Origin of the sequence: Microbacterium aurantiacum (assembly GCF_021654035.1) — a bacterium.
GTDB classification, from domain to species: Bacteria; Actinomycetota; Actinomycetes; order Actinomycetales; family Microbacteriaceae; genus Microbacterium; species Microbacterium aurantiacum.
Genome location: NZ_JAJPDW010000005.1, coordinates 169,837 through 220,876, shown reverse-complemented (window position 1 = coordinate 220,876; position 51,040 = coordinate 169,837). Strand labels below are relative to the sequence as shown.

At 69.2% G+C, this 51,040-nt stretch carries 51 protein-coding genes and 5 tRNA genes (1 of these 56 cut by a window edge); 18 read left to right on the top strand and 38 right to left on the bottom strand.

Translation table 11 applies throughout. From position 1 onward, the window contains the following. From LTL01_RS12180 to rplU, 12 genes are all read right to left on the bottom strand, one after another. The coding region (locus tag LTL01_RS12180) for a phage integrase central domain-containing protein (protein WP_236968746.1) at positions 1-850 on the bottom strand (850 nt) is incomplete at its 3' end. Between the two features lie 71 nt (positions 851-921). Continuing rightward, on the bottom strand, positions 922-1,179 hold the full coding sequence (locus LTL01_RS12175) for a helix-turn-helix transcriptional regulator (protein WP_236968745.1): 258 nt from the start codon (positions 1,177-1,179) through the stop codon (positions 922-924). A gap of 133 nt (positions 1,180-1,312) precedes the next feature. Further along, positions 1,313-1,388 (bottom strand) — tRNA-Ala (locus LTL01_RS12170). 71 nt (positions 1,389-1,459) lie between these two features. Continuing rightward, positions 1,460-1,837: a ribosome silencing factor gene (gene rsfS / locus LTL01_RS12165; protein WP_236968744.1), complete on the bottom strand. Its 378-nt coding sequence runs from the start codon at positions 1,835-1,837 to the stop codon at positions 1,460-1,462. Beyond that, positions 1,834-2,928, bottom strand: a complete 1,095-nt coding sequence (locus LTL01_RS12160; protein WP_053548262.1) for a hypothetical protein — start codon at positions 2,926-2,928, stop codon at positions 1,834-1,836. Before LTL01_RS12160 ends, rsfS begins: the two co-directional genes overlap by 4 nt. After that, complete coding sequence (gene nadD, locus LTL01_RS12155; RefSeq protein WP_053548263.1) at positions 2,925-3,521, bottom strand: nicotinate-nucleotide adenylyltransferase; 597 nt, start codon at positions 3,519-3,521, stop codon at positions 2,925-2,927. The genes LTL01_RS12160 and nadD overlap by 4 nt, the downstream gene beginning before the upstream one ends. A gap of 9 nt (positions 3,522-3,530) precedes the next feature. After that, complete coding sequence (locus LTL01_RS12150) at positions 3,531-3,752, bottom strand: hypothetical protein (protein ID WP_053548264.1); 222 nt, start codon at positions 3,750-3,752, stop codon at positions 3,531-3,533. 56 nt (positions 3,753-3,808) lie between these two features. Then, the gene (locus tag LTL01_RS12145) at positions 3,809-5,068 is read right to left on the bottom strand and encodes a glutamate-5-semialdehyde dehydrogenase (RefSeq protein WP_236968743.1); all 1,260 of its coding nucleotides are present in this window, start codon (positions 5,066-5,068) and stop codon (positions 3,809-3,811) included. Further along, positions 5,065-5,904, bottom strand: coding sequence for a glutamate 5-kinase (gene proB / locus LTL01_RS12140; RefSeq protein WP_236968742.1), 840 nt, complete (start codon positions 5,902-5,904; stop codon positions 5,065-5,067). Before proB ends, LTL01_RS12145 begins: the two co-directional genes overlap by 4 nt. Beyond that, entirely contained in the window at positions 5,901-7,412 is a 1,512-nt protein-coding gene (gene obgE, locus LTL01_RS12135) for a GTPase ObgE (protein WP_236968741.1), read from the bottom strand. The genes proB and obgE overlap by 4 nt, the downstream gene beginning before the upstream one ends. A gap of 106 nt (positions 7,413-7,518) precedes the next feature. Then, positions 7,519-7,776, bottom strand: a complete 258-nt coding sequence (gene rpmA / locus LTL01_RS12130) for a 50S ribosomal protein L27 (protein ID WP_053548268.1) — start codon at positions 7,774-7,776, stop codon at positions 7,519-7,521. A gap of 18 nt (positions 7,777-7,794) precedes the next feature. After that, complete coding sequence (gene rplU, locus LTL01_RS12125) at positions 7,795-8,103, bottom strand: 50S ribosomal protein L21 (protein WP_053548269.1); 309 nt, start codon at positions 8,101-8,103, stop codon at positions 7,795-7,797. A gap of 217 nt (positions 8,104-8,320) precedes the next feature. On the opposite strand from rplU, the gene LTL01_RS12120 reads away from it, so the two are divergent. Further along, positions 8,321-8,593, top strand: a complete 273-nt coding sequence (locus tag LTL01_RS12120) for a DUF4031 domain-containing protein (protein WP_236968740.1) — start codon at positions 8,321-8,323, stop codon at positions 8,591-8,593. On the opposite strand, the gene LTL01_RS12115 is transcribed toward LTL01_RS12120, so the two are convergent. Beyond that, positions 8,590-10,953, bottom strand: coding sequence for an Rne/Rng family ribonuclease (locus LTL01_RS12115; protein WP_236968739.1), 2,364 nt, complete (start codon positions 10,951-10,953; stop codon positions 8,590-8,592). The genes LTL01_RS12120 and LTL01_RS12115 overlap by 4 nt on opposite strands. Positions 10,954-11,283: 330 nt before the next feature. Between LTL01_RS12115 and LTL01_RS12110 the strand changes: the two genes are divergently transcribed. Next, positions 11,284-11,898 (top strand): vitamin K epoxide reductase family protein, encoded by a 615-nt coding sequence (locus tag LTL01_RS12110; protein WP_236968738.1) that lies wholly within the window; start codon positions 11,284-11,286, stop codon positions 11,896-11,898. A 6-nt stretch (positions 11,899-11,904) separates the two neighbouring features. On the opposite strand, the gene ndk is transcribed toward LTL01_RS12110, so the two are convergent. From ndk to LTL01_RS12085, 5 genes are all read right to left on the bottom strand, one after another. Further along, entirely contained in the window at positions 11,905-12,321 is a 417-nt protein-coding gene (gene ndk / locus LTL01_RS12105; RefSeq protein WP_053548273.1) for a nucleoside-diphosphate kinase, read from the bottom strand. Beyond that, complete coding sequence (locus LTL01_RS12100; RefSeq protein ID WP_236968737.1) at positions 12,318-12,740, bottom strand: DUF4233 domain-containing protein; 423 nt, start codon at positions 12,738-12,740, stop codon at positions 12,318-12,320. Before LTL01_RS12100 ends, ndk begins: the two co-directional genes overlap by 4 nt. Next, positions 12,730-14,085, bottom strand: a complete 1,356-nt coding sequence (locus LTL01_RS12095) for a bifunctional folylpolyglutamate synthase/dihydrofolate synthase (protein WP_236968736.1) — start codon at positions 14,083-14,085, stop codon at positions 12,730-12,732. The genes LTL01_RS12100 and LTL01_RS12095 overlap by 11 nt, the downstream gene beginning before the upstream one ends. Beyond that, the gene (ileS, locus tag LTL01_RS12090; protein ID WP_236968735.1) at positions 14,082-17,465 is read right to left on the bottom strand and encodes an isoleucine--tRNA ligase; all 3,384 of its coding nucleotides are present in this window, start codon (positions 17,463-17,465) and stop codon (positions 14,082-14,084) included. The genes LTL01_RS12095 and ileS overlap by 4 nt, the downstream gene beginning before the upstream one ends. Positions 17,466-17,591: 126 nt before the next feature. Beyond that, positions 17,592-18,242, bottom strand: coding sequence for a GNAT family N-acetyltransferase (locus LTL01_RS12085; RefSeq protein WP_236968734.1), 651 nt, complete (start codon positions 18,240-18,242; stop codon positions 17,592-17,594). Positions 18,243-18,328: 86 nt separating this feature from the next. Between LTL01_RS12085 and valS the strand changes: the two genes are divergently transcribed. After that, positions 18,329-20,908 carry a valine--tRNA ligase gene (gene valS, locus LTL01_RS12080; RefSeq protein WP_236968733.1) on the top strand — a complete coding sequence of 860 codons (2,580 nt, stop codon included), beginning with the start codon at positions 18,329-18,331 and terminating at the stop codon, positions 20,906-20,908. Between the two features lies 1 nt (position 20,909). Beyond that, on the top strand, positions 20,910-21,158 hold the full coding sequence (locus LTL01_RS12075) for a hypothetical protein (RefSeq protein WP_053548278.1): 249 nt from the start codon (positions 20,910-20,912) through the stop codon (positions 21,156-21,158). 8 nt (positions 21,159-21,166) lie between these two features. Here LTL01_RS12075 and LTL01_RS12070 read toward each other — a convergent pair whose 3' ends face one another. After that, entirely contained in the window at positions 21,167-21,373 is a 207-nt protein-coding gene (locus LTL01_RS12070; RefSeq protein ID WP_236968732.1) for a hypothetical protein, read from the bottom strand. Next, positions 21,370-21,996, bottom strand: a complete 627-nt coding sequence (locus tag LTL01_RS12065; protein ID WP_236968731.1) for a winged helix-turn-helix domain-containing protein — start codon at positions 21,994-21,996, stop codon at positions 21,370-21,372. The genes LTL01_RS12070 and LTL01_RS12065 overlap by 4 nt, the downstream gene beginning before the upstream one ends. A 92-nt stretch (positions 21,997-22,088) precedes the next feature. Here LTL01_RS12065 and LTL01_RS12060 point away from each other — a divergent pair, with 92 nt between their 5' ends. Further along, positions 22,089-24,143, top strand: coding sequence for a M3 family metallopeptidase (locus LTL01_RS12060; protein ID WP_236968730.1), 2,055 nt, complete (start codon positions 22,089-22,091; stop codon positions 24,141-24,143). A 330-nt stretch (positions 24,144-24,473) separates the two neighbouring features. Here the strand turns inward: LTL01_RS12060 and clpX are convergent, their stop codons facing one another. The 5 genes from clpX to LTL01_RS12035 all read right to left on the bottom strand — a co-directional run bounded on the left by clpX (position 24,474) and on the right by LTL01_RS12035 (position 29,110). Then, complete coding sequence (gene clpX, locus LTL01_RS12055; protein WP_053548281.1) at positions 24,474-25,742, bottom strand: ATP-dependent Clp protease ATP-binding subunit ClpX; 1,269 nt, start codon at positions 25,740-25,742, stop codon at positions 24,474-24,476. Between the two features lie 150 nt (positions 25,743-25,892). After that, a complete protein-coding gene (locus tag LTL01_RS12050) occupies positions 25,893-26,558 on the bottom strand; it encodes an ATP-dependent Clp protease proteolytic subunit (RefSeq protein ID WP_053548443.1) in 666 nt (221 codons plus the stop codon). 32 nt (positions 26,559-26,590) lie between these two features. Then, the gene (locus LTL01_RS12045; protein ID WP_082334736.1) at positions 26,591-27,178 is read right to left on the bottom strand and encodes an ATP-dependent Clp protease proteolytic subunit; all 588 of its coding nucleotides are present in this window, start codon (positions 27,176-27,178) and stop codon (positions 26,591-26,593) included. Positions 27,179-27,348: 170 nt separating this feature from the next. Continuing rightward, complete coding sequence (gene tig / locus LTL01_RS12040; protein ID WP_236968729.1) at positions 27,349-28,815, bottom strand: trigger factor; 1,467 nt, start codon at positions 28,813-28,815, stop codon at positions 27,349-27,351. A gap of 218 nt (positions 28,816-29,033) precedes the next feature. Further along, positions 29,034-29,110: transfer RNA gene (locus LTL01_RS12035), tRNA-Pro, on the bottom strand. Positions 29,111-29,264: 154 nt separating this feature from the next. Here LTL01_RS12035 and LTL01_RS12030 point away from each other — a divergent pair. Further along, positions 29,265-29,338: transfer RNA gene (locus tag LTL01_RS12030), tRNA-Gly, on the top strand. Between the two features lie 5 nt (positions 29,339-29,343). Here LTL01_RS12030 and LTL01_RS12025 read toward each other — a convergent pair. Both LTL01_RS12025 and LTL01_RS14880 read right to left on the bottom strand, forming a co-directional pair. After that, positions 29,344-29,892, bottom strand: coding sequence for a gamma carbonic anhydrase family protein (locus LTL01_RS12025; RefSeq protein WP_053548284.1), 549 nt, complete (start codon positions 29,890-29,892; stop codon positions 29,344-29,346). A gap of 9 nt (positions 29,893-29,901) precedes the next feature. Continuing rightward, the gene (locus LTL01_RS14880; protein ID WP_236968728.1) at positions 29,902-32,046 is read right to left on the bottom strand and encodes an acyltransferase family protein; all 2,145 of its coding nucleotides are present in this window, start codon (positions 32,044-32,046) and stop codon (positions 29,902-29,904) included. A 178-nt stretch (positions 32,047-32,224) separates the two neighbouring features. On the opposite strand from LTL01_RS14880, the gene LTL01_RS12015 reads away from it, so the two are divergent. Then, complete coding sequence (locus tag LTL01_RS12015) at positions 32,225-32,710, top strand: Dps family protein (RefSeq protein WP_053548286.1); 486 nt, start codon at positions 32,225-32,227, stop codon at positions 32,708-32,710. Here LTL01_RS12015 and LTL01_RS12010 read toward each other — a convergent pair whose 3' ends face one another. From LTL01_RS12010 to LTL01_RS11995, 4 genes are read right to left on the bottom strand one after another with little or no spacing between them, the layout of a single operon-like run. Further along, complete coding sequence (locus LTL01_RS12010; RefSeq protein ID WP_236968727.1) at positions 32,711-34,216, bottom strand: amidohydrolase; 1,506 nt, start codon at positions 34,214-34,216, stop codon at positions 32,711-32,713. Between the two features lie 55 nt (positions 34,217-34,271). Next, positions 34,272-35,270 carry an Fpg/Nei family DNA glycosylase gene (locus tag LTL01_RS12005; protein WP_053548288.1) on the bottom strand — a complete coding sequence of 333 codons (999 nt, stop codon included), beginning with the start codon at positions 35,268-35,270 and terminating at the stop codon, positions 34,272-34,274. A 5-nt stretch (positions 35,271-35,275) separates the two neighbouring features. Then, on the bottom strand, positions 35,276-35,821 hold the full coding sequence (locus LTL01_RS12000) for a ribose-5-phosphate isomerase (RefSeq protein ID WP_053548289.1): 546 nt from the start codon (positions 35,819-35,821) through the stop codon (positions 35,276-35,278). A 36-nt stretch (positions 35,822-35,857) separates the two neighbouring features. Further along, positions 35,858-37,054 (bottom strand): ferrochelatase, encoded by a 1,197-nt coding sequence (locus LTL01_RS11995; RefSeq protein WP_236968726.1) that lies wholly within the window; start codon positions 37,052-37,054, stop codon positions 35,858-35,860. Between the two features lie 125 nt (positions 37,055-37,179). Here LTL01_RS11995 and pepN point away from each other — a divergent pair, with 125 nt between their 5' ends. The 3 genes from pepN (at position 37,180) to LTL01_RS11980 (ending at position 41,309) form a co-directional block, all read left to right on the top strand. Then, complete coding sequence (pepN, locus tag LTL01_RS11990) at positions 37,180-39,726, top strand: aminopeptidase N (protein WP_053548291.1); 2,547 nt, start codon at positions 37,180-37,182, stop codon at positions 39,724-39,726. 66 nt (positions 39,727-39,792) lie between these two features. Beyond that, positions 39,793-40,887: a mechanosensitive ion channel family protein gene (locus tag LTL01_RS11985; RefSeq protein ID WP_236968725.1), complete on the top strand. Its 1,095-nt coding sequence runs from the start codon at positions 39,793-39,795 to the stop codon at positions 40,885-40,887. Further along, a complete protein-coding gene (locus tag LTL01_RS11980) occupies positions 40,884-41,309 on the top strand; it encodes a globin (RefSeq protein WP_053548292.1) in 426 nt (141 codons plus the stop codon). The genes LTL01_RS11985 and LTL01_RS11980 overlap by 4 nt, the downstream gene beginning before the upstream one ends. Here LTL01_RS11980 and LTL01_RS11975 read toward each other — a convergent pair whose 3' ends face one another. Continuing rightward, on the bottom strand, positions 41,310-41,990 hold the full coding sequence (locus tag LTL01_RS11975; RefSeq protein WP_236968724.1) for a DUF8185 domain-containing protein: 681 nt from the start codon (positions 41,988-41,990) through the stop codon (positions 41,310-41,312). 75 nt (positions 41,991-42,065) lie between these two features. Between LTL01_RS11975 and LTL01_RS11970 the strand changes: the two genes are divergently transcribed. Beyond that, on the top strand, positions 42,066-42,920 hold the full coding sequence (locus LTL01_RS11970; protein WP_053548445.1) for an acyl-CoA thioesterase: 855 nt from the start codon (positions 42,066-42,068) through the stop codon (positions 42,918-42,920). A 4-nt stretch (positions 42,921-42,924) separates the two neighbouring features. Here LTL01_RS11970 and LTL01_RS11965 read toward each other — a convergent pair whose 3' ends face one another. The 5 genes from LTL01_RS11965 to yczR form a co-directional block, all read right to left on the bottom strand. Then, on the bottom strand, positions 42,925-43,422 hold the full coding sequence (locus LTL01_RS11965) for an acyl-CoA thioesterase (protein WP_053548294.1): 498 nt from the start codon (positions 43,420-43,422) through the stop codon (positions 42,925-42,927). After that, positions 43,415-45,094, bottom strand: a complete 1,680-nt coding sequence (ettA, locus tag LTL01_RS11960) for an energy-dependent translational throttle protein EttA (protein WP_236968723.1) — start codon at positions 45,092-45,094, stop codon at positions 43,415-43,417. Before ettA ends, LTL01_RS11965 begins: the two co-directional genes overlap by 8 nt. 61 nt (positions 45,095-45,155) lie before the next feature. Then, positions 45,156-45,668 (bottom strand): DUF6993 domain-containing protein, encoded by a 513-nt coding sequence (locus LTL01_RS11955; RefSeq protein WP_236968722.1) that lies wholly within the window; start codon positions 45,666-45,668, stop codon positions 45,156-45,158. Positions 45,669-45,705: 37 nt separating this feature from the next. Next, positions 45,706-46,242, bottom strand: coding sequence for a single-stranded DNA-binding protein (ssb, locus tag LTL01_RS11950; RefSeq protein ID WP_236968721.1), 537 nt, complete (start codon positions 46,240-46,242; stop codon positions 45,706-45,708). 179 nt (positions 46,243-46,421) lie between these two features. Beyond that, positions 46,422-47,846 (bottom strand): MocR-like transcription factor YczR, encoded by a 1,425-nt coding sequence (gene yczR, locus LTL01_RS11945; protein WP_236968720.1) that lies wholly within the window; start codon positions 47,844-47,846, stop codon positions 46,422-46,424. Between the two features lie 61 nt (positions 47,847-47,907). On the opposite strand from yczR, the gene yczE reads away from it, so the two are divergent. The 7 genes from yczE to LTL01_RS11910 all read left to right on the top strand — a co-directional run bounded on the left by yczE (position 47,908) and on the right by LTL01_RS11910 (position 50,907). Then, positions 47,908-48,615 (top strand): membrane protein YczE, encoded by a 708-nt coding sequence (yczE, locus tag LTL01_RS11940; protein ID WP_236968719.1) that lies wholly within the window; start codon positions 47,908-47,910, stop codon positions 48,613-48,615. A 222-nt stretch (positions 48,616-48,837) separates the two neighbouring features. After that, positions 48,838-48,910 (top strand) — tRNA-Arg (locus LTL01_RS11935). Between the two features lie 74 nt (positions 48,911-48,984). Continuing rightward, a complete protein-coding gene (gene orn / locus LTL01_RS11930) occupies positions 48,985-49,608 on the top strand; it encodes an oligoribonuclease (RefSeq protein ID WP_082334739.1) in 624 nt (207 codons plus the stop codon). 37 nt (positions 49,609-49,645) lie between these two features. Then, positions 49,646-49,721, top strand: a tRNA-His gene (locus tag LTL01_RS11925). A 34-nt stretch (positions 49,722-49,755) separates the two neighbouring features. Next, positions 49,756-50,109: a metallopeptidase family protein gene (locus LTL01_RS11920; RefSeq protein WP_053548298.1), complete on the top strand. Its 354-nt coding sequence runs from the start codon at positions 49,756-49,758 to the stop codon at positions 50,107-50,109. After that, complete coding sequence (clpS, locus tag LTL01_RS11915) at positions 50,100-50,411, top strand: ATP-dependent Clp protease adapter ClpS (protein WP_053548299.1); 312 nt, start codon at positions 50,100-50,102, stop codon at positions 50,409-50,411. Before LTL01_RS11920 ends, clpS begins: the two co-directional genes overlap by 10 nt. Then, positions 50,404-50,907 (top strand): DUF2017 family protein, encoded by a 504-nt coding sequence (locus tag LTL01_RS11910; protein ID WP_236968718.1) that lies wholly within the window; start codon positions 50,404-50,406, stop codon positions 50,905-50,907. Before clpS ends, LTL01_RS11910 begins: the two co-directional genes overlap by 8 nt. Before the next feature lie 4 nt (positions 50,908-50,911). Here LTL01_RS11910 and LTL01_RS11905 read toward each other — a convergent pair whose 3' ends face one another. Continuing rightward, a protein-coding gene (locus tag LTL01_RS11905) for a nucleoside/nucleotide kinase family protein (RefSeq protein ID WP_236968717.1) crosses the window boundary here: on the bottom strand, positions 50,912-51,040 show its 3' portion. The gene runs 465 nt beyond the window's last position; only the last 129 of its 594 coding nucleotides appear in the window; its start codon lies beyond the right edge, outside the window; its stop codon occupies positions 50,912-50,914.

The window sequence follows — 51,040 nt, the reverse complement described above, 5'->3', positions numbered from 1 at the left end:
CACCGATTCGTTCCTCACGCCCGATCGTCCGTTGCGGGTCGCTTGTCGGGATGCCGGCGAGCCGTGCGCGCAGCACGGCGGCTGCGAAGTCGGGGGCGGCGATGCGGCGGATGGAGTGCTCGGTCTTGGGGTGGTCCTGCCGGACCGCGCCGCTGCCGGTGCGCAACACGACCGTTCCTGTCACGGAGATCGTCATCCCGTTGGGACCGTCGTCGACATCGCACACGCGTAGAGCGAGACACTCGCCAATGCGTAGCGCGGTACCGAGGAGCACTTCGATGATGTCGCGCACCTGACCGTCGGGCTTAGGCCCTTTGACGCCAGGACCGGTCCGCCAGCGACTGGCGGCGTCGCGGATAGCACCGATCTGCTCGATGTTCAGCGTGTGCCGCTCGCCCTTCGGTCTCCGCAACGGGCTCGTCCCCTGCACGGGATTCCGCGGCATCGCGTCATGTCGGAGAGCAAACGCGAAGAGCTGGTTGAGGACGGTTCGCGAGTGGTGCGCGCGAGAGAAGGACGCTGCGCTCTCTGATCTGAGGAACCACTCCACGCGGCCCGTGGTGATCTCGACGAGCGAGAAGTGTTCGAACTGTGGCCTTACGCGGAGCCGGAGATCGTCGCGATAGTTCTTCTTCGTCCCATCCGACAACTCGCGCACTTCCAGATCCTCGAGCCACAGATCAGCAAGGTCACGGAAAGAGCTGCTGAGGTCGAGGAGGCCGCCGGCACCAAACCCGGGCCTGTCGAGGAGACGCTCCTTCAAACGGGCTCGAGCCGCGGACGCGGTGCGCGCAGCACCGGTGACTCTGCGCAGGCGGCCGTCGGCATCGCGGATGCGTGCGAGCGCCACTTAAGAGGTGCCGCGCCTGGTAACGCTGATGGTCCCGTAGGAACCGATCAGGGTCCGTGGCCGTCCACCGTTCATGCTGCACCGCCGGTGTCGCGCTGCTCGTCCGCCTGTTCCATGCGCTCGACCCAGGCATCGATCTCGCTCTCGCGAAACCTCAGCTGCGTGCCGACACGGAAGCCACGGGGGCCGAGGCCCTTGCTCCGCAGGTCGTAGATCGTCTGCACCGAGACTTTGAGCTGCGCGGCAAGCTCCGCCAGCGACACATAGTTCCCGTGCCCTGCATCTGAGGTGCCACCGCTGTCCATACAGCGAAGGTGCGCGGGGGTCACCGCGAACCTTCCAGATAGCTCGAGAAGGCTCGAAAGCGCCCTGCGGCGACTCGGCGAAGTGTCCAGTAAACGACTACCGACCATTCAAACTCCCTGATCGGGGAGTGAAGTTTCGGTGCTCTACCGGGAGTCTTGGTGGACCTGAGGGGACTCGAACCCCTGACCCCCTGCATGCCATGCAGGTGCGCTACCAGCTGCGCCACAGGCCCTGACGTCTTCCCGGATGTCCCGGGGCAACTCCCCCAGCTTACAACATCCGGAGCGCTTCGCCGAACCGGCGTCAGTCCGCCGTGGACGTGGCGGGGAGGTCGATCGGCACGACCGGGCAGTCCTTCCACAGACGCTCGAGACCGTAGTACATGCGCTCCTCCTCGTGGAAGACGTGCACCACGAGGTCGCCGAAATCGAGCAAGATCCAGCGCGACTCCTGGCGTCCTTCGCGGCGCAGGCGCTTGAAGCCGTGCTCCAGCAGACGGTCCTCGATCTCGTCGGCGATGGCGGCGACGTTCCGCTCGTTGCGTCCGGTGACGACGAGGAAGATGTCGACGAGCGGCAGGGGGCCCGAGACGTCCAGCCCGACGAGGTCCTCGCCGCCCTTGGAATCGGCGGCAGCGGCGGCCACGGCGAGCATCTCGCGAAGGACGGTTCGGTCGGTCATGCGAAGACTCCTGTGACGAAAGCGAGGATGAGGACGCCGACGAGCGCCAGTGCGAGAGCTCCCGCGGTGATGGCGAGAGTCATCATGAGGCGGCTGCCCTTCTCGGGCGCCGGTGGGGTGATGATCTCTCCGGGAGTCTTGACCGTGCTGACGGCGGCGCTGGCGGCGATCGGTGTCGGTGAGGAGTGCGCCGGCAGCTCTCCGTCCACGAGCACGGCATCGACATCCTTGCCGTCGGCCGTGCCGAGCGCGTGTCCGGTGGAGCCGAGCCCCTCGGGGAGGTTGAAGGTTCCCGTGATGAGGACTTCGCCGGTGGCGGTCACCGGTGCCACGAGCGCAGAGACCTCGGGAGTCTGCGTCATGATGAGCGCATTGGACGCCGTCGCCGATCCGCTGGACGAGCGCGCGAGCAGCTGGTCGAACGACGGCGGGAGCTCGACGGCGGGTGTCTCCCCGGCGAGGAGGTCCGCGCCGAAGGCCGCGCCGACGACCGGTCGGTCTTCGGCATCGTCGGTCGCCTCGCCCGCATCGCCGAGCTTCTGGCCGAAGGCGTTGCGCGCGTCCGTGGCCGGTTCCGACGTGGCGTCGCCGGCGGACTCCGGCGCGCGCTCCGTCTCGGCGCGCGCGCCGGCACCGGCGAGCGAGGCGGCGGCGATCTCGGGGGTGATGACGGGAACGGATGCCGTGCGGATGCGCTCCTGCTGACGCGCCTGACGCCGGGTCAGCGGTGCCGCGCCGAGGTCGACAGAGGAATCGGGTGCGGGCGTCTCGGCGATCTTCGCCTCTTCGGCCGCGCGCGGAAGAGGCGCCGGGATGGCCTCGATCACCGGTACCGCGACCGGGGCCGGAGCGCTGTCGGAATCGAGGTCGTCCTCGTTCTCGATCGAGCCGGCGTCGGCGGTCTCCGGGGCATCGCCGTCGACAGGCAGCCCACGGTCTTCGGACGACGTGGGGGCTGCCTCCTCCCGGGTGGCGGCAGCGTGCGCGTCCGCCTCCGCGGGGAGGATCACAGGTGTCGCGCCGGTGTTCCGGATCTCGCGCAGCTGCTTGCGGGTGAGGGGCGGGGTGGCCGGTTGCTCGGGTGTGTTCATTCCTTGCTCCGGTAGAGGTGGTGCTTGGCAATGTATTGGACGACGCCGTCGGGGACCAGGTACCACACGGGGTGTCCGCGTTCGACGCGATCGCGGCAGTCGGTGGAAGAGATCGCAAGGGCGGGGATCTCGAGCTGGCTCACGTCCTCGCTCGGGAGACCTGCGGTGTTCAGCACGTGGCCTGGACGCGAGACCGCGACGAAATGGGCGAGAGCCCACAGTTCGTCGTGATTGCGCCAGCTGAAGATCTGCGCCACCGCGTCCGCGCCGGTGATGAAGAAGAGTTCCGCCCCGGGACGCTGCTCGGCGAGGTCACGCAGCGTGTCGATCGTGTACGTCGGTCCTGCGCGATCGATGTCCACGCGGCTCACGGTGAACCGCGGATTGGAGGCAGTGGCGATGACCGTCATGAGATACCGGTGCTCGCTGGGCGAGACTTCGGTCTTCTGCCAGGGCTCGCCGGTCGGGACGAAGACGACCTCATCGAGATCGAAGGACTGGGCGACCTCGGACGCCGCGACGAGGTGACCATGGTGGATGGGGTCGAATGTGCCGCCCATCACCCCGATCCGCGGGGCCCGTGTCGCTGTCATGCGGTGGGCTTAGTGCCCGTGTCCTGCACGCTGGATGTCGTTCGCGTGGGCCTTCGCGTAGGCCTCGGCCTTGTGCGAGTGGCGGTTGGCGACGTTGCGATACGACACGGTCACCAGCGCCAGGGCACCGAAGACGACGAGTGCGACGATCCCGTACCCCACGGTTTCGAGCGCGACGTTCCCGTGTTCGGCTTCCTCCGCTGCGAGGGTGAGGATCGTGGCAAGTGTCATGCGTGCTCCGTTCGAGTGTCGGCCGCGCGGGGCGCAGTCGTATCCAGTTTAGGCGGTCAGGCCCGGACGTGCCCGGCGCCTCGCGCAAGCCACTTCACGCTCGTGAGCTCGGGAAGCCCCATCGGTCCGCGCGCATGGAGCTTCTGCGTGGAGATCCCCACCTCCGCGCCGAAACCGAACTCACCGCCGTCGGTGAAACGGGTCGAGGCGTTGACGACCACGACGGCCGCGTCGACCTCCGCGAGGAAGCGCTCGGCATTGCGTTCGTCCTCGGTGATGATCGCCTCGGTGTGCTGCGTCGAGAACGTCCGGATATGCGCGATCGCATCGTCGATGTCGTCCACGATCCGCATCGCCACATCGAGGCTGAGGTACTCCTGCGCCCAGTCGGCGTCCGTGGCGGGCACGACATCCGTCGCACGTGCCGCCACACCGGCGTCGCCGTGCACGGTCACACCCTGCTCTTGGAGGTCGGCGACGATGACCGGGACCAGCCGGTCAGCGGCATCCCGGTGGACGAGGATGGTCTCCACGGCGTTGCAGACGCTCGGCCGCTGGACCTTCGCGTTGACGATGATCTCGCGCGCCCAGTCTTCGCGCGCGGAGGCGTCGATGACGATGTGCACCACGCCGGCGCCCGTCTCGATCACCGGCACCTGGGATTGGGTGACGACGGTTTCGATCAGCTGCGCGCTCCCCCGCGGCACGAGGACGTCGACCAGCCCGCGCGCCTGCATCAGGTCCCGTGCACCGTCGCGGCCGAGATCGTCGAGCGTCTGGATGGCCTCCGGGTCCACGACCTGCGCGCGCAGCGCGTCGCGCATCGCGTCGACGAGTGCCGCGTTGGTCCGCTCCGCAGCCGTCCCTCCTCGCAGGATGACGGCGTTGCCTGACCGGAGGGCGAGCGCTGCGATGTCGACGGTGACGTTCGGCCGGGCTTCGTAGATGGACCCCACGACGCCGAACGGCACGCTCACCTTCGTCAATCGGACGCCACCGGCGATGACCCGCTCGTCCAACACGCGGCCGACCGGGTCGGGGAGCTCGGCGACGTCGCGGACGGCAGCGGCCAGAGCCGCCACGCGCGGCGCGTCCAATCGGAGCCGATCCTGCAGACCGTCACTCAGACCATTCGCGCGCCCGCGGGACAGATCCTCGGCATTCTCGGCGACGATTCGGTCGGTGCGGGCGACGATCGAATCGGCGAGCGACCGGAGGATGTCGCGTTTGCGCTCGTCCGACAGGAGGCCGATCTCGCGCGAAGCAGCCTTGGCCAGTTCCATCCGTTCACGGGCGGTGGTCACGGTGACGCTCATCCCTTGAGCCTATCGACGGCGCGGACGGAGCCGGTCATGGACGTCGGGCGCGGGGTGGGATCGGGGTGGAACCAGGTGCCGACCGAGGCCCCGTCGAGAGCGGGACCGACCAGATCCGCGCTCGTGACCAGCACCCCCACCCCGGCCGTCGCGGCCAGGCGCGCGGCCGACGCCTTGGTCGCAGCCCCGCCGGTGCCGACGCTGTTGACGACGACGGAGCCGAACTCGTAGCCCCGCAGATCGTCGCCGACGTCGACGTCCGTGATCGGACGTGCGCCCGGTTCGCCCGGCGGGCGGGTGTAAAGGCACTCGATGTCGCTCAAGAGGACCAGGGCGTCGGCGCCGATCAGCTGCGCGACGAGGGCGGCGAGTCGATCGTTGTCGCCGAAGCGGATCTCGTGTGTGGCGACGGTGTCGTTCTCGTTCACGATGGGGAGGATCCGCAGCCCAAGGAGACGCTCCATCGCACGACGGGCGTTCGACCGGTGCGTGGAGTTCTCGAGGTCTCCGGCGGTCAAGAGCACCTGGCCCGCGACGATCCCGAACGGGCGGAGGGCTTCCTGGTAGCGGTAGATGAGCATGTTCTGACCCACCGCCGCCGCGGCCTGCTGCGTCGCGAGATCGCTCGGTCGCTCGTCGAGGGCGAGGAACGGCATCCCCGTGGCGATCGCTCCGGAGGAGACCAGGACGACCTCTGTCCCCCGCGCGTGGGCCACGGAGAGCGCATCGACGATCGGTCCGATCTTGTGCGCGTTCTCACCGCTGATCGACGAGGAGCCGACCTTCACCACGACGCGACGCGCGCCCGGGATGTCGGTGCGCAGCAAGGCGCTCACGTGTCCTCCTCCACATCCCACCCGTGCTGCTCGGCGCGACGCTCGGCCTCCAGCTCTGCGCGCGCCTGTGCTTTGGCATCCATCTGCTCGTGATACTTCTCGCGCCGCTCGCTCGTCGTACGCCGCCCGCCCTGGTACAGACGGGGGTCGGTGCCGCGCGGGGCGGTCATCAGCTCGGCGGCCGAGCTCAAGGCCGGCTGCCAGTCGAAGATGACGCCGTCGCCGGCTCCGATCACGACGGTCGCTCCGGGGGTCGCACCGGCGCGGTAGAGAGCATCGTCGACGCCGATGCGATCCAGCCGATCGGCGAGGTAGCCGACAGCTTCGTCGTTGGTGAAGTCGGTCTGCTGCACCCAACGCTCGGGCTTCTCGCCGAGGATGCGGTAGATGTTGCCCCAGGTTCCGCCTTCCACGCGGACGTCGAAAGCCCTGTCGGCGCCGGTCGGTCGGATGACGACGCGTTCGGGTGCCGGAGCCGCGGCCTGCTCTGCGCGGTGCGCGGCGACGAGCTCACCCAGGGCGAACGAGAGCGGGCGAAGGCCTTCGCGGCTGACGGTCGAGATCTCGAAGACGCGGTAGCCGCGCGCCTCGAGATCCGGCCGGACAAGGTCCGCCAGATCGCGTGCCTCGGGGACGTCGACCTTGTTCAGGACGACGACCTGAGGACGCTCGAGGAGCGGGGTCTGCCCATCGGGGACGGGATAGGCCGCGAGCTCGGCGACGATGACGTCGAGATCCGTGAGCGGGTCGCGGCCGGGATCGAGGGTCGCGCAATCAAGGACGTGCACGAGGACACTGCAGCGTTCGACGTGTCGCAGGAACTCGAGGCCGAGACCGCGCCCTTCGCTCGCACCCTCGATCAGACCGGGCACGTCGGCCACGGTGAAGCGCACGTCGCCGGCCTCGACGACGCCGAGGTTCGGATGCAGCGTCGTGAACGGGTAGTCGGCGATCTTGGGGCGCGCAGCGGACACGGCCGCGATCAGGCTGGACTTCCCGGCGGACGGGAACCCCACGAGGGCGACATCGGCGACCGTCTTCAGCTCGAGGAGGACGTCCCCCTCCCACCCGGGCGTGCCCAGGAGGGCGAAGCCGGGCGCTTTGCGCTTGGGGCTCGCGAGAGCGGCATTGCCGAGACCCCCGCGGCCGCCGGGGGCGACGATGAACCGCGTGCCCGGCTCGACGAGGTCGACCAGGGGCGTACCGTCGGCGTCCTTGACCACGGTCCCGACCGGGACCAGAAGTTCGAGATGCTCTCCGGCGGCACCCGAGCGGTTGTCGCCCATGCCGAACCCGCCGTTGCCCGCGGAGCGGTGCGGCGAGTGATGGTACGAGAGCAGCGTCGTGACCTGGGGGTCCGCCACGAGGACCACATCCCCGCCGTTGCCGCCGTTGCCCCCGTCGGGGCCCGCGAGCGGCTTGAACTTCTCTCGACGCACCGACACGCAGCCGTTGCCGCCCTTGCCCGCGCGCAGATGCAGGGTCACACGGTCGACGAAGGTGACCATGGCATCTCCTTCCTGTTGCGCTCGAGGCCGAGCCGCTGTCTGTACGGAAAAAGCGAGGGGCGAGCCGAAGCCCGCCCCTCGCCGATGTGGTTCGTGGAACCTCGGATCACTCCGCGGCTGCGACGATGTTGACGACCTTGCGGCCGCCCTTGTTGCCGAACTCGACCGCACCGGCCGAGAGGGCGAACAGCGTGTCATCGCCACCGCGTCCGACGTTCGCGCCGGGGTGGAAGTGGGTTCCGCGCTGGCGGACGAGGATCTCGCCGGCGCTGACGACCTGACCGCCGAAGCGCTTCACGCCCAGGCGCTGTGCGTTGGAGTCGCGACCGTTACGGGTAGAGCTTGCGCCCTTTTTGTGTGCCATCTCTGCGTCTCCTCGCGGTTACTTGATGCCGGTGATCTTGACGCGCGTGAGGTCCTGACGGTGCCCCTGGCGCTTCTTGTAACCGGTCTTGTTCTTGAATTTCTGGATCACGATCTTCGGGCCGCGCTCTTCGCGGAGAACCTCGGCCGTGACGGACACCTTCGCGAGCTTGTCGGCGTCGGTCGTGACGGTGTCGCCGTCGACGAGCAGCACAGCGGGCAACTGGATCTTGTCGCCGATCGAGGCGGCCTGACGGTCGAGCACGACGATGGTGCCCACTTCGACCTTTTCCTGCCGGCCGCCGGCGCGCACAACTGCGTAAACCACTTCACACCTGTTTCGTCTTGGGAGCGCTCGGCTCCGGTTGTCTTTATGAGACTGGGAAGTCACTGGTGCGGAAGCAAAGCTCTTTTCGACCGCCGGTGAGGACGGGCCGGGACGCACCAAGGGTCTAGGTTACCGGATGCCGCGCTCAGCCGCAAAAGCCGCCGCTCGCGTGTCGCCGGCGGGGGTCTGTCCGCATCCTGCTGGATACGATCTGGCCATGGCGATCCTGATCGACGACCCGATGTGGCCCGCGCACGGTCGGCTGTGGGCACACCTGGTCAGTGACACCGACCTGGAGGAGCTGCATGCGTTCGCGGCCCGCAACGGCATCCCCCGGCGAGGCTTCGACCGGGACCACTACGACGTCCCGGCCGACGCCCATCGTCGCCTGGTCGCCGCCGGTGCGGAACACATCGGCGGACGCGAGCTGGTGCGCCGCCTGATCGCCTCGGGTCTGAGGGTGACGGCGCGCCAGCGGCGCGGGCTCTAGCTCGACGCCCCCGTGCCGGCCGAGGGGTCGTGGACGACGGGTGTGCCCGTGAGCGCCGCGGTGGTGACACGACGACGTCCGCGTCCCTGGCCGGGCGCCTTGGGCTCCGGGAGGGCGCTCAGGACGGAGTCCAGGAGCAGGTCCTTCTCGGTCTTGGGGCCGCCGGAGTCGGACCGCTTCTTCCGGGCCTTCTTCGGGCGCTCCGCCGGGGCGTCGACGCGGGCCGCCTCGGGCTCGACGGTGTCGGACCCGGCGGGCTCGCGGACCGCGACCTCCTCCTCCGAGTGGTGGATCGTGGACGCGGCGATCTGGGCCAGCGCCGATTTGACGCCCTCCGTGATCACGTGCGTTCCCTGCGACGACGAGGGGGCGGCGCCGTTGGAGGCGGAGCCGTTTCCTCCGCGGGAGCGGCGGTTCGAAGACGTGCCGTTCGAGGGGCCCGTGCGGTGCTTGACGACGGGATCGTGATGGACGATAACGCCACGCCCGGCGCAGACGTCGCAGGCCTCGCTGAAGGTCTCCAGAAGACCCAGGCCGAGCTTCTTGCGGGTCATCTGCACGAGACCGAGTGAGGTCACCTCGGCCACCTGGTGCTTGGTGCGATCGCGGCTGAGGCATTCCACCAGCCGCCGGAGGACCAGATCGCGATTCGATTCCAGGACCATGTCGATGAAGTCGACGACGATGATCCCTCCGATGTCGCGCAGGCGGAGCTGACGCACGATCTCCTCGGCGGCCTCGAGGTTGTTCTTGGTCACCGTCTCTTCGAGGTTGCCCCCGGAGCCGACGAACTTCCCGGTGTTCACGTCGACGACGGTCATGGCTTCGGTGCGGTCGATGACCAGCGAGCCTCCCGAGGGCAGCCAGACCTTCCGGTCGAGCGCCTTCTCGATCTGCTCGGTGACCCGGTACTCATCGAAGGGATCGCGGTCGCCCTCGTACGCGACGACGCGCTCCAGGAGGTCGGGGGCCACCGATTCCAGGTAGCGGCTGATGGTCTGAAGAGCCTCGTCCCCCTGGATGAGCATGCGAGTGAAGTCCTCGTTGAAGACGTCCCGCACGATCTTGACCAGGAGATCGGGCTCGGAATGGAGCAGTGCCGGGGCCGAGATCGACTGGACCTGGCTGCTGATGTGCTCCCACTGGGTGGTGAGTCGCTGCACGTCGCGCGTGAGCTGGTCCTCGGTCGCTCCCTCGGCCGCGGTGCGCACGATCACGCCCGAGGACTCCGGGAGCACCTCCTTGAGGATCTTCTTCAGGCGCGCGCGTTCGGTGTCGGGGAGCTTGCGCGAGATGCCGTTCATCGCTCCGCCGGGGACGTAGACGAGGTAGCGGCCCGGCAGCGAGATCTGGCTGGTGAGGCGCGCACCCTTGTGTCCGACGGGATCCTTGGTCACCTGGACGAGCACGCGGTCGCCGGATTTCAGAGCGAGTTCGATGCGCCGGGGCTGATTTCCCGTTTCGACCGCGTCCCAGTCCACCTCGCCGGAGTACAGCACGGCGTTGCGCCCGCGACCGATGTCGACGAAGGCCGCCTCCATGCTGGGGAGCACGTTCTGCACGCGTCCCAGATACACGTTGCCGATGAGGGAGGCATCCTGGTTGCGCGCGACGTAGTGCTCGACGAGGACGTTGTCCTCGAGGACGGCGATCTGGATCCGGCCGCTCTTGGAGCGGACGATCATCTCGCGGTCGACCGCCTCGCGGCGCGCGAGGAACTCCGCCTCGGTGACGACGGCGCGACGACGGCCGGCTTCGCGGCCGTCGCGGCGACGCTGCTTCTTGGCCTCGAGGCGCGTGGAGCCCTTGATCCGCTGCGGCTCGGTGATCACCTCGACCGGACGCTGGCGTGCGGGCGGGGTGGACACCCGGTCTTCCGACCCGTCGGCACCGCCGCGTCGACGGCTGCGACGGCGGTTGGATGACCGCGGTTCCGCGGCGTCGGCCTCATCCTCCGGCAGGGCGGGCAACGGCGCGACGGTCGGGGCGTAGAAGTGGAGCTGCGTGCTGACGGCGGAGACGAATGTCTCCGGGAGGAGTCCGAGGCTGACCGCGGTCGGCGGACCGCTCGGCTCGGCCTCGGGCTGCTCGGTCTCAGCCTGCTCGGTCTCAGCCTGCTCGGCCTCAGCCTGCTCGGCCTCGGCCGGGTCGGCCTCCGCGCCGGGAGCGTCCGCGGCTGCGTCGATGGTTGCCGACGCGTCATCGTCGGACGCCGCGGTCTCGGTGCGGACATCCGACGTGGTCGGTTCGACCTCGTCGGTCACCGCGGGCGTCGAGGACGTCGCATCTGCGTATGCCGCGGGTGCCTCGCTCCCCGTCTCGGAACTGTTCTCGGTCTCGTCGTATGTGCCATCGGCCATCGCTGCCGTACTCCCAGCGGGGCGACACCGCGCGTCGCCCGGCGAAATCTCGTGCGGTGCCGCACCTGCGGTGCCGCGAACTCACTCGGTCTACAACGGGATCCCGGCTGTCGCGGCGGGACCTGCCGTTGCGAAGGGCGTTCGTCGCCCTTGAAGTCTTCGGTGATGTACGTCACGGCGCGGCCGTGGTGCATCGGGAGCCATTATCGCACTATCCCGTCTCGATTGCCCACACGCGGCGCGGGGGCGTCGGCAGCGCCGCGAGGAGCGCGGGGCATTCTCACGGCCCGCCGGGAGGGGACATCCGGCACGCGGTGAAATAATCCCCGAATGTCCGACACTGCGCGCTCCCGTCCCACGGTCCTCGCGATCTGGCTGATCCTCGCGGGTGCGATCGGCTGGTGGGCGGCGTTCCAGCTCACCCTGGAGAAGCTGCGCGCCCTCACCAATCCGGGAGAAGCCGCGTCCTGCGACTTCAGCGTCCTGGTCCAGTGCACGGCGAACCTCGACTCCTGGCAGGGCAGCGTCTTCGGTTTCCCCAACCCGCTGCTCGGCCTCAGCGGATGGATCGCACCGATCGTCGTCGGCGCCGCGCTGCTCGCCGGCGCGCGGTTGGCGCGCTGGTTCTGGATCGCGTTCGCCGGCGGAATGGCGTTCGCGTTCGGATTCGTGATCTGGCTCATCGGTCAGAGCATCTACGAGCTGAACACCCTCTGCCCCTGGTGCATGGTCACGTGGGCCGTCACCATCCCCACGTTCTACGCCGTGATCCTGCATCTGTTCGCCGGTGGCGTGATCCCGATGTCTGCGCGCACGCGGCGCAGGGCCCGAGGATTCGGCGCGTGGATCCCGCTCGCCGCGATCGTCAGCTACGCCGTGGTCCTCCTGCTGGCGCAGGTGGAGATGGACGCCATCCCCAACATCGTGCAGACCCTCTTCGGCTGATCCCGCTCAGGCGAACCAGATGCCGAGTTCCCGTGCGGCCGATTCGGGGCTGTCCGATCCGTGGACGAGGTTCTGCTGCACTTTGAGGCCCCAGTCCCGTCCGAAGTCGCCGCGGATCGTCCCGGGAGCGGCCGTGGTGGGGTCGGTGGTGCCCGCGAGCGATCGGAAGCCCTCGATGACGCGGTTTCCGGCGAGACGGATCGCGACCGACGGGCCGGACATCATGAACTCGAGCAGCGGCTCGTAGAAGGGCTTGCCCTCGTGCTCGGCGTAGTGGCGCTCGAGTCGGCCGCGATCGGGTTCGACGAGACGGATGTCGACGAGGGCGTAGCCCTTCGCCTCGATGCGGGCGAGGATCGCGCCGGTGAGGCCGCGGGCGACACCGTCCGGCTTGATGAGGACGAGGGTTTCTTCGGTGGTCATCGCTCAGTGTTCTCCTGTGTTCCGTCTTCGTCGTGAGTGGCGGCGAGCCGTGCGTTGCGTCGGTCCAGCGCGCCTCCCTTGATCGTCGCATACGCGTACATGCCGCCGAAAATGAGTGCGACGAGCGCCAGCGCCGGCACCAGGAACGCACCCAGGGCCACGAGCACCTGCAGCGCCCACCCGAGTCCGATCCCCCACCGGTGGCGCACCAGTCGAGCGGTGACGATCATCAGCGCGGCGACGACGACACCGGCGACGATGCCCCACCATGCCGGGATCGGCTCGGGAAGCGCCCTGAGTCCGTAGATCGTCAGGCCGCCGAGGAAGGCGATCACCGCCTCGAAGGACAGCACGATCGAGGCGAGCGATTCCTGCGCTCCCCGAGCCCGCCGCATCCGCAGCTCCCGCTCACGCGCCATCGGCGGCACCCTTCCACGACTGCGCGTCGGCCAACGCCAGCGCTTCCCCGGCCAGGACGACCGAACCCGCGACGACCACGGCGCGCCCGGCGGCGGATGCCGCCCACTCCCGTGCGGCGGTGGCGGCGTCGTCGAGATCACGATGCACGGTGACCGCGAGCCCCCGCCGCTCCGCCGCGTCCGCCACGGCGTCCTCGTCGGAAGCGCGATCCGACGACGGCGCGGTCGCGAAGACGTGTGCGGCGACGGGCGCGAGGGCGTCGACGATGCCGTCCACGTCCTTGTCGTCGAGGACGCCCAGCACGACACCCCACTCCGGGAAGTCGAACGACTGGCGCAGGGCCGCAGCCAGCGCCGCCGCTCCGTGCGGGTTGTGGGCGGCGTCGACGAGGACCGTCGGGTCGATGCCGGCAAGGTGCAGTCGACCCGGGGAGGACACCTCCGCCCAGGCCTCGAGGATCGCGTCTGCGGACAGTTCTCGGCTGCCGCCGCCGACCAGGGCCTCGACGGCAGCGACGGCGAGCGCCGCATTCTGTCCCTGGTGGGCGCCGTGCAACGGCAGATAGAGCTCGGGGTACTGGCCCGCCAACCCGCGCACCGTCAGCAGCTGGCCGCCGACGGCGAGCTTCTGCTCGGCGAGACCGAAGTCGCTGCCCTCGAAGGCGATGCGTGCGGAGGCCTGCGCGGCGGCGTTGCGCAGAACCGCCGCGACCCCGGGATCCTGGCGGGCCGACACTACGACGGCGTCCGGCTTGATGATGCCGGACTTCACCGACGCGATCTCGACCAGGGTGCCTCCGAGACGGTCCGTGTGGTCCAGACCCACCGGGGCGAAGACCGCCACATCGCCGTCCGCGGTGTTGGTGGAGTCCCACGCGCCACCCATTCCGACTTCGACCACGGCGACGTCGACGGGCGCGTCGGAGAAGGCGACGAAGGCGAGGACGGTGAGCAGCTCGAAGAACGTGAGCGGGGCGTCGCCGGCCTCTGCCAGCTGCGCGTCCACGAGAGCCACGAACGGTGCGATCTCGTCCCAGGCCGCCAGGACGGCGGCGTCGGCGATCGGTTCTCCGTCCACAACGATGCGTTCGGTGAACCGGATGAGGTGCGGGCTGGTGAACAGACCCGTTCGCAATCCCAGGCTCCGCAGCAGGCTCTCGATGAGGCGCGCGGTCGAGGTCTTGCCGTTGGTGCCCGTGATGTGGATCACCCGATACGTGCGCTGCGGATCGTCGAGATACTCCAGCAGACGTCGCGTGCGCTCGATGCGCGGTTCCACCCACTGCTCGCCTTGGCGCGTCAACAGTTCGGCGTAGACCTCGTCGGCACGGGCGCGTTCACTCATCGGACGTTCTCCACTCGGGTCACCGAGACGAGGAAGCCGCCTCGGTTGGCGTAGGTGCCGGCCGCCACCTCGGTCGAGAAGGCCGGCGCGGAGTCGGGGCTCGGCTCGGTCGCGGTCCACTCGAGCTCGTCGCGCCCCGCGATCGACACCGAGTGCGCGACCGCGAGGGTCTCGCCCGCGATGTCGGCGGACACGAAGGCGCTCTCGACCGCGGCGCCGTCCTCGGCATCGCGGAAGACCAGCGCGAGGCGGATGCGATCGCTGACGTCGAAGCCCGCCGCCTTACGCGTGTCCTGGATGGCGCGGATGACATCGCGGGCGAGTCCCTCCGCCTCCAGCTCGGGCGTCGTCGTGGTGTCCAGGAGCACGAAGCCTCCGCCGGGCAGGAGCGCCAGCGCCTCGCCCTCGGGCCGTCCCGTGGTCTCGAGGACGAGGTCGTACTCCGTCGGCTCCAGTCGGATCCCCCCGGCCGTGACGACGCCGTCGTCCTCGGTCCAGTCGCCGGCCTTCGCGGCGCGGATCACCTGCTGGACGTTCTTCCCGAGACGCGGTCCGGCGGCGCGTGCGTTGACGGAGAGGCGATGGGTGATGCCGTACTCCCCCGCGGTGCCGTCGGTGAGGTCGGCGAGTGCGACGGTCTTCACGTTCAGCTCGTCGCGGATGATCGCCTCGAACTGCGCGAGCGCGGCCGCGTCGGGGAGGACGACGGTCAGGCGCGGCAGGGGCAGCCGCACCCGCTTGCCCTCCTTCTTCCGCAGGGCGTTGGCCACCCGCGAGACATCACGGACGGCATCCATCGCACGACGGATGTCGGATGCCGGGGCGAATGCGGCGGCATCCGGCCAGTCCTGGAGGTGGACGCTACGCCCGCCCGTGAGGCCCTGCCAGATGCGCTCGGCGATCAGCGGGATGAGGGGCGCCGCGACGCGAGTCACGGTCTCGAGCACCGTGTACAGCGTGTCGAACGCGTCGCGACTGGTCGGGTCTTCGCCCACGCCTTCCCAGAACCGATCGCGGGAGCGGCGGATGTACCAGTTGGTGAGGGCCTCGGTGAAGTCGCGGAGCTTCTCGGCCGCACTGGTGGAATCGAGGGCCTCGAGGTCTGCGGCGACCGCGGTGACGAGGTCGCCGCAGAGAGCCAGGATGTACCGGTCGAGCACGTCGGTCGAGTCCGTCCGCCATGTCGCGGTGTAGCCCGAGCCGTCCGCGCCCCCGGCCGCGTTGGCGTAGGTGGCGAAGAAATACCACGCGTTCCACAGGGGCAGGAGGAACTCCCGGACACCGGCGCGGATCCCCTCCTCGGTCACGACGAGGTTGCCTCCGCGCAGGACGGAGCTCGACATCAGGAACCATCGCATGGCATCCGACCCGTCACGGTCGAAGACCTCCGACACGTCGGGGTAGTTGCGCAGCGACTTCGACATCTTCTGCCCGTCGCTGCCCAGCACGATGCCGTGGCAGCTGACTCCCGTGAACGCCGGCCTTTCGAACAGGGCCACCGAGAGCACGTGCATGACGTAGAACCACCCGCGCGTCTGGCCGATGTACTCGACGATGAAATCGGCGGGCGAATGCTCGTCGAACCAGTCGCGGTTCTCGAACGGGTAGTGCACCTGCGCGTAGGGCATCGAACCCGAGTCGAACCAGACGTCGAAGACGTCCTCGATCCGGCGCATGCGCGACCGGCCCGTGGGGTCGTCGGGGTTGGGCCGCGTCAACGCGTCGATGTACGGCCGATGGAGGTCGACCTCGCCGGCCTCGTTCCGCGGCAGGTCTCCGAAGTCGCGTTCGAGCTCCTCCAGCGACCCGTAGGCGTCGACGCGCGGATACGCCGGGTCGTCGCTCTTCCAGATCGGGATCGGCGACCCCCAGTAGCGGTTGCGGCTGATGGACCAGTCGCGCGCGCCTTCGAGCCACTTGCCGAACTGCCCGTGCTTGACGTTCTCGGGAGCCCACGTGATCTGCTCGTTGACCTCCAGCAGGCGGTCCTTGATCTCGGTGACCCGGACGAACCAGCTGGACACGGCCTTGTAGATCAGGGGGTTCCGGCAGCGCCAGCAGTGGGGGTAGGAGTGCTCGTAGCTGGCTTCGCGCAGGAGACGGCCGGCGTCGCGGAGGATCCGGATGAGCGGGCGGTTGGCGTCCATCCAGAGCCGGCCCGCCACATCCTCGACGGCGGGGAGGAATCGTCCGCCGTCGTCGAGGGAGAGGATCGTCGGGATCCCGGCGGCCTCGGCGACCCGTTGGTCGTCCTCGCCGTACGCGGGTGCCTGGTGGACGATGCCGGTGCCGTCGGTCGTGGTGACGTAGTCGTCGACGAGGATCCGCCATGCCGAACCGGTGCCCCAGGTCTCGGCATCCGCGTAGTAGTCGAACAGGCGGTCGTACGACACGCCGTCGAGATCGGCGCCGCGGACCGTGCGGGTGACGGCGGCCCGCGCCTCTTCGGCGGTCTCGTAGCCCAGATCCTTCGCATACCCGGCGAGCAGGTCTTCGGCGAGCAGGTACTCGTGCGCCGTCGCCTCGATCGCTTCATCGGGGTGCCCGGCGCCGTCTCGGTGGACGTCGGCGGCGCCCAGCGGTCCTCCGGGCACCACCGCGTAGACGATGTCCGGGCCGACGGCCAGGGCGAGGTTGGTCGGCAGGGTCCACGGGGTCGTGGTCCAGGCGAGTGCGCGCACCGCGGTGAGCCCGAGGGCTTCGGCCTTCGCTCCGACGAGGGGGAATGTCACCGTGACGGAGGGATCCTGGCGGGTCTTGTAGACGTCGTCGTCCATGCGCAGCTCGTGGCTGGAGAGCGGGGTCTCATCGCGCCAGCAGTACGGAAGGACCCGGTAGCCCTCGTAGGCCAGCCCTTTGTCGTACAGGCTCTTGAACGCCCAGAGCACGGACTCCATGTATCCGGTGTCCAGCGTCTTGTAGCCGCGCTCGAAATCCACCCAGCGCGCCTGACGGGTGACGTAGTCCTCCCACTCGCGCGTGTAGGCCAGCACCGAGTCGCGCGCCTTCGCGTTGAAGGTCGCGATCCCCATCTGCTCGATCTCGCTCTTCTCCGTGATGCCGAGCTGCTTCATCGCCTCGAGCTCGGCCGGAAGGCCGTGGGTGTCCCAGCCGAAGACGCGGTCCACCCGCTTGCCGCGCATGGTCTGGAAGCGGGGGAAGAGGTCTTTCGCGTAGCCGGTGAGCAGGTGGCCGTAGTGCGGAAGTCCGTTGGCGAACGGGGGGCCGTCGTAGAACACCCATTCCGGAGCGCCTTCGCGCGCGGCGATCGAGGCGCGGAAGGTGTCATCGCTCCGCCAGAAGGCGAGCGTGTCGGCCTCGATCTCGGGCAGACGCGGGCTGGGGACGACGGGTTCGTCGGAATTCTGTGGGTAGGTCATCGCACTCTCGCAGCCGGACGGACGGATCACGCCGGGACGACTCTCGCGAGCCGCGGTACCACCCTGCCTTGGCGGGAACACCCACCCACTTTCACTGCGGCTGTGACGGGCCTGACCCGTTCGGTTCTACTGGGGGCTGGCGCCCTGTTCTTCCGAAGACTCCCCGGTGATGGCCGGATCGATGTCTGTGCGGTCGATTCTAGTGCGTCCGTGCTGCGCCTGCGCGGCCGACCACTCGGCGCGGGAGACCGCGAAGTCCAGGTGCGGCATGCGGACCCCGCGGTAGACGACCTCGAATCGACGACGCACGGTCATCCCCACGCGGATCGCGACGTTCATCGATCGCAGATTCGTGTCGCGGACTTTGGCATGGACGCTCTCCACGCCGTCGTGGCCGAACGCCCAATCCACCGCCTCCGCGGCGGCCTCCGCGGCGAGGCCGCGACCCCAGGCGCTCCGGACGAGGTGGTAGCCGACCTCCCACACCTCGTCGTCCTCGATACGCTGCCGGGTGATCCCGGCGTCGCCGAGGACCTCACCGGTCTCACGGGAGATGAGCGCCCAGAGTCCCGCCCCGTCGCGGAGGTACCTTTCGCGTTGCCGCCGGACCCATTCCCGGGTCTCCGCAGGGGTGAAGGGGCCCTCGTACGCGGTCATCGCGACGGCGTCGCCCAGAACGGCGTGGAGCGCATCGGCATCCCCCTCCTCCAGAGGGCGCAGGACGGCGCGTGGCGTCCGCAGACGGAAGTCCGGCGGGAGGGGCGGGAAGCGCGGCATGCCGACCATTGTGCTCCCGTAGAATCGGGTGCGTCCCACACTCAGGCACGCTCACACAGTGCCGCACATATCGCTCGAGGAGCACCATGGCCGAAGCGCAGATCCCCGACAAGCCCGCCCTGGAGGGCCTCGAGTCGAAATGGGACCGGACCTGGTCGGATGCCGGAACCTACCTCTTCGATCGCGCGGCCGCGGTCGCCTCGGGTCGGGACGGCGTCTATTCGATCGACACCCCGCCGCCGACGGCGTCCGGATCCCTGCACATCGGTCACGTCTTCTCCTTCACCCACACCGACCTGAAGGCCCGATTCGAGCGGATGCGCGGCAAGACGGTGTTCTACCCCATGGGCTGGGACGACAACGGTCTGCCCACCGAACGCCGCGTGCAGAACTACTACGGGGTGCGCTGCGATCCCTCGCTCCCCTACACCCCTGATTTCACCCCGCCGTTTGAGGGCGGGGACAACAAGTCCAGCCGTGCCGCGGACCAGGTCCCGATCAGCCGCCGGAACTTCATCGAGCTGTGCGAGCGACTCACCGTCGAGGATGAGAAGACCTTCGAGGACCTCTTCCGTCAGCTGGGCCTCTCGGTCGACTGGACGCAGACCTACCGGACCATCTCCGACGACACGATCCGCACGAGCCAGCTCGCGTTCCTGCGCAACCTCGAGCGGGGCGAGGCGTACCAGGCCCTCGCCCCGACGCTGTGGGACATCGACTTCCGCTCCGCCATCGCGCAGGCCGAGCTGGAGGACCGCGATCAGCAGGCCTCGTATCACCGCATCGCGTTCGCCAAGAGCGACGGCTCGGGCGACATCGAGATCGAGACCACCCGGCCGGAGCTGCTCCCGGCGTGCGTCGCCCTCGTGGCCAACCCCGAAGACGAACGGTACGCGCCGTACTTCGGGACCACCGTGCGCACACCGCTGTTCGACGTCGAGGTGCCGGTGCTCGCCCACCCGCTGGCCCAGATCGACAAGGGCTCGGGCATCGCGATGATCTGCACCTTCGGCGACGTCACCGACATCATCTGGTGGCGGGAGCTGGATCTTCCCAACCGCACCATCCTCGGAGCCGACGGTCGCGTGATCGCCGATGCACCGGATGCGATCGTCTCCGAGACGGGCCTGGCGGCGTACGCCGAGCTCGCTGGGAAGACGGTGTTCAGCGCGAAGAAGCGGATCGTGGAGCTGCTGCAGGACAGCGGTGAGCTGCGCGCCGTGTCGGCGCCGTTCTCGCACCCGGTGAAATTCTTCGAAAAGGGCGACCGTCCCCTCGAGATCGTCTCCACGCGTCAGTGGTACCTCCGCAACGGGGCGCGCGACGCGGAGCTGCGCGAGAAGCTCATCGCCCTCGGCGCGGGGATGTCCTGGCACCCGGACTTCATGCGGGTGCGCTACGAGAACTGGACCAACGGGCTGACCGGTGACTGGCTGGTGTCCCGTCAGCGCTTCTTCGGTGTGCCGATCCCGGTCTGGTACGCCCTCGACGACGCCGGTGAGCGCGACTACGCGCGGGTGCTCGTCCCGAACGTGGCGGACCTGCCGATCGACCCGACGATCGACGTTCCGTCCGGATACTCCGCGGATCAGCGCGGCGTGCCCGGCGGGTTCGACGCGGAACGCGACATCTTCGACACCTGGGCGACCTCGTCTCTCACCCCTCAGCTGGCCGGTGGATGGGAGCGCGACCCCGAGCTCTGGGAGACCGTGGCCCCCTTCGATCTCCGCCCGCAGGGTCAGGACATCATCCGGACCTGGCTGTTCTCGACGATGCTCCGCAGCGCCCTGGAGGACGATCGTGCTCCCTGGTCGGATGCCGCGATCTCGGGGTTCATCGTGGACCCGGACCGCAAGAAGATGTCGAAGTCGAAGGGCAACGTCGTCACCCCGGCCGACATCCTGGACCAGCACGGAACGGATGCCGTGCGCTACTGGGCGGCGTCCAGCCGGCTCGGCGCCGATGCGGCCTTCGATCCGCAGAACCCGACGCAGGTGAAGATCGGTCGCCGGCTCGCCATCAAGGTCCTGAACGCGGCGAAGTTCGTCCTGTCGTTCCCGACGGACGAAGGCGGAATCGCGACCGAGCCGATCGACGTCTCGATGCTCGCGACGCTGGACGAGGTGGTCCGCGAGGCGACCCGCGCGTTCGAGGCGTACGACCACGCGCGGGCGCTGGAGGTCACGGAGGCGTTCTTCTGGACGTTCTGCGACGACTACCTCGAGGTCGTGAAGGAGCGCGCGTACGACGCCGGCCACCCCGGACAGGCGTCGGCGGTCGCCGCCCTGCGCACCGCACTCTCGACGCTCCTGCGTCTGTTCGCGCCGGTCCTGGCGTTCGCGGCGGAGGAAGCCTGGTCGTGGTTCAACGAAGGCTCCGTGCACCGTGCGGCCTGGCCGGTGGAGTCCGGCGTCGCCGGTGACCCCGCGGTGCTCTCCGCCGTCGGGGAGGCGCTCGTCGGCATCCGTCGTGCGAAGACCGAGGCGAAGGCCTCGCAGAAGACCCCGGTTCGGCGAGCGGTCATCGCGGGCGCACCGGCTGCGCTGCGGGCGCTCGCGTCGGCGGAAGGCGACCTCAAGGCCGTCGGACGCATCGAGGAGATCGAGTTCATCGAGGGCGAGGCGACCGCCGTGGTCGGCATCGAGCTCGCGCAGACGGAGGTGTGAGATGCAGGTCGGTACGCGCTGGACATCCGGAGACGAGCCGCCCCAGGCGGTGCCGGCGGCATTGCGCGACGGCATCCAGGGGGTCGACGCGCTCCTGCCCGTCGATAACCTCGGTCAGCCTCGCCCTCGCTGGACGCTGACGTGGCTGGAGGGGCGTCCGATCGCGGAACTCGACACCGGAGTCATCGTCGAGCTGGACGATGACGGCACCGCGGTCGTGCGGCACGACGACGAGGACGACTTCGCCTGAGCGGCTGCTCAGCGCGGGAGGAGCCCGAGCGCGCCCGACGCCCGGGCGGCTGCCCGGAGCTCGGCGTATGCCGCTTCGGCGGCCTCGCGCGCGCCCTCGCGGTCGCGATGTGCGCGACGTGCGACGTAGGCCTCCAGCCGTCGGGCCACGTCGAGGAGCGCCCGGTCCGGTAGCGAGAGGCCGGGGATGCGGTGCGGTGCGGTGAGAGTGGTCATGCGTCGCCTCCGAGGTCGGGGAGCGGGAAGATGTCCGCGCGGATGGTCACCGGACGCACATCGTCGCCGGTCTGATCGCGGTACGTGTCCACGGCATCGTCGATGAGCGCCATGATGCGTCCGCGCAGGAGCGCGGTCTGGGCCGGCGTCATGCGGGTCGTGGCGGTGGAGACGAGTGCGGTATCCCGCCACGTCTCGTCCTCGTCATGGATGCCGCTGGTGAGAAAGTCCGCGAGTTGCTGATTCCGGTTGCGCATCACCTCGTGCGTGACGAGTTGCGCGGCCGCTCGACCTGCGGGTGTGCCGGCTGCTTCGACGGGGCCCAGTGTGACGCCCCCGGGTGGGCGTTCCCACCATCGCTCCCGAACGGTGCCGCGGTTGGGAATCTCACGAATGAGGTCGTGCTTGGCGAGCGCCCTCAGGTGGTAGCTCATGGAACCGCTGGACTCCCCCAGCCGGGCGGCGAGCGACGATGAGGTCTGCGGGCCGTATTGGCTCAGGATGTCGTACATCCGAACCCGCAGGGGGTGGGCGAGGGCCCGCAGGGCGCTGGTGTCCAGCACACGGCCCTGCTCGTGGCGCGCCGCACTCCGCGCCGCGTCGTCGTGATCCGAGGTGTCCATGCGTCAAGCGTAGAGGTGCAAACAAGTCTTTGCAAGACTCTGTTTGCAAACAGTCCTTGGTGATCGACCTCAGGAGACCTAGGGTGGAGCGCATGGTGTCGACCGAGAACCCCCTCCTCCAGCCCTCCCCCCATCCGTACGGGATGCCCGACTACCCCGCCATCGAGCCGAAGCATTATCTGCCGGCGTTCCATGCCGCGTTCGCGCAGCATCGCGCCGAGATCGACGCCATCACCCGGGTGCGGTCGATGCCGACGTTCGAGAACACGATGATCCCGCTGGAGCGCAGCGGAAGGCTCCTGGGGGATGTCGCACGCGCCTTCTACACGGTCTCCTCGGCCGATGCGACTTCCGCGATCCAGGACGTGGAGGCGGAACTCGCGCCCTTGATGTCTGCTCACCAGGACGCGATCCAGCTCGATGCGGCTCTCTACGGTCGGATCTCCACGCTGCACGCGGGCCTGGATCACATGAGCCTCGACCCGGAGCAGCGCTATCTCGTCGAGCGCCACTACCGGGAGATGACGCACGCGGGTGCGTCACTGGATGCCGCGGAGAAGGAGGCGTTGACCGAGCTCAACGCGCGCCTGTCGACGCTCAGCAACACATCCGAGAAGAATCTCCTTTCGGACACGAACGACCTCGCGGTCGTCTTCGACTCGGCGGAGCAGTTGGACGGCCTTACGGACGGCGAGCTGTCTGCCGCATCCCGTGCCGCCGAGGAGCGGGGGCTCTCCGGCGCGTTCGTGGTGACGCTCACCCTCTTCACCGGGCATCCGTACCTGTCCTCGTTGACGGATCGTGAGAGCCGGCGTCGCATCATGGAGGCCTCCCGCGTCCGAGGGCGCCGCGACAACGCGTGGGACAACCGTCCCGTCGTTCTGGAGATCGCCCGCCTCCGCGCGCGACGGGCCGAGCTGCTCGGATACGCCTCGCACGCGGCGTACATCACCGCGGATGAGACCGCCGGCTCGCCCGAGGCGGTCCACGCCCGCCTCCGCGAGCTCGCCGGACCCGCCGCGCGGAACGCCCGCAAGGAGGCGCTCGCACTTCAGGCGATCATCGACACCGAGGCCGCGCCGTTCCGACTGGCCGCCCACGATTGGGCGTACTACGCGGAGCGCGTCCGGGCGGCGACCTATGACCTCGATCGCGCGGCGCTGCGGCCGTGGTTCGAGGCCGAACGGGTGCTCCGAGACGGCGTGTTCTTCGCCGCGACGCAGCTGTACGGCGTGAGCTTCACCGAAAGAGCGGACATCCCCGCGTACCACCCGGATGTGCGCGTCTTCGAAGTCTTCAACGAGGACGGTTCGGCTCTCGGTCTCTTCGTGCTCGACCTCTACACGCGGGACACCAAGCGCGGAGGCGCGTGGATGAACTCGATCGTCGATCAGTCGGGCCTGCGCGGAACTGCACCGGTGGTGGTGAACAACCTCAACGTCGTCCGACCGGGCGCCGGCCGGCCGACTCTCCTCAGCTTCGACGAGGTCACGACGCTCTTCCACGAATTCGGGCACGCGCTCCATGGGCTGTTCGCGACCGTGACGTACCCCCATTTCGCCGGAACGAACGTCTTCCGCGACTTCGTGGAGTTCCCCAGTCAGGTCAACGAGATGTGGATCTCGTGGCCGGAGGTCCTCGCCTCGTACGCGAAGCACGTCGACACGGGCGAGGCACTCGCGTCGGACGTCGTCGAGCGCCTCGCGGCCAGCGAACAGTTCAACCAGGGTTTCGCGACCAGCGAGTACCTCGCCGCGTCCTGGCTCGATCAGGCGTGGCACTCCCTGTCGGCGGTGCAGGCGGAGGAGATCGACGACGTCGAGGCGTTCGAAGCCGCCGCCTTGGCGGACATCGGGCTCGACGATCCCGCGGTTCCCACCCGATACTCCTCGACGTACTTCGCCCATGTCTTCTCCGGCGGCTACAGCGCCGGCTACTACTCGTACATCTGGAGCGAGGTCCTCGATGCGGACACCGTGGAGTGGTTTCGGGAGAACGGCGGCCTGACGCGTGCGAACGGCGAGCGATTCCGGGAGCGGTTGCTGGGTGTCGGGGGATCGAAGGATCCGCTCGAGGCGTATCGCGACTTCCGAGGACGGGATGCCGAGATCGTTCCGCTCCTGGAGCGTCGTGGCCTGACCGGCTGATGGCAGGTGTCAGGACCCCGGTGCGACCCTGAAGCGCACCCGTGCGAACGCGCCGACCGCCCGCGCCTCGATGAGCGTGAGGCGCGGGCGGCACCGACCCGCGGGTCGCCCCGCGCACCGGTGTGCTCGAGGACCCACGTGTAGGTCGTCGAGCCCATCACCAACACGGCTGCCTCGGGAATCAGGCTCGGATCGGGTTCCTCGCCCCCCGGCACGGCGAAAAGCCAGTCGAGAGAGTGAGTTTCGTCGGCGATGTAGCCGGTGAACGTGCTGGCGGTGTCGTAACGGATCATGCCCCTACCGGCACGGTAACCCCGACTTCCGACAGTGTCAGGCGCTCTTGCGCTTCTCGCGGAGGACGAGGGTGGGTGCCGCGCCCTCCTCGACGGAAGCGCGGGTGACCACGACCTTGTCGACGTCGTCGGTCGAGGGGATCTCGAACATGATCGGGCCGAGCACGTCCTCGAGGATCGCCCGCAGACCACGCGCGCCGGTCTTCCGTGCGACGGCGAGCTCGGCGATGGCCTCGAGAGCGCCGGTGTCGAACTCCAAGGTCACATCGTCGAGTTCGAACATCCGCTGGTACTGCTTCACCAGGGCGTTCTTCGGTTCCGTGAGGATCTCCATCAGCGCCTCGCGGTCGAGGGGCGAGACGGATGCGACGACGGGAAGGCGACCGATGAACTCCGGGATGAGCCCGAATTTGTGCAGATCCTCGGGCAGCACCTCGCTGAAGAGGTCGAGGTCATCGCCCTTGCTGTGCAGAGGAGCGCCGAACCCGACGCCGTGCTTCCCCACGCGGGAGGAGATGATCTCCTCGAGCCCCGCGAAGGCTCCTGCGACGATGAAGAGCACGTTGGTCGTGTCGATCTGGATGAACTCCTGGTGGGGGTGCTTGCGGCCGCCCTGCGGAGGCACCGAGGCGACAGTACCCTCGAGGATCTTCAGGAGGGCCTGCTGCACGCCCTCCCCCGACACGTCACGGGTAATCGACGGGTTCTCCGCCTTGCGCGCGATCTTGTCGACCTCGTCGATGTAGATGATCCCCGTCTCGGCGCGCTTGGTGTCGAAGTCCGCCGCCTGCAGGAGCTTGAGGAGGATGTTCTCCACGTCCTCGCCGACGTAGCCGGCTTCGGTGAGCGCGGTCGCGTCCGCCACGGCGAACGGGACGTTCAGCCGCTTCGCGAGCGTCTGGGCGAGGTAGGTCTTGCCGCACCCGGTCGGGCCGAGCAGCAGGATGTTGCTCTTCGCGATCTCGATCTCGTCGGCGCGCTGTTCGGCCGACTGGATCGTGCCGCGCGCGCGGACGCGCTTGTAGTGGTTGTAGACGGCCACCGACAGCGCACGCTTCGCGTCGCGTTGACCGATCACGTACTCCTCGAGGAAGGAGAAGATCTCGCGGGGCTTCGGCAGATCGAAATCCGCGACCTCCCCGTCCGAAGACTCCGCCATGCGCTCTTCGATGATCTCGTTGCACAGCTCGACGCACTCGTCGCAGATGTACACGCCGGGACCGGCGATCAGCTGCTGCACCTGCTTCTGGCTCTTGCCGCAGAAGGAGCATTTGAAGAGGTCGGCGCTCTCACCGATGCGTGCCATCAGGCTCCTCCAGTCGTATCCGGTCAGATCCGGGCGATGCTCCGAGCCTAACCTGTGGCGGCGACACGCGACGGGATTTACGACGCGCGATGTCGTGGTGCCGAAGACGACGGCGGCCCGGTCCGAGGACCGGGCCGCCGTCGAAGTCGGTCAGGAGGTCAGCGCCGCGGTGGTCCGCTTGCGCGTCGTCAGGACCTGATCGACGATGCCGTACTCCAGCGCCTCGCTCGCGGAGAGGATCTTGTCGCGATCGATGTCCTTGTTGATCTTCGCGACATCCTTGCCGGTGTGGCGGGCCATCGTCTCCTCGAGCCACGTGCGCATCCGGAGGATCTCCTGTGCCTGGATCTCGATGTCGGAGGCCTGGCCGTGACCGGCCTCGCCCATCGCGGGCTGGTGCATCAGGATGCGGGCGTTCGGGAGCGCCAGGCGCTTGCCCGGCGCGCCGGCCGCCAGCAGGACGGAGGCGGCCGAGGCAGCCTGTCCGAGGACGACCGTGGAGATCTGCGGTGAGACGTACTGCATCGTGTCGTAGATCGCCGTCATCGCGGTGAACGAGCCACCGGGCGAGTTGATGTACATGACGATGTCGCGTTCCGGGTCCTGCGACTCCAGGACGAGCAGCTGCGCCATGACGTCATCCGCCGAGGCGTCGTCGACCTGGACGCCGAGGAAGATCACCCGATCTTCGAACAGCTTGTTGTAGGGGTCCTGGCGCTTGTACCCGTAGGCGGTCCGCTCCTCGAACTGGGGAAGGATGTAGCGGCTGTGGGGCAGGGCGATTCCCTGCGGGATGCCGGCGGTGGGCGTGTTCATGTGCGTGTAGGTTCCTTTCGCCTTCGCATCCGTCACTTGGCGTCGGTTCCGCCGCCACCGGTCACGTCGGCGGCGTGCTCGCGGATGTGGTCCACGAAGCCGTACTCCAACGCCTCGGTCGCGGTGAACCAGCGGTCGCGGTCGCCGTCCTCGTTGATCTGCTCGACGGTCTTCCCCGTCTGCGCAGCCGTGATCTGGGCGAGGGTGTTCTTCATCGAGACGATCAGCTGGGCCTGCGTCTGGATGTCGCTGGACGTTCCGCCGAATCCGCCGTGCGGCTGGTGGAGGAGGACGCGGGCGTTCGGGGTGATGTACCGCTTGCCCTTGGTGCCGCTGGTCAGCAGCAGCTGGCCCATCGACGCGGCCATGCCGATCCCGACAGTCACGATGTCGTTCGGGACGAACTGCATCGTGTCGTAGATGGCCATGCCGGCGGTGATGGAGCCGCCCGGCGAGTTGATGTAGAGGTAGATGTCCCGCTCGGGGTCCTCGGCGGCGAGGAGAAGGATCTTCGCGCAGATCTCATTCGCGTTCTCGTCGCGCACCTCCGAACCGAGCCAGATGATGCGGTCCTTCAGCAGTCTGTCGAAGACGCTCGTTGCCATAAGGGGTTCGGGCATGTGTGCTCCTCTTCCGGTGATCTGGAACGAATCTACCGGCGCGGTTCGAGGGCGGATGCCGTGTTCGCCGCGGGCGGATCGGGCGTGTCCGTGCCGCCGTGGACGCACCGGTCGAGGTCGTGGAACGCCGAGGGGGCGGATGCCGCGGCACCCGCCCCCTCGGACTGTGATCACTCGCTGTCGGCGGCCTTCTTCTTCGCCGGCGCCTTCTTGGCTGCGGCCTTCTTGGCCGGTGCCTTCTTGGCCGGAGCCTCCTCCGCGGCGGCTTCCTCGGCCTCGACGGCGGCGTCGGCGTCGGCCGCGGCGTCCGCGATCTCCTCGGCCTCCTCGACGACGTCCTCCTCGGCCTGCTCGTCGTCCTCGACGGCGACGAACCCGGTGAGGTCGACGGTCTTGCCGTTCGTATCGACCACGGTCACCTTGCCGAGGGCGACGGCGAGGGCCTTGTTCCGGGCCACCTCACCGACCATGGCGGGCAGCTGGTTGCCCTGCTGGAGCGCGTTGACGAACTCCTGCGGCGCCATTCCGTACTGGGCGGCGGACTGCACGAGGTACTGGGTGAGCTCCTCCTGCGACACCTGGACCTGGAACGTCTCTGCAACCTTGTCCAGGAGCATCTGCGTCTTGAACTGCTTCTCGCTGGCCTCGGTCACCTCGGCGCGGTGCTCGTCGTCCTCCAGGCGGTTCTCGCCCTCGAGGTGGTTGTGCACCTCGTCCTCGATGAGCTGCGGCGGAACCGGGATCTCGACGTTGGCGAGGAGGTGCTCGATGAGCTTGTCCCGCGCGGCGGAGCCCTGCGTGAAGACCGACTGCTGGCTGACGCGCTCGACCAGGCTCTCGCGGAGCTCGGCGATCGTGTCGAACTCGCTGGCGATCTGAGCGAAGTCGTCGTCCGCCTCGGGCAACTCGCGCTCCTTGACGGCCTTCACCGATACGGAGACCTCGGCCTCCTCGCCGGCGTGGTCGCCGCCGACGAGCTTCGAGCGGAACGTGGTGTCCTCGCCCGCGGTGAGGGAGTCGATGGCCTCGTCGATCCCCTCGAGCAGCTCGCCGGACCCGAGTTCGTACGACACGCCCTCGGCGCGGTCGATCTCGTTGCCGTCGATCGTCGCGACCAGGTCGAGCTCGACGAAGTCGCCCTTCGCGGCCGGGCGGTCAACGGTCACGAGGGTGCCGAAGCGGGCGCGCAGGCGGTCCAGCTCCTCCTCGACGGCGGCCTCGTCCACCTCGACGGCGTCCACCTCGAGGGTGGTGCCCTCGAGTGCGGGGAGCTCGAAGTCCGGACGCACGTCGACCTCGACCTCGACGGCCAGGTCGCCGGAGAAGTCCTTGTCGCTCGGCCACTCGGTGACCTCGGCGCTCGGGCGCCCGAGGACCCGCAGCTCGTTGGCCGTCACGGCCTCGCGGTAGAACCCGTCGAGTCCTTCGCTCACCGCGTGCTCGAGGACCGCCGTGCGGCCGATGCGCTGGTCGATGATCGGCGCGGGCACCTTGCCCTTGCGGAAGCCGGGGATCTGCACGTCCTGCGCGATGTGCTCGTACGCGTGGGTGATGCTCGGACGAAGCTCGTCCGGAGTGACCGTGATGTGCAGCTTGACCCGGGTGGGGCTCAGCTTCTCGACGGTGCTGTTGACCATGCCTGTTCGTTCTCCTCGTATCGGACCGCGCGCATGCGCGGCGTGGGAAGGTCTGTTCGCGGGATCTGCGGGGCCGGGAGGGCGACAGGATCCGAGCCTGCGGCCTCTGGGGCTCGCGCGGAACTCCATGCCGGAGCGAGGAGCGCGACGAGGGCCGCCCGCAAGTCTATCCGATGCGGCTGAAACGGCCCGTGTCCACCGGATCGATGCCGGCGTCGTGGTCGGGGCGACAGGATTTGAACCTGCGGCCTCCCGCTCCCAAAGCGGGCGCTCTACCAAGCTGAGCTACGCCCCGGCGGATCCGCACGTGCGCGTGCGCCTGGTGACCCCGTGCAGTCTAGCCGACCGCCGCCCGGCGCCCGGCGGTTCGGAGTCGCGCGCACGGTGACGTAGACTGTGGAGAGTTCGCGATGCCCTCTCCGGGAATCGCGGGCGATAACTTAAAATTCGGGGCTGTAGCTTAGTGGTAAAGCCTCTGTCTTCCAAACAGATGATGCGAGTTCGATTCTCGTCAGCCCCTCCACCTTTTCACCGACCGATATCGGCGCTGAGCGCCTCGATGTGATCGGCGACATGCCGTCGGTAGTTCTGCGCGTTGCGCAGAATCCCGGCGCGCTCCTCTTCGGTGAGTTCCCGACGCACCTTCGCCGGGACTCCGGCGACGAGCGATCCGGGCGGCACGACGGTTCCCTCGAGCACGACGGCGCCGGCCGCGACCAGGCTCCCGCGACCGATCTTCGCGCCCGAGAGGATGACGCTGCCCATCCCGATGAGGCAGGCGTCGTCGATCGTGCAGCCGTGGACGACGGCGTTGTGGCCCACGGAGACGTCCGCGCCGATCACCACGGGATGCCCGGGATCGACGTGCACGGAAACGTTGTCCTGCAGGTTCGAGCCCGCACCCACCGTGATGGTGTCGCCGTCTGCGCGGAGGACGGCGTTGAACCAGACGCTCGCCCCCTCGGCCAGCTCCACTCCCCCCATCACGCGGGCGCCGTCGGCCAGGAAGGCCGTGGGATGGAGCGCGGGTTCGCGGCCGGAGACAGCGCGGACGGTGGCATCGGGGGCGATCGTCATGACCGAACCCTACGGTGCGCGAGCGCCGAGCGCCTCCTCGATCGCCGCGGCGTACTGCGGGGCCAGCGAATCGGCGAAGGTGACCGTGAGGTGATCCTGGTCGCGGTAGATGTTCGCGCCGCCCACGACCGGCCAGCACACCGCGTCATCGCAGAACGCGTCCGTGGCGTCGATGAGGGTGACCCCGTCCAGACCCTGCGCGGCATCCCTCAGCGGGTCCTCTGCGACCAGGACATCCGCCCGTGGCGCATCGCACTCCGCGACATCGCGTGTGCGCAGGCACTTGTTCGGATCCGTCGGCCACACCGGGTTGTCCACCACGGTGATCACGGGAACGTCGCGATTGAGCATCCGTCCCCAGGCTTCGCGATATCCCGCGACCGCGGCGTCCTGCGCCGTCGGGTAGCCCGCGGAGGAGTACGGCGTGGTCGCGAGAGCCGCGGTGAACACGACGTCGAGGTCGGCGTCCGCCATCGCCGATTCCACGCCTGCGCGCCAGTCGGTGCACGCGGCTCCGAACGCCCCGGGCGTCGACAGCGGGGTGTCGTTCCACGGACATGCGCCCTTGAACCACGTCGTGAGATGCCAGCCGCGCTCGTCCGCCAGGCGCTGGAACGTCGGGAGGAGCTGGTACGCGTGCGAATCCCCCACCAGGGCGACCCGCGGGGCATCCGCTGCGTCCGAGCCGAACTCGCACGACACCGGACGCGCATCGTTGAGTTGCACGAAGCACTGCGCGTCCTCCGGGCGATCCACACCGGCGAAGCCGGGCGCCGGCAGGATCTGGGCGCCGAAGTCCGCCTCCGCGCAGCCGGGGTCGAGGGCGGCGGCGGCTCCGAAGCACTCCGGCGGATCGGCGCGGAGCTGCTCGATCGCCTGGATGCCGTCGCGATAGGCGGGTGCGTTGACCGCCCACGCTCCGCCGGCCGTGGCGGCGACGAGCACCATCGCGACGAGCGAGGCCCAGAGGGTGACACGAGGAGGACGCGACGTCAGGACCTTCCAACTCCGGACGGGGTCCTCCACGAAGCGCTTGGTCAGCCACGCGAGGACGAAGCAGAGCGCGAGGAGCGCCAGACGGTGCCAGATCGTCAGGCCCCAGAACGGGACGGAGGGCGCGATGACGATGAGCGGCCAGTGCCAGAGGTACAGCGAGTAGGAGATGTCGCCGACGAACTGCGCGGGCCGGATGGACAGCACACGCGTCGGATACCACCAGCGCTCGGTGCGGGACGCCGCGATCACGGCGGCGGCGGCGAGCGTCGGGATCGCCGCCATGTAGCCGGGGAAGGGCGTCTGCGCGTCGAACCGGAAGGTGACCACGGCGAGGGCGAGGATCCCGGCCCACCCGAGCACGAAGCTCGCCGCCGCGTTCCGGATGCGCAGGAGGGGCACCAGGGCGATCAACGCGCCGACGCCGAACTGCCACATCCGACCGAAGGTGACGAAGTAGGCCGGAGCGGGGTCGGTGAGCGTCAGCCAGACGTTGAAGGCGAACGAGACCAGCGTGACGATCCCGATCGCCACGAGCACGGCACGGCGGCGTGCGCCGCGGAACCAGCGGGCTCCGATCCATGCGGCGAGCAGGAGCAGGAGCGGCCAGAGGAGGTAGAACTGCTCCTCCAGCGACAGCGTCCAGTAGTGCTGGACGGTCGTCGGGTCGCCGGCGTTGTTGAGATAGTCCGCGGACGTGAGTGCCAGATACCAGTTCTGCACGTAGAAGGTGGACGCGATGATCTCGCGGACCTCGGCGGGGAGTGCCGAGGTGGGCGTGAGGTAGGCGGACCCGGCGACCAGGGCGCACACCAGGAGCACCAGGAGCGAGGCGGGAAGGAGGCGCCGTGCCCGTCGCGCCCAGAACTGCCCGAGCCGGACGGTCCCGGTCGCGGTGAGCTCGCGCATGAGGTGCGCGGTGATGAGGAAGCCGGAGATGACGAAGAAGACGTCCACGCCGACGTAACCCCCGGGGAAGCGGCCCGGCCAGAAGTGGTAGAGCACGACGCAGAGCACGGCGATGGCACGGAGCCCCTGCACGTGCGGGAGGAAACCGGCGGGTTCGGCGTGTTCGGGGGAACGATCCTTCGGCTCCCGGGTGACGACACCGGCGGGGGCGTTGAGATTCTGGGGTCCGAATCGATGATCGGCGGAAGGCACGAGACGACGCTAACCCGTCGAACGGTGCACCGCGCGCTCCGCCCCGCCGTCGGGGCGGTGTGCGGCGTCCGTCGGGTAAGCGTTGGCTTGGCTTGCTTGCGGAATGTACGGCGCTGAGTAGCGTTTTCCTCCTGAGGCCCCGTCGAGTACGCGGGCCCATCGAGATGGAGGCGAACCCATGAGCAACACGCAGACCACCCCCGCTACCGCCGCCGACCCCACCGCCGCGTCCGCCGCCGCGCAGTTCCTGACACCGGTCGTCCTGGGCCTGCAGGCCCTCGGTGTCAACGGCAAGCAGGCGCACTGGAACGTCCGCGGCGCCAACTTCATCGCGATCCACGAGCTGCTGGATACCATCGTCGCCAATGCCCAGGCCGGTGCCGACAGCGCCGCGGAGCGCATCGTCGCCCTCGGGCTCCCGGTCGACGCCCGGGCCGCCACGGTGGCGGAGAAGTCGGCACCCACCGCGGTCGCGGCAGGCTTCGCCCCGTGGCAGGACACGGTGCGCGCGGTCATCGCCGACATGGACGCCGTGATCGCCGACCTCAAGGCCGCCATCGACGGTCTCGACGAGTTCGATCTGACCAGCCAGGACATCGCGATCGCGATCATGCAGACGATCGAGAAGGACCGGTGGTTCCTCTTCGCCCACGTGGCGGAGTGATCACGCGACGTGCGTGAGGCGTCCTCGGAGGAGGGTCGCCGACACGCGTGTCGCCCGCAGGGCCGCGTCGTCCGCAGCCACCGGGTCGGTGTCGCACAGCGCCAGATCGGCGGGTGCGCCCGGCTCGATGCGCTGCGGCGACTGGGACCCGCCGTGCGTGGACGCGGCGAGGGCGGTGAGCGGATCGATCCGCTCGCTCCCCTGCCACGCGTCGCGCCCGTCCCGCGTCCGGTGCACGGCTGCGGCGATGGCGGCCCAGGGATCGAGCGCCGACACCGGCGCATCCGATCCGAACAGCAGGTTCGCCCCGGCATCCGAGAGTGCGCGCAGCGGATAGGGCTGGGCCGTCTGGCCCGCCCAGAGCCGGTCCGTGAGGTCCCGATCATCCAGCGCGTGCTCCGGCTGGACGCTCGCGCCCACTCCCAACCGTGCGAAACGCGGGATGTCCGCGTGCGCCACCAGCTGCGCGTGCTCGATGGTCCCCCAGGCTCCCGTCGCGGCGAACACGTCGAGGGCGTGGGAGTTGGCGACATCGCCGATCGCGTGGATCGCGCACGCGAGACCCGCGCCGGCGGCGCGCGTCATGAGATCCCTGAGCTCGTCGGGTCCGACCGTCAGAGCTCCACGACCGTCAAGAGGGCCCGGATACGGGTGCGAGCACGCGGCGGTGCGCGTCCCCAGAGAACCGTCGGTGATGACCTTGAGCGGTCCGACCCGGACGAGGTCTGACCCTCCCCCGCGCGCCGGTTCGCCCGTGCGGAGACCCTCCGCGATCGCACGGTCGAGCCAGCCGGGATAGATGCCGAACTCGACGTGCAGCGCGTCGAACCCGGCCCGCGCACGGCGCGCCCAGGCCTCTTCGTTCCAGGCCATGTCGAGGTCGACGATCCCCACGACGCCGCGCGCTGCGGCGCGCCGCGCCATGTCCGATACGAGACGGTCGGATTCGGACGGCTCGACCGCATTGAGGCGTCGCGAGATCTCGAACGCCGGTTCTTCGCGCAGCATCCCGTCGTCCGTGGGGGCGATGCCCTCGCGTCGGAACGCGGCGGAGTTCAACCACACGCTGTGCACATCGGCGTTGATGAGATAGCTGGGCACATCACCGGTGGCGGCGTCCAGCAGGGCACGTGTCGGCTCATCCGGCCAGAGGGCGTCGCGGAAGCCGTTGCCGACGCGTCGCCCGTCTCCGAGGACGGGGGCGCGCCCCATGAGCTCGGCCGCCGCCCGAGCGGATGCCGCGGCGTGCAGCGCGGTCCGCTGCGCGACCAGGGCCCACTGGGTGACGTGGACGTGGTGGTCCCAGAGGCCCGGGATGAGGAAGCGTCCCTCTCCGTCGAGGACGGCCCCCGTGCGCGGCAGCGCGCCGGCCGGAGCGATGTCGACGACGAGGCCGTCCGAAAGATGGACGTCGACGAGGTCGTCCTCGAAGGGATCGGTGCGCTCCGCGGCACGAAGACGGACGTCGGCGATGACGCGGACCGCGGCACCGCGGTCGGGGCTCATCGTGCGGCTCCTCGTGCGCCGACGCATGCGCGGCGGAGCTGAGGGCTCCTCGCACTCACGCCTGGCACGACGGACACCAGTAGAGCTTGCGGCCAGCCGCCTCTTCCACGACCACATTCGTCCCGCACACGCGACACGGCAGACCGGCGCGGTGGTAGACCCAGTGACGATCGTCGCGGTGCGCCATCGCGCGACGGTGATCCTCGGGGGACAGATCGTCCATCGTCATCATCTGGCCCGTCTCGACGCCGATCGCGAGGAGTCGGACCCAGTCGCGCCACAGCTCGCGCAGCAGCTCGACGGGGACGTCTCGACCGGGCGTATGCGGATTCAGACGCGCGCGGAAGAGGAGTTCGGCGCGGTACACGTTGCCGATCCCGCTGATGACGGCCTGGTCCATGAGCACGAGACCGATCGCGGTGGGCTTGCGGGACGCCACCGCCACGAAACGATCCTCCCCCTCATGAGGGTCCCCCACGAGGGGATCGGGGCCGAGCTTCGCGATGGAGGCGAGCACCTCGTCGGGATCCTGGATCTGGCAGGCGGTCGGGCCGCGCAGATCCGCACATGTCCGCTCCGTGAGCAGGCGGAGCCTCACCTGCCCGACCACCGGCGGGGGGAAGTCGGCGTCCCCGTCGGCGAGCCCGGTGGTCTGTTCCGACATCCGCACGTGGACGCGGGCCCGCCGCGGCGCGCCGATCGACGCGAGGGAGTTCTCCCCCGCCTCGTCGAGGATCGGCTCCTCCATGGGCACACCCCGCTGATTGGTCTGCCCCATGCGGCCGTTCGCGGCGGCGATCGTGGGATCCGCCTCGATCTCGCCGGCGAAGTCCCAGGCCCCGTACATCCCGAGGTGCACGCGGAGCCACACGTCGTCGGTGAACTCGGCGAACATCTGCTTGCCGACTGCGCGCACCGTCGTCATGCGCCGGCCGTCCAGGAGGGCGGCACCGTCGGCGAAGCGGCCCTGGGGACTCGACGCGGCGACGGTCTGGTCGACGAAGTTCCGCGCGAACTGCCGGGCGATGCGGTGGACGGAGTGCCCCTCCGGCATCCGGTTCAGCCCGCCTCGGGGTCGAACGAGCTGTTCGGTGCGTCGAGGACGTCCGCTGCGGAGCTGTCGGCCCGCGGATCCGGCGCGAGGGAGCCGTCGATCTCGTAGGCGGCTAGCTGTCCGATGCGACGGACGTGACGCTCCTCCCCCGAGAACGGCGTCGCGATGAACGCGTCGATGAAGGATGCGGCCTCGGCGAAGGTGTGCTGACGTGCGCCGATCGCGATCACGTTCGCGTCGTTGTGCTCCCGCGCGAGCTCGGCCGTCGCAAGACTCCACGCCAGCGCGGCGCGTACTCCGCGCACCTTGTTCGCCGCGATCTGCTCACCGTTGCCGGAACCGCCGAAGACCACACCGAGGGCTGCGATCCCGGACTCCTGGTCGCGGACCACCGCCTGGGCGGCGCGGATGCAGAAGGCGGGGTAGTCGTCGAGCGGGTCGTAGTCCAGCGGCCCGTGGTCGATGACCTCGTGACCCTGCTCGGCGAGGTGGTGCTGCAGCTGAGTGGAGAACTCCAACCCCGCGTGATCGGTGGCGATGTGGATACGCATGGGCCTCATCCTAGAGAGCCGGGAACCGTCGACCGGTCACGGTTTCAGTCCGGACGCCGCGGGCTTGAAGCCCGCACGGACGTTCTCGCAGCACGCGGTCCGGCACACGTCGAACCAGGGCCCCAGATCCGTCTTGTGCGGGCGGTCCCCCGCGGGCGTGCCGTTCAGCCGCTCCTCGACCAGGTCCACAAGCCCGGACACGAAGACCGGGTCGATGCCGGGCGTCGGCGTGCGGACGGCGCGCAGACCCGCCGCTTCCGCGGCCTCGAGCGCCTCGGTGTCCAGATCCCACATGACCTCCATGTGGTCGCTCATGAATCCGACCGGGACAATGGCGACGGCCCGGGCTCCGCGACCGGGCAGCTCCTCGATGACGTCGCACACGTCCGGCTCCAGCCAGGGCTGCGTGGGCGGGCCCGAGCGCGACTGGTAGACCAGCTCCCACGAGACGTCCGCGGCCTCGGGGACTTCCGCGGCGACGGCCGCCATGACGACCTCCGCGACGGCCAGGTGCTGGGCCGCGTACGCTCCGCCCTCGCCGAAGTCACGGTGGCGAGGATCGCCCTCGCGGGGGCCGGAACGCTGCGCGTCGGCGGTGGGGATGCTGTGCGTGGAGAACAGCACATGCACGGATGCCGCGGGGACGCCGTCGGCGAGGAATCCCGCCACCGCGTCCCGCACGCCGTCGATGAACGGCTGCACGAAGCCCGGGTGGTCGAAGTACTGGCGCACCTTGTCGATGGTGACGGTGTCGGCGAGGCCAGAGTCCTCGAGCGCGCGGGCGAAGTCCTCGCGGTACTGGCGGCAGCTGGAGAAGGACGAGTATGCGCTCGTCGCCAGGCCCAGGAGCGTGGTGTGCCCGGCATCCGCCGCCTCGGTGACCGCTTCGGTGAGGTACGGCGCCCAGTTGCGATTGCCCCAGTACACCGGGAGGCGGAGCCCGCGCCGGGCGAGCTCTTCCTCGAGGGCGGCCTTCAACGCGCGGTTCTGCGCGTTGATGGGGCTGACACCACCGAAGTGACGGTAGTGATGCGCCACCTCTTCGAGGCGTTCGTCCGGGATTCCGCGGCCGCGCGTGACGTTGCGCAGGAACGGGATCACGTCCTCCTGCCCCTCGGGTCCTCCGAACCCGGCGAGGAGGATCGCGTCGTAGGCCACGGGGACCTCGACGTGGGCGGGACCGGATGCCGCAGCATCCGAGGCGTACGAGACCAGCTGCTCAGTCGAACTCACCCGGTAATCCTCTCACCGTGTACGGAGGGTGGCGCCGTCTGCTGGCGTAGGCTGGCACGGTTGCCGTCGGAGCCAGCAGCGCCGGCGCGGTCCCCCTCACCCTCACCCATGGGAGCAGAACCACAGTGCCTGGAGAGAACCTCACCCGCCTGGAGGCGCAGGAGCGCCGCGCGATCGTCGACACCGCGTCCTACGACGTGGTCCTGGACCTGACGACGGGGCCCGAGGTGTTCGGCTCACGGACTACGGTCCGCTTCGCGGCCACCCCCGGCGCATCCACCTTCATCGACCTCATCGCGCGCGACGTCCGCGAGATCACGCTGAACGGGCGATCGATTGATGCCGCCGCGGCGTTCGCGGACTCGCGGATCGCGCTGTCCGATCTCGCCGCGGACAACGAGCTCGTCATCGACGCGGACTGCGAGTACACCAACACCGGCGAGGGACTGCATCGCTTCGTCGATCCGGTCGATGACGAGGTCTACCTCTACTCGCAGTTCGAGGTGCCCGACTCGCGCCGGATGTACGCGGTCTTCGAGCAGCCGGATCTGAAGGCGTCCTTCCGGTTCACGGTGACCGCCCCCGCGGCCTGGAAGGTCGTCTCCAACTCGCCCACCCCCACCCCCGAGGACCACGGGGACGGGCGGGCGACATGGCGCTTCGAGCCGACGCCGCGGATCTCCTCCTACATCACCGCCCTCGTCGCCGGACCGTACGAGTCCGTCTTCTCGAGCCTCACCAGCTCCGACGGCCGGGAGATCCCGCTGGGCGTCTACGCGCGAAAGAGCCTGTGGGAGCACCTCGACGCGGACTACGTCTTCGACAAGACCCGTCAGGGCTTCGCCTACTTCGAGGAGAAGTTCGGCTACCCCTACCCCTTCGCAAAGTACGACCAGCTCTTCGTCCCGGAGTTCAACGCCGGTGCGATGGAGAACGCGGGAGCGGTGACCTTCACCGAGACGTACGTCTTCCGATCCAAGGTCACCGACGCGGTGCGCGAGCGTCGGGTCGTCACGATCCTCCACGAGCTCGCCCACATGTGGTTCGGCGACCTCGTCACCATGAAGTGGTGGGACGGGCTGTGGCTCAACGAGTCGTTCGCGGAGTGGGCCTCCACCATCGCCACGGCCGAGGCGACGGAGTGGACCGAGGCCTGGACCACCTTCAACGCGATGGAGAAGACGTGGGCCTACCGCCAGGACCAGCTTCCCTCCACGCACCCCGTGGTCGCTGAGATCAACGACCTCGAGGACGTGCAGGTCAACTTCGACGGCATCACCTATGCCAAGGGCGGGTCGGTCCTCAAGCAGCTCGCCGCCTGGGTCGGCATCGACGCCTTCTTTGCCGGCGTGGGCGCCTACTTCCGCAAGAACGAGTGGTCCAACACCGAGCTGTCGGACCTCCTCGTCGAGCTCGAAGCGACCAGCGGGCGGGAGCTGACCGGCTGGTCGAAGAAGTGGCTGGAGACGGCCGGGGTCAACACCCTGTCGCCCGAGATCGTCACGGATGCGGATGGCGTGATCACGCGTTTCGCGATCGTCCAGACCGCGCCCGCGGACTACCCCACCATCCGCCCGCACCGCCTCGCCGTGGGCTTCTACGATCTCCAGGAGGGCGCGCTGGTGCGCGTCCACCGCCTCGAGCTCGACGTCGACGGTGATCTCACCGAGGTGCCGGAGCTGAAGGGGCGCCGCCGTCCGGATCTGGTGCTTCTCAACGACGACGATCTCGCCTACGCGAAGATCCGCCTCGACGCGCGGTCCCTCGCCACGGCGATCGATCACCTCCGCGACATCAGCGACCCCCTCGCGCGGTCGCTGGTCTGGGGCGCGGCCTGGGATCAGACGCGGGATGCCGAGACCGCGGCGTCCGACTACGTCGACCTGGTCCTGCGCAACATCGGGTCCGAGACGGAGTCCACGACCGTTCGCACGACGCTCGCGCAGCTCCAGCTCGCCGCGAACTCCTACGTGGCCCCGGAGGCGCGCGCGGCCACCCGCGAGCGCGTGGCCGAAGGACTGTGGACACTCCTCGAGAGCGCGGAGGCCGGCAGCGACAGCCAGCTCCAGTTCGCGACCGCCTTCGCCTCGGCCGCGGCGACGCCGGCCCAGTGGGACCGCGTGGCGGGATTGCGGGACGGATCCCTCGTCATCGACGGGCTGTCCGTCGACACCGACCTCGCCTGGGCGCTCCTGGTCTCCCTCGCCGCAGGCGGCCGGGCAGACGAGGCCGCCGTCGACGAAGCCCTCGAGGCCGACAACACCGCCAAGGGCGGCGAGTTCGCGGCACAGGCCAAGGCCGCGATGCCGACGTCCGCCGCGAAGTCCGGCGCCTGGGAGCGGCTCGTGACCCGTCGGGACGCACCCAACACGATCATCCGCGCCGCGGCCGCCGGGTTCGTCCACCCCGCCGGGACCGAGGTCCTCGCGGAGTGGGTGGCGCCCTACTTCGAGATGCTCCTGCCGGTCTGGGAGTCGCGCAGCTATCAGATCGCTCAGTATCTGGTGGTGGGACTGTACCCGGCGCCGCTGGCCGATGTGGCGTTGCGCGACGCGACGCGTGCCTGGCTGACGGAGCACCGGGACGCCCCTCCCGCACTGCGTCGCCTGGTCCAGGAGAACCTCGCCGGCGTCGAGCGGGCCCTCGCGGCGCAGGATCGCGACGGCCAGTGACCATCGCGTGCGCCTCGGCATCCGCCCAGCGGGTGCCGAGGCGCACGATCTACACTCGGGACGATGATGCCGCTCGTTTCCGTGTTCGCCGCTGAGGAGGCGCCGCCCGAGACGCCTCTCACGCCGGAGTGGTGGACCGACGTCCTCGCCTTCCTGACCGAAGCCGGGAGGAATCTGATCGCGGCGGTCGGGATCATCGTCGGGGCTCTCCTCCTCGCCTGGATCCTGCGGATCGTCATCCGGCGGGTGGTCGACCGCATCGTCGGCGGCGCGAAGTCCAAGGCCAACGTCGACGACACGCAGGCGCTCGAGCGGTCTCCGCTCGCGTCGGTGCGCGTCGTGCAGCGCACACGCACGCTCGGGTCGATCCTGCACAACATCGTCAACGTCGCGATCGTCGTGATCGCACTGCTGCTGATCGTCAACGTCTTCGCGCCGAACGCCCTGGGGTCGCTGACCCTCCTGACCGCCGCCGTCGGCGCCGGGCTCGGATTCGGCGCGCAGAACATCGTCAAGGACGTCCTCAACGGCATCTTCATCGTCGCGGAGGACCAGGTGGGGATCGGCGACGTGGTCGACCTCGGGCTCGCGACCGGCATCGTGGAGTTCGTCAGCGTGCGCGTGACGCACGTACGGGACGCCAACGGGACACTCTGGTACGTGCGCAACGGCGAGATCCTCCGGATCGGCAACCTCTCGCAGGGGTGGTCGCGCGTGATCATCGACGTCGCCGTGCCCGCGGACGCCGACATCGACGAGGTCGAGTCGACCATGCTCGACACGGCCAAGGCGCTGGCGAAAGATCCGAAGTGGCGGACCCGGACGGTCGACAAGCCGGAGGTGTGGGGACTGGAATCGGTCACCGGCGACACGTTGGTCATCCGCCTGGTGATGAAGACCCGCGCGAACGCCAAGGACGACGTGGGGCGGGAGCTGCGCGTCCGCCTGAAGCGCGCGATCGAAGGGATGGGGCTGACCGTCCCGCAGCTGAACTCGGTGCTCCTCTCCGGGATCGAGGGTGCCCAGAGGGTGCGCGGGGCCAATCCGCCGCGCACGCGACCGAATCCTCTCCCGCCCGCGACCGACGAGGTGCCCGCCCCCCGACCGAAGTGGCGACCCAAGCTCAAGCCCGAGGCGCCCAAGGAAGACGGACCGTCATGATCACTCCCCCGACCGATTCGGCGACGCCGGACGCCGATTCCCCCACGAGCTTCTACGAGCAGGTCGGCGGACACCCGACCTTCGTGCGCCTGGTGCGCCGGTTCTACGAGGGCGTCGCCGAGGACGAGGTGTTGCGCCCGATGTACCCGGAAGAGGACCTGGGCCCCGCGGAAGAGCGTCTGCTGCTGTTCCTGGAGCAGTACTGGGGCGGCCCGGGCACCTACAGCGCGCAACGCGGGCACCCGCGGCTGCGGATGCGTCACGCGCCGTTCCGGGTCAACCCCGATGCGCGCGAGCGGTGGCTGCGACACATGCGGGACGCGGTGGATTCGCTGGAGCTGTCGCCGATGCACGAGGAGGTCCTGTGGGACTACCTCGACCGAGCGGCGCACGCGATGGTCAACACCTTCGATCGCGACTGATCAGAGCGACCCACTCGAGCCGGTGCTCCGCACGGGTCCGAGTCCCGGCGGGCGGGAACCGCGCACCAGGACGTGTCCGCGGGCGAACGACAGCCGGGTCCAGGGTCCCGCGGTCCGCACCGCCACCTCCTCTTCGCCCGCGATGAAGCCCAGGGCGAAGGCCGCGAACGCGCAACCGCGCGCGACGTCGAGCAGGGCGGTGTCGGATTCGCCCCACACCGCCGCTCGCACGGTGTGGACGACATCCTCACCGGGGTCTGCGGGCATGGATTCCGCCACGGCGGCGATCCCCCACTGCGCCCGCGCGGCCAGGACGGAGGCGGGGAGCGTCCCGATCCGCGTCCATCCGCCGGCGGGCGCGGAGATGCCCGCCCACGGCGCCGTCCGGGCGGTCTCCGGCAGCACGATCGCACGGGGGTCACCGGCATCGGCCGCGAGAGCCGCGGCATCCACCACGAGGTCGCAGACGAGCTCGGCATCGACCTCGACCGCGCGCATCCCGAGGACCGTGGGCGTGGTGTCCAGCAGCGTCCGCGGCGCCAACGGTGCCGAGGACAGCACGAGGACGCCGTTCGCGGCCTTCAGACGCACGTTCCCGTCACCGAGGGCGGCGGCGCGTCCGGAGAAGGTCAGGACATCGGCGGCCGCGAGCGGATCGGGGAACATCAGGCGGGGGGACATCCGACCTAAACTACCGGAGTGACCGACGACGCCTCGCCTGCTCAGGACCCCGCCGATCCCGATCCCGTCGGCTCGATGCTCGCGGTGCTGGACCTCTCCGGATCGGATGCCCGGACCACGGAGGACATCTTCGTCGGCCGTTCCCAGACGATGCCGCTCGGGCGCGTGTTCGGCGGCCAGGTGCTCGCCCAGGCGATGGTGGCGGCCTCGCGCACGATCGCGGAGGACCGTCTGATCCACTCCATGCACGGCTATTTCCTCCGGCCGGGCGACTCGGCTCGAGACATCACGTTCGCGGTGGATCGCATCCACGACGGGCGTTCGTTCTCGACCCGCAGGACGCAGGCCTTCCAGGAGGGGGTCCCGATCTTCTCGATGATCGCCTCGTTCCAGGATGTCGATCCCGGACTCGACCATGCAGCCGCTCCCCCCGCCGACGTCCCGGCGCCCGAGGATCTGCCCGCGATCGAGGAGCACCTGCGCGGCTCGCACCCGATGTCGCAACGGCTTCTCGCGGATCGTCCGGTCGAGGTCCGCCATGTTCCGTCGCCGGTGTATCTCCGGGTGGAGGGCGCGCACGTGCCCCGACAGGCCGTGTGGATGAAGCTGCGCCGTCCGATCGGGGACGATCCCCGACTGCACGCCGCGGCTCTCGCCTACCTGAGCGACCTGACGATCCAGGAACCCGTCCTGCGCGCCCACGGCCTGCCCTGGATCACCCCGGGTCTCAAGGTCGCCAGCCTCGACCACGCCATGTGGTGGCACCGCCCCGGCCGCGTGGACGACTGGCTCCTCTACGTTCAGGAATCCCCGAGCGCGCGCGGCGGTCGCGGGCTGTCCACGGGGCGCATCTTCACGCGAGGCGGCACGCTCCTTGCGAGCGTCGCGCAGGAGATCATGGTCCGCGCCCCCGCCGGCGTCACCGACTGAGCCGTCAGCGCCGCCGGACGTAGACGATGGGCGGGCCCACGAACGGCTCCCAGGTCGCCCGCTCGTGCTCGCTGAGCTTCAGCGGGCGCCCCGAGGCGGCATCCGCCTTGACGACGATCGTGGTCGCCCGCGCGTACACCGTCTGTTCGCCGGGGATCTCCCGCGGCGAACACACCTCGTAGCAGACCTCGATGCTCGAGCCGCCCAGGCTTCCGAACCACATCTGCACATCCAGCGGGTGCCGCTGGTAGGGAACCGGTGCGGTGTACTCGATCTCTTGACGAGCGACCAGCGTGAGGACGCCGCTGTGGATGCCGGAATCCAGGATCGCCGTCGGAGGGGCCGTCTCCCCCGCCGCCGGGCGCCAGAACGCACGGACGCGCGCCTCTTCGAGGAGCTTCAGCATCGCCGCGTTGTTGACGTGGTTGAAGGCGTCGAGGTCGCCCCATCGGAGGGCGATCGGAATGTGCAGCCGGCCGGTCTCTGCGGAGACGTCAGTCACGGGTGAGCTTGCGGTAGGCCGAACGGTGGGGCTTGGCGGCATCCGGTCCGAGACGCTCGATCTTGTTCTCCTCGTAGGCCTCGAAGTTGCCCTCGAACCAGTACCACCGGTCCGGGTGCTCCTCGGTGCCCTCGTAGGCGAGGATGTGTGTGGCGATGCGGTCCAGGAACCACCGGTCGTGGGTGATGACGACCGCGCAGCCGGGGAATTCCAGGAGCGCGTTCTCGAGACTCTGCAGGGTCTCGACGTCGAGGTCGTTCGTCGGCTCGTCGAGGAGGAGGAGGTTTCCGCCCTCCTTCAGGGTGAGTGCGAGGTTCAGGCGGTTGCGCTCACCACCGGAGAGCACGCCGGCCTTCTTCTGCTGGTCCGGCCCCTTGAAGCCGAACTTGGAGACGTAGGCGCGCGAGGGGATCTCGGTCTTCCCGACCGTGATGATGTCGAGTCCGTCGGAGACGACCTCCCACAGCGACTTCTCGGGATCGATGTTGCCGCGCGACTGGTCGACGTAGCTGATCTTCACCGTCTCGCCGATCTTCAGGTCTCCGCCGTCGAGGCTCTCGAGCCCGACGATGGTCTTGAACAGCGTGGTCTTGCCGACGCCGTTCGGACCGATGACGCCGACGATGCCGTTCGGGGGCAGGCTGAAGCTGAGGCCGTCGATGAGCGAACGGCCGTCGAAGCCCTTCTTCAGCTTCTTGGCCTCGATCACGACGCTTCCCAGACGCGGGCCGGGCGGAATCTGGATCTCCTCGAAGTCGAGCTTGCGGGTGCGCTCGGCCTCGGACGCCATCTCCTCGTACCGGGCCAGGCGTGCCTTCGACTTCGCCTGGCGCCCCTTCTGGTTGGAGCGGACCCAGTCGAGCTCCTCTGCCAGCCGCTTTGCGAGCTTGGCGTCCTTCTTGCCCTGGATGGCGAGGCGCTCGGCTTTCTTCTCCAGATAGGTCGAGTAGTTGCCCTCGTAGCCGATCAGACGCCCTCGGTCGACCTCCGCGATCCACTCCGCGACGTTGTCGAGGAAGTAGCGATCGTGGGTGATGGCGATCACGGCACCGGGATACTTCTGGAGGTGCTGCTCGAGCCAGAGGACGCTCTCGGCGTCGAGGTGGTTGGTGGGCTCGTCGAGCAGGAGCAGGTCGGGCTTCTGCAGCAGGAGCTTCGCCAGCGCGACGCGGCGGCGCTCACCGCCGGAGAGGTTGGACACGTCCGCGTCCCCGGGCGGGGTCCGCAGGGCGTCCATGGCCTGCTCGAGCTGGGAGTCGAGATCCCACGCGTCCGCCGCGTCGATCTCCTCCTGCAGGGTGCCCATCTCCGCCAGCAGGGCGTCGAAGTCGGCATCCGGATCGGCCATCAGGGCGGAGATCTCGTTGAACCGGTCCAGCTTCGCCTTGATCGCCACGCCGTCCTGGATGTTCTCCAGGACCGTCTTGGCGTCGTCGAGCTCAGGCTCCTGCATGAGGATGCCGACGGTGAACCCGGGGCTGAGCTTCGCCTCTCCGTTGGAGGGGGTGTCCAGGCCCGCCATGATCTTGAGGATCGTCGACTTCCCCGCACCGTTCGGTCCGACCATGCCGATCTTGGCGCCCGGAAGGAACGCCATGGTCACGTCGTCGAGGATGAGCTTCTCGCCCACCGCCTTGCGTGCGCGAACCATGGAGTAGATGTACTCAGCCATGTCTGTTCCCTCTCCTTGCCGTGCGAGCGTCAGCGTCCCAGCCTACCGGCCGGTGCGGGACTCACCAGTCGATGGGGCGGGTCTGACCGAGCAGGCAGGCGCCGTCGCCGACCACATCCGTCACGGTGGCGAAGGGCTCCCCCGTCGCCGGACCGACCTGACCGACGAGGCACTGCTGCCCCCAGCGCACCGAGAACTGGAGGGACTCGGCGCGATTCCCGACCGTCGACAGGTCCTCCGTGACCTGCATCGCGGCCTTGTCGAAGCCGGCGGCGACGAGCGCGTCGACGTACGCGCGCCCGGACTCCCTCGCGTCCGAGGCCCAGACCTGCCCGACGATCGAGGAGAAGAACGGCAGATTGTCCTCGGCCGAACCGTCCGGAATCAGGGAATCGACCGGCGGGGCGCTGGTCTCGCTCGCGGTGACGGTCGGAGATGGTTCGGGCTCGGCTGTCGGGACCGGCGCCGGCTCGGGGACGCAGCCGCTGAGGACCGCGACGCTCAGGACCAGTCCGAGGCCGATGCCACGACGGCGGGCGGGCGGGCGGGACGGCTCGCGACGGGATCGGGACACTCTGGGAGTCTAGATCGTCTCGCCGCGGCGCCCGGCGTCAGAACGGTGTGCCCTCGAGCTCGCGCGCGTCATTCGTCAGCGCCGCACCGGGTTCGACCGTCGGCCACTCCCCCGATGCGACGGAGCCGCGCGATGCCGCGTCCGAACCTCCGCCGACGGCATCGCCGCCACCCGGAACCGCCCAGGTGTCGGATGACGCGGGGGTCGCGCCCTGCGAAGCCCCGTCGCGCTGGAACACCGTGGTGCCCCACATCAGGTCGGGGCCGATCGCCTCGGCGTCGATCTCGACCGCGGTGCCCTTTCCGGAGTCGTTCTCCCACTCCCTCACCTTCACGCGGCCGGTCAGGACGACCCGATCGCCCTTGTTCAGGGATCGATGAACGTGCTCCGCCAGGCGGCGGTACGCCGAGACGGTGAAGAAGCTCCGGTCGCCGTCCACCCATCCGCCGCTCGATTGGTCGAAGCGACGCTGACTGGAGGCGAGTCGGAAGGTGGTGATCGTCAGCCCGGAGGGCAGGGTCTTGAAGTGGGGCGGTGTGGCGATGTTGCCGACGAGCGTGATCTGCGCGGTCATGGGATCCTCTTCCGGGTTCGGCACGATCCGCTCCGCGGGAGTCGCGGGAGCGGGTGCCGACCACTCTGCGCGATCCCCCCGCACGCAGGAGCGGATCCTCCCCGATCTGGGGATCGTCTGCGCGGTCCCGTTCCTGGGGAGGAGGGGCGACGGCGCGCGGCAGACGCGGTGAGCAGGGGTCAGACCACGGCGTCCACAGTCGCGTGGCCCATCGTGGGCACGCCCGCGCTCACGCGCTCCCATGCGCCGGCGAGGACGTCGATGGCCCGCGCGAGGGTGACCGCGTCCGCGGTGAACGGCACACGCAGGTGTCGCTCGTGGCCTCCGTCCAGGGAGAACCTCGGCCCCGCGGAGAGGAGGAGCCCCTCCGCCCGCGCCTGCATCACGAGCGCCGCGCTGAGCGGCGCGTCGAGGGCCACCCACAGGGACACGCCGCCGTGCACCGGAGGCACCCGCCACTGCGGGAGGCGCGCGGCGATCCGCGCGGTCACGGTGTCCCGTCCGAGGCGCAGGAGCTCCGCGCGCTGGGCGGTCACATCGGGGTAGTGCGACAGCACGCGTGCCGCGACCGCCTGCTCGAACTCCGGCGTACCCAGGTCTCGTGCCGGTCGTGCGGCGACGAGGCGACGGAGGACCGGAGCCGCCGCGCGGATCCACCCCACCCGCAGTCCGCCCCAGACGGTCTTGCCGAGCGAACCGACGCGCACGACGAGATCCGCGTCCTCCTCGGCGAAGCCCGGGGCGAGCGGCCCGCGATCGATGTCGAGGTCCGCGGTGGTCTCGTCGAGGACGAGCAGGGTTCCGGCGCGCTGTGCGGCCTCGAAGGTCACGGCCCGATCGGAGGACGTCATCGATCGCCCCGTCGGGTTCTGGAAATCGGGCATGAGGTAGGCGGCCACCGGCGCCGTCCGTTCGAAGGTCTGAATGAGGCGATCCATGTCCCACCCGGCATCCGTCGTCACCGGAACACCGACGAGGCGTGCGCCGGCTTGGCGGAACGCGTCCGCGGCGTGCGGATACGTCGGGGTCTCCATCACGACGCGGTCCCCGCGACCGACGACCACACTGGCGATCAGATGGATCGCACTCTGCGCGCCCGCGGTGATCATGACCTGGTCGTGGGTCGTCGGGACGCCGCGGGCGGTGTACGCCTCCGCGACGGCGGCGCGCAAGGCGTCCATTCCGATCAGGTCGTAGCCGGGGCGCGCAGCGAGGGAGGGGATGTCGGCCGCGGCCTCGGCGAAGGCGGCGGCGAGGCCCGGCCATGCCGCGGGGCTCGCCTGCTGCAGATCGATCAGTCCGTCGCGCGTGTCGCTCCTCGCAGGCGTCCGACGGGGCAGCGGAAGGGTCACGCTCCCCGAACCCCGGTGACTCGCGATGTGCGCGGAGTCTCGAAGGCTCCGGTAGGCGGAGGCCACCGTCGCCCGGCTCACGCAGAGGGCCGCAGCGAGATCCCGCTCCGCGGGCAGAGCCGTCCGTGGCGCGAGTCGGTTGTCCAGGCACAGCAGCCGGATACCGTCGGCGAGCGCCTCATACGCCGGTTCGCGGGCACGCCACCCGCCGAGCGCGGTCGCGAGCGCCCGCGAGGAGATGCGGGAGTCCATCGGGCCACTTTATGCGAAGTGGCCTGGTGTGCACGGTCCAATCATGCGATCAACTGGTGACATGACCTCCCGACTCGTCGCCCTCGTCTTCGGCCTCGTCCTGTTCGGATTCGGATGCGCACTGATCGTCCTCGCGGGTCTCGGCGTGGACCCCTGGACCGTCCTCGCTCAGGGCATCTCCGTGCAGACCGGCTGGGGGATCGGGTGGGTGACGAATCTCGTGGGCCTCGCCGTGCTTCTGCTGTGGATCCCGCTGCGGCAACGTCCGGGTGTCGGCACGATCGCGAACATCGCGCTCGTGGGTACGACGCTTCAGATCTCCCTCGGGTTCCTCCCCTCCCCCACGAACCCGGCGGGTCAGGCGGCCTTCCTCGTCGGAGGGGTCGCCGTCATCGGGCTGGCGTCGGGGATCTACATCGGCGCGCGCCTCGGTCCGGGACCCCGCGACGGCCTCATGACCGGGCTGAACGCGCGGTTCGGGTGGCCGCTCTGGGCATGCCGCGCCGGAGTGGAGTCCACCGTCCTGCTCATCGGCCTCGTGCTCGGCGGCTCGGTCGGCATCGGCACGGTGGTGTTCGCCGTGACCATCGGTCCCGCCGTCCACGCGTCGATCGCTCTGGTGGATCGGATCCGGTCATCGTCGCGGATCCGGCTCGTGCCGGCTCGGCGCGGGCTCAGTGCTCCTCGAAGCGCGGCCAATCGCTCCCCGGGCGCATCTTCGCATGCAGTGCGCTCTTGGCGATCTCCATCGACGGATACGTGCCCGTGATCTCGCTGGCGCCGGCCATCGTCACGGTGTAGCCGTCCGCATCCTTGCGGATGCTCCCGACGACGCCGCGGGATCCGAACGCGACCCACAGGGCCCGAGGGGGGTGGGTGGTGATCATCATCGACTTCCCTTCTCCACGTCTGATCAGAAGCTACGCCTGCCGCGCGGGTTGCGCCAGATGCACGCGGTGTCGGGACGACCCGATAATCTGGCATCACCTTTCCCTCCGTAGCTCAGGGGACAGAGCGAGCGGTTTCTACCCGCAAGGTCGGGGGTTCGAATCCTCCCGGGGGGGCGTACAGGTGCTCGGACGATGGTCCGTGGCGCGACGATCGGCCTCGTCCGGGCCGCGGAAGGACCGGTGACACGGTGGGGACATCCGAGAACGACCGCCTGGTGTGGATCGACTGCGAGATGACGGGACTCGACACCTCCGTCGACGAACTGGTCGAGATCGCTGTCGTCGTCACGGACTTCGAGTTGCGCCCCCTGCACCCGGGATTCCACGTGGTCATCAAGCCGAACGACTCGGCCCTCGCCCACATGAACGAGTTCGTCACCTCGATGCACCGCTCCTCCGGACTTCTCGACGAGATTCCGAACGGCGTCTCCGTGGCCGAGGCGGAGTTCCAGGTCCTCGAGTACATCCAGAAGTACGCGCCGGTCGAGGGGAAGGCGCCGCTGGCCGGCAACACCATCGGTACCGACAGGATGTTCCTCGCCCGATACATGCCCCGGGTCGACCGCTGGCTGCACTACCGCAACGTGGACGTCTCCAGCATCAAGGAGCTGTCCCGCCGGTGGTATCCCCGCGCCTACATCCACGCGCCGGCGAAAGACGGCGGCCATCGGGCTCTCGCCGACATCCTCGAGTCGATCCGGGAGCTGGCCTACTACCGTCAGGCCGTCTTCGTGCCCGAGCCCGGTCCCACCAGCGACGGGGCGCGCGCGGTCGCCTCTTCGGTGGTGTCTTCGTTCGCCTCGGGAGTGTGAGAGAATCTTTCAGTTGCCCGCGCAGGCGGGAGACATGGTGGGTATAGCTCAGTTGGTAGAGCACCTGGTTGTGGTCCAGGGGGTCGCGGGTTCAAGTCCCGTTACTCACCCCAAGTACGTGCGTGTGTGCACTTTCGGGAGCCCGCGATGAGTCTGTACCTGGGCGTGGAAGATTTCGAACGCCTTGTGGTCGACGAGCTCGATCGCCTTCCCGACGACATGGTCGCGGGCCTCGACAACGTCGTCTTCGTGGTCGAGGATCGACCGGAGGACGGCTCCCTCGATCTGCTCGGGCTCTACGACGGCTGGGCGCTGACCGAGCGCGACCGCTACGGAGTGGGCGAGCTGCCCGACAGGATCATCGTCTACCGCGAGCCGCACCTGGCCGCGTGCGGCGACATGGACGAGCTGCGAGACGAAGTGCACACGACCCTCGTCCACGAGATCGCCCACTTCTACGGGATCGACGACGAACGCCTGCACGAGCTGGGATGGGCATGATGGATTCCGCCACTCTTCCCGCCGCCGAGATCGACACGGCCGAGGACACGCGCGGCGCGCCGGAGCGACCGTGGCAGACCGTGGTGTGGGACGATCCGGTGAATCTCATGTCGTACGTGACCCACGTGTTCCGCCGATACTTCGGCTTCTCTTCGTCCGTCGCCGAACGCCTCATGCTCGCGGTGCACAACGAGGGGCACGCGGTCGTGGCGGAAGGTCCGCGCGAGCAGATGGAGTTGCATGCGCGAGCGCTCCACGAATACGGACTGTGGGCCACCGTGAGAAGGGAACCGCATGACTGAGCGCACCGTGATCATGGAGATCACGCGGATCGAGGCGGCGCACATGGCGACGCTGATCACGCAGTTCGTCGATCTCCTCGATTCCCGTGACACAACGGGCGATGATCCGGCGCTCGGGCGGATCACCCCCGACGGGTACGCGGACGACGCCCACGCCGCGGCGGAGTTCCGCGCGATGACCGAGAACGATCTTCTCGATCGGCGCCGCGTGGACGCGGGCGTCGTGCTGTCGCGGCTGCGGGAACCGGCGACACTTCCGGATCGCCCCACGGATGCGGTGCTGCGCGAGAGCGTGGCGGTGACGCTGCCCCCGGACGAGGTCGATGCGTGGCTGCGCACGCTCGCGGCCGTCCGGCTCGTGCTGGCCGAGCGCCTGGGCGTGTTCGACGGAGCACCGGACGACGGCGCGGAGGAGGATCCCCGCTTCGGCGTCTACGAGTGGCTCGGGTACCGCCTCGACGGATTGGTCGCCGTCGTGGACGATCCGCGCCCGTGAGCTCTCACGGAACGGCGATCACGTGGGTGGCGAGAGCCTCCGGGGCGTCCCGGCGCAGGTGACGCTCCTCCTGGCGCGCCCAGCGCTCCCAGTGCGGGCGATAGGCGTCGCCGTCTCGCCCCAGCGCCCGCGC

Excerpts from the sequence above, each read along its gene's own strand:
- LTL01_RS12075 (WP_053548278.1), top strand. The coding sequence starts at position 20,910 with ATGCAGGTCGGTACGCGCTGGACATCCGGAGACGAGCCGCCCCAGGCG.
- LTL01_RS12145 (WP_236968743.1), bottom strand. The coding sequence starts at position 5,068 with ATGAGCGTCACCGTGACCACCGCCCGTGAACGGATGGAACTGGCCAAG.
- LTL01_RS12050 (WP_053548443.1), bottom strand. The coding sequence starts at position 26,558 with ATGAACACGCCCACCGCCGGCATCCCGCAGGGAATCGCCCTGCCCCAC.
- LTL01_RS12060 (WP_236968730.1), top strand. The coding sequence starts at position 22,089 with ATGGTGTCGACCGAGAACCCCCTCCTCCAGCCCTCCCCCCATCCGTAC.
- LTL01_RS11920 (WP_053548298.1), top strand. The coding sequence starts at position 49,756 with ATGAGTCTGTACCTGGGCGTGGAAGATTTCGAACGCCTTGTGGTCGAC.
- LTL01_RS12005 (WP_053548288.1), bottom strand. The coding sequence starts at position 35,270 with ATGCCGGAGGGGCACTCCGTCCACCGCATCGCCCGGCAGTTCGCGCGG.
- rpmA (WP_053548268.1), bottom strand. The coding sequence starts at position 7,776 with ATGGCACACAAAAAGGGCGCAAGCTCTACCCGTAACGGTCGCGACTCC.
- ssb (WP_236968721.1), bottom strand. The coding sequence starts at position 46,242 with ATGACCGCGCAGATCACGCTCGTCGGCAACATCGCCACACCGCCCCAC.
- LTL01_RS12120 (WP_236968740.1), top strand. The coding sequence starts at position 8,321 with ATGGCGATCCTGATCGACGACCCGATGTGGCCCGCGCACGGTCGGCTG.
- LTL01_RS12150 (WP_053548264.1), bottom strand. The coding sequence starts at position 3,752 with ATGACACTTGCCACGATCCTCACCCTCGCAGCGGAGGAAGCCGAACAC.
- LTL01_RS11980 (WP_053548292.1), top strand. The coding sequence starts at position 40,884 with ATGATCACTCCCCCGACCGATTCGGCGACGCCGGACGCCGATTCCCCC.
- clpX (WP_053548281.1), bottom strand. The coding sequence starts at position 25,742 with ATGGCACGCATCGGTGAGAGCGCCGACCTCTTCAAATGCTCCTTCTGC.
- obgE (WP_236968741.1), bottom strand. The coding sequence starts at position 7,412 with ATGGTCACCTTCGTCGACCGTGTGACCCTGCATCTGCGCGCGGGCAAG.
- LTL01_RS12025 (WP_053548284.1), bottom strand. The coding sequence starts at position 29,892 with ATGACGATCGCCCCCGATGCCACCGTCCGCGCTGTCTCCGGCCGCGAA.
- ettA (WP_236968723.1), bottom strand. The coding sequence starts at position 45,094 with ATGGCTGAGTACATCTACTCCATGGTTCGCGCACGCAAGGCGGTGGGC.
- yczE (WP_236968719.1), top strand. The coding sequence starts at position 47,908 with ATGACCTCCCGACTCGTCGCCCTCGTCTTCGGCCTCGTCCTGTTCGGA.
- ileS (WP_236968735.1), bottom strand. The coding sequence starts at position 17,465 with ATGACCTACCCACAGAATTCCGACGAACCCGTCGTCCCCAGCCCGCGT.
- nadD (WP_053548263.1), bottom strand. The coding sequence starts at position 3,521 with ATGACAGCGACACGGGCCCCGCGGATCGGGGTGATGGGCGGCACATTC.
- LTL01_RS12015 (WP_053548286.1), top strand. The coding sequence starts at position 32,225 with ATGAGCAACACGCAGACCACCCCCGCTACCGCCGCCGACCCCACCGCC.
- LTL01_RS12085 (WP_236968734.1), bottom strand. The coding sequence starts at position 18,242 with ATGCCGCGCTTCCCGCCCCTCCCGCCGGACTTCCGTCTGCGGACGCCA.
- yczR (WP_236968720.1), bottom strand. The coding sequence starts at position 47,846 with ATGGACTCCCGCATCTCCTCGCGGGCGCTCGCGACCGCGCTCGGCGGG.
- LTL01_RS12160 (WP_053548262.1), bottom strand. The coding sequence starts at position 2,928 with ATGAACACACCCGAGCAACCGGCCACCCCGCCCCTCACCCGCAAGCAG.
- LTL01_RS12100 (WP_236968737.1), bottom strand. The coding sequence starts at position 12,740 with ATGGCGCGTGAGCGGGAGCTGCGGATGCGGCGGGCTCGGGGAGCGCAG.
- LTL01_RS12095 (WP_236968736.1), bottom strand. The coding sequence starts at position 14,085 with ATGAGTGAACGCGCCCGTGCCGACGAGGTCTACGCCGAACTGTTGACG.
- LTL01_RS11975 (WP_236968724.1), bottom strand. The coding sequence starts at position 41,990 with ATGTCCCCCCGCCTGATGTTCCCCGATCCGCTCGCGGCCGCCGATGTC.
- LTL01_RS11985 (WP_236968725.1), top strand. The coding sequence starts at position 39,793 with ATGCCGCTCGTTTCCGTGTTCGCCGCTGAGGAGGCGCCGCCCGAGACG.
- LTL01_RS11970 (WP_053548445.1), top strand. The coding sequence starts at position 42,066 with ATGCTCGCGGTGCTGGACCTCTCCGGATCGGATGCCCGGACCACGGAG.
- LTL01_RS12110 (WP_236968738.1), top strand. The coding sequence starts at position 11,284 with ATGTCCGACACTGCGCGCTCCCGTCCCACGGTCCTCGCGATCTGGCTG.
- clpS (WP_053548299.1), top strand. The coding sequence starts at position 50,100 with ATGGGCATGATGGATTCCGCCACTCTTCCCGCCGCCGAGATCGACACG.
- LTL01_RS11910 (WP_236968718.1), top strand. The coding sequence starts at position 50,404 with ATGACTGAGCGCACCGTGATCATGGAGATCACGCGGATCGAGGCGGCG.
- ndk (WP_053548273.1), bottom strand. The coding sequence starts at position 12,321 with ATGACCACCGAAGAAACCCTCGTCCTCATCAAGCCGGACGGTGTCGCC.
- LTL01_RS12010 (WP_236968727.1), bottom strand. The coding sequence starts at position 34,216 with ATGAGCCCCGACCGCGGTGCCGCGGTCCGCGTCATCGCCGACGTCCGT.
- LTL01_RS12000 (WP_053548289.1), bottom strand. The coding sequence starts at position 35,821 with ATGCGTATCCACATCGCCACCGATCACGCGGGGTTGGAGTTCTCCACT.
- LTL01_RS12070 (WP_236968732.1), bottom strand. The coding sequence starts at position 21,373 with ATGACCACTCTCACCGCACCGCACCGCATCCCCGGCCTCTCGCTACCG.
- valS (WP_236968733.1), top strand. The coding sequence starts at position 18,329 with ATGGCCGAAGCGCAGATCCCCGACAAGCCCGCCCTGGAGGGCCTCGAG.
- LTL01_RS12115 (WP_236968739.1), bottom strand. The coding sequence starts at position 10,953 with ATGGCCGATGGCACATACGACGAGACCGAGAACAGTTCCGAGACGGGG.
- LTL01_RS12065 (WP_236968731.1), bottom strand. The coding sequence starts at position 21,996 with ATGGACACCTCGGATCACGACGACGCGGCGCGGAGTGCGGCGCGCCAC.
- LTL01_RS12045 (WP_082334736.1), bottom strand. The coding sequence starts at position 27,178 with ATGCCCGAACCCCTTATGGCAACGAGCGTCTTCGACAGACTGCTGAAG.
- rsfS (WP_236968744.1), bottom strand. The coding sequence starts at position 1,837 with ATGACCGACCGAACCGTCCTTCGCGAGATGCTCGCCGTGGCCGCCGCT.
- tig (WP_236968729.1), bottom strand. The coding sequence starts at position 28,815 with ATGGTCAACAGCACCGTCGAGAAGCTGAGCCCCACCCGGGTCAAGCTG.